General features: G+C 64.6%; 53 protein-coding genes, 2 tRNA genes and 2 pseudogenes (2 of these 57 only partly in view). 31 read left to right on the top strand and 26 right to left on the bottom strand.

Annotated elements, in window-relative coordinates:
• Positions 1-1,576, top strand: partial view of a DNA primase gene (gene dnaG / locus MANAM107_RS12955; RefSeq protein WP_223909509.1) — the 3' portion only. The gene continues 437 nt to the left of window position 1, outside the view; 1,576 of the gene's 2,013 nt are visible here — the last part of the coding sequence; its start codon lies off the left edge, out of view; its stop codon occupies positions 1,574-1,576.
• Between the two features lie 273 nt (positions 1,577-1,849).
• Positions 1,850-2,350 carry a DUF3145 domain-containing protein gene (locus MANAM107_RS12950; RefSeq protein WP_124933800.1) on the top strand — a complete coding sequence of 167 codons (501 nt, stop codon included), beginning with the start codon at positions 1,850-1,852 and terminating at the stop codon, positions 2,348-2,350.
• A 181-nt stretch (positions 2,351-2,531) separates the two neighbouring features.
• On the opposite strand, the gene def is transcribed toward MANAM107_RS12950, so the two are convergent.
• The 6 genes from def to MANAM107_RS12920 form a co-directional block, all read right to left on the bottom strand.
• Positions 2,532-3,023 carry a peptide deformylase gene (def, locus tag MANAM107_RS12945; protein ID WP_179900736.1) on the bottom strand — a complete coding sequence of 164 codons (492 nt, stop codon included), beginning with the start codon at positions 3,021-3,023 and terminating at the stop codon, positions 2,532-2,534.
• A gap of 116 nt (positions 3,024-3,139) precedes the next feature.
• Positions 3,140-3,211: transfer RNA gene (locus MANAM107_RS12940), tRNA-Asn, on the bottom strand.
• A 91-nt stretch (positions 3,212-3,302) separates the two neighbouring features.
• A complete protein-coding gene (locus MANAM107_RS12935; RefSeq protein WP_223909506.1) occupies positions 3,303-3,908 on the bottom strand; it encodes a hypothetical protein in 606 nt (201 codons plus the stop codon).
• Positions 3,909-4,112: 204 nt separating this feature from the next.
• Complete coding sequence (locus MANAM107_RS12930; protein ID WP_223909503.1) at positions 4,113-5,390, bottom strand: beta-ketoacyl-[acyl-carrier-protein] synthase family protein; 1,278 nt, start codon at positions 5,388-5,390, stop codon at positions 4,113-4,115.
• Between the two features lie 2 nt (positions 5,391-5,392).
• Positions 5,393-5,638, bottom strand: coding sequence for an acyl carrier protein (locus tag MANAM107_RS12925; RefSeq protein ID WP_179899605.1), 246 nt, complete (start codon positions 5,636-5,638; stop codon positions 5,393-5,395).
• Between the two features lie 154 nt (positions 5,639-5,792).
• Positions 5,793-6,986, bottom strand: coding sequence for a PucR family transcriptional regulator (locus MANAM107_RS12920; RefSeq protein WP_223909500.1), 1,194 nt, complete (start codon positions 6,984-6,986; stop codon positions 5,793-5,795).
• A gap of 250 nt (positions 6,987-7,236) precedes the next feature.
• Here MANAM107_RS12920 and aspA point away from each other — a divergent pair, with 250 nt between their 5' ends.
• Complete coding sequence (aspA, locus tag MANAM107_RS12915; protein WP_223909497.1) at positions 7,237-8,727, top strand: aspartate ammonia-lyase; 1,491 nt, start codon at positions 7,237-7,239, stop codon at positions 8,725-8,727.
• Positions 8,728-8,831: 104 nt separating this feature from the next.
• On the opposite strand, the gene MANAM107_RS12910 is transcribed toward aspA, so the two are convergent.
• Positions 8,832-9,527 carry a DUF3060 domain-containing protein gene (locus tag MANAM107_RS12910; protein WP_223909494.1) on the bottom strand — a complete coding sequence of 232 codons (696 nt, stop codon included), beginning with the start codon at positions 9,525-9,527 and terminating at the stop codon, positions 8,832-8,834.
• Positions 9,528-9,532: 5 nt separating this feature from the next.
• The gene (gene aceE / locus MANAM107_RS12905; RefSeq protein WP_223909491.1) at positions 9,533-12,292 is read right to left on the bottom strand and encodes a pyruvate dehydrogenase (acetyl-transferring), homodimeric type; all 2,760 of its coding nucleotides are present in this window, start codon (positions 12,290-12,292) and stop codon (positions 9,533-9,535) included.
• Positions 12,293-12,653: 361 nt separating this feature from the next.
• Here aceE and MANAM107_RS12900 point away from each other — a divergent pair, with 361 nt between their 5' ends.
• The 14 genes and pseudogenes from MANAM107_RS12900 to MANAM107_RS12835 all read left to right on the top strand — a co-directional run bounded on the left by MANAM107_RS12900 (position 12,654) and on the right by MANAM107_RS12835 (position 26,909).
• Complete coding sequence (locus MANAM107_RS12900) at positions 12,654-13,058, top strand: DUF3052 domain-containing protein (protein WP_223909489.1); 405 nt, start codon at positions 12,654-12,656, stop codon at positions 13,056-13,058.
• A 193-nt stretch (positions 13,059-13,251) separates the two neighbouring features.
• Positions 13,252-13,324, top strand: a tRNA-Val gene (locus MANAM107_RS12895).
• A gap of 202 nt (positions 13,325-13,526) precedes the next feature.
• A complete protein-coding gene (locus tag MANAM107_RS12890; RefSeq protein WP_223909487.1) occupies positions 13,527-14,549 on the top strand; it encodes a LacI family DNA-binding transcriptional regulator in 1,023 nt (340 codons plus the stop codon).
• Between the two features lie 42 nt (positions 14,550-14,591).
• Entirely contained in the window at positions 14,592-15,920 is a 1,329-nt protein-coding gene (locus MANAM107_RS12885; RefSeq protein ID WP_223909485.1) for an ABC transporter substrate-binding protein, read from the top strand.
• A gap of 3 nt (positions 15,921-15,923) precedes the next feature.
• On the top strand, positions 15,924-16,850 hold the full coding sequence (locus tag MANAM107_RS12880) for a carbohydrate ABC transporter permease (protein ID WP_223909482.1): 927 nt from the start codon (positions 15,924-15,926) through the stop codon (positions 16,848-16,850).
• The gene (locus MANAM107_RS12875; protein ID WP_223909479.1) at positions 16,850-17,716 is read left to right on the top strand and encodes a carbohydrate ABC transporter permease; all 867 of its coding nucleotides are present in this window, start codon (positions 16,850-16,852) and stop codon (positions 17,714-17,716) included. The genes MANAM107_RS12880 and MANAM107_RS12875 overlap by 1 nt, the downstream gene beginning before the upstream one ends.
• 10 nt (positions 17,717-17,726) lie before the next feature.
• Entirely contained in the window at positions 17,727-19,280 is a 1,554-nt protein-coding gene (locus MANAM107_RS12870; RefSeq protein WP_223909477.1) for an arylsulfatase, read from the top strand.
• Positions 19,277-20,584 carry an anaerobic sulfatase maturase gene (locus tag MANAM107_RS12865; protein WP_223909474.1) on the top strand — a complete coding sequence of 436 codons (1,308 nt, stop codon included), beginning with the start codon at positions 19,277-19,279 and terminating at the stop codon, positions 20,582-20,584. Before MANAM107_RS12870 ends, MANAM107_RS12865 begins: the two co-directional genes overlap by 4 nt.
• Positions 20,581-21,387, top strand: coding sequence for a sulfite exporter TauE/SafE family protein (locus MANAM107_RS12860; RefSeq protein ID WP_223909472.1), 807 nt, complete (start codon positions 20,581-20,583; stop codon positions 21,385-21,387). Before MANAM107_RS12865 ends, MANAM107_RS12860 begins: the two co-directional genes overlap by 4 nt.
• Before the next feature lie 119 nt (positions 21,388-21,506).
• A complete protein-coding gene (locus MANAM107_RS12855) occupies positions 21,507-22,517 on the top strand; it encodes a YdcF family protein (protein ID WP_223909469.1) in 1,011 nt (336 codons plus the stop codon).
• Positions 22,518-22,566: 49 nt separating this feature from the next.
• Entirely contained in the window at positions 22,567-23,313 is a 747-nt protein-coding gene (gene ppgK, locus MANAM107_RS12850) for a polyphosphate--glucose phosphotransferase (RefSeq protein ID WP_223909462.1), read from the top strand.
• A 480-nt stretch (positions 23,314-23,793) separates the two neighbouring features.
• Positions 23,794-24,978, top strand: coding sequence for a DUF418 domain-containing protein (locus MANAM107_RS12845; protein WP_223909460.1), 1,185 nt, complete (start codon positions 23,794-23,796; stop codon positions 24,976-24,978).
• A 218-nt stretch (positions 24,979-25,196) separates the two neighbouring features.
• On the top strand, positions 25,197-25,373 hold the full coding sequence (locus MANAM107_RS12840; RefSeq protein WP_223909457.1) for a hypothetical protein: 177 nt from the start codon (positions 25,197-25,199) through the stop codon (positions 25,371-25,373).
• A 182-nt stretch (positions 25,374-25,555) separates the two neighbouring features.
• Positions 25,556-26,909 (top strand): annotated as a pseudogene (locus MANAM107_RS12835) (ISL3 family transposase).
• Between the two features lie 1,074 nt (positions 26,910-27,983).
• Here the strand turns inward: MANAM107_RS12835 and MANAM107_RS12830 are convergent.
• On the bottom strand, positions 27,984-28,379 hold the full coding sequence (locus tag MANAM107_RS12830; protein WP_223909455.1) for a hypothetical protein: 396 nt from the start codon (positions 28,377-28,379) through the stop codon (positions 27,984-27,986).
• 122 nt (positions 28,380-28,501) lie between these two features.
• Positions 28,502-29,779, bottom strand: a complete 1,278-nt coding sequence (locus MANAM107_RS12825; RefSeq protein WP_223909453.1) for an IS256 family transposase — start codon at positions 29,777-29,779, stop codon at positions 28,502-28,504.
• A 52-nt stretch (positions 29,780-29,831) separates the two neighbouring features.
• On the opposite strand from MANAM107_RS12825, the gene MANAM107_RS12820 reads away from it, so the two are divergent.
• From MANAM107_RS12820 to MANAM107_RS12810, 3 genes are all read left to right on the top strand, one after another.
• Entirely contained in the window at positions 29,832-31,400 is a 1,569-nt protein-coding gene (locus MANAM107_RS12820; RefSeq protein WP_223909451.1) for a helix-turn-helix domain-containing protein, read from the top strand.
• A gap of 398 nt (positions 31,401-31,798) precedes the next feature.
• Positions 31,799-32,389 (top strand): ImmA/IrrE family metallo-endopeptidase, encoded by a 591-nt coding sequence (locus MANAM107_RS12815; protein WP_223909449.1) that lies wholly within the window; start codon positions 31,799-31,801, stop codon positions 32,387-32,389.
• A 38-nt stretch (positions 32,390-32,427) separates the two neighbouring features.
• Positions 32,428-32,964 carry a hypothetical protein gene (locus tag MANAM107_RS12810; protein ID WP_223909446.1) on the top strand — a complete coding sequence of 179 codons (537 nt, stop codon included), beginning with the start codon at positions 32,428-32,430 and terminating at the stop codon, positions 32,962-32,964.
• Positions 32,965-33,179: 215 nt separating this feature from the next.
• Here the strand turns inward: MANAM107_RS12810 and MANAM107_RS12805 are convergent, their stop codons facing one another.
• The 8 genes from MANAM107_RS12805 to MANAM107_RS13325 all read right to left on the bottom strand — a co-directional run bounded on the left by MANAM107_RS12805 (position 33,180) and on the right by MANAM107_RS13325 (position 39,190).
• Positions 33,180-34,340 (bottom strand): AAA family ATPase, encoded by a 1,161-nt coding sequence (locus MANAM107_RS12805; protein ID WP_223909443.1) that lies wholly within the window; start codon positions 34,338-34,340, stop codon positions 33,180-33,182.
• Positions 34,330-35,109 (bottom strand): DUF6414 family protein, encoded by a 780-nt coding sequence (locus MANAM107_RS12800; RefSeq protein WP_223909439.1) that lies wholly within the window; start codon positions 35,107-35,109, stop codon positions 34,330-34,332. Before MANAM107_RS12800 ends, MANAM107_RS12805 begins: the two co-directional genes overlap by 11 nt.
• Complete coding sequence (locus MANAM107_RS12795) at positions 35,090-36,148, bottom strand: virulence RhuM family protein (protein WP_223909435.1); 1,059 nt, start codon at positions 36,146-36,148, stop codon at positions 35,090-35,092. The genes MANAM107_RS12800 and MANAM107_RS12795 overlap by 20 nt, the downstream gene beginning before the upstream one ends.
• A 65-nt stretch (positions 36,149-36,213) precedes the next feature.
• On the bottom strand, positions 36,214-37,098 hold the full coding sequence (locus tag MANAM107_RS12790; protein ID WP_223909432.1) for a hypothetical protein: 885 nt from the start codon (positions 37,096-37,098) through the stop codon (positions 36,214-36,216).
• Between the two features lie 277 nt (positions 37,099-37,375).
• A complete protein-coding gene (locus MANAM107_RS12785) occupies positions 37,376-38,347 on the bottom strand; it encodes an IS481 family transposase (protein ID WP_223909428.1) in 972 nt (323 codons plus the stop codon).
• A gap of 137 nt (positions 38,348-38,484) precedes the next feature.
• A complete protein-coding gene (locus tag MANAM107_RS12780) occupies positions 38,485-38,742 on the bottom strand; it encodes a Fic family protein (RefSeq protein WP_263421906.1) in 258 nt (85 codons plus the stop codon).
• A 39-nt stretch (positions 38,743-38,781) separates the two neighbouring features.
• Positions 38,782-38,973: a hypothetical protein gene (locus MANAM107_RS12775; protein WP_223909425.1), complete on the bottom strand. Its 192-nt coding sequence runs from the start codon at positions 38,971-38,973 to the stop codon at positions 38,782-38,784.
• 16 nt (positions 38,974-38,989) lie between these two features.
• Complete coding sequence (locus tag MANAM107_RS13325; RefSeq protein ID WP_223909422.1) at positions 38,990-39,190, bottom strand: antitoxin VbhA family protein; 201 nt, start codon at positions 39,188-39,190, stop codon at positions 38,990-38,992.
• Positions 39,191-39,833: 643 nt separating this feature from the next.
• Between MANAM107_RS13325 and MANAM107_RS12765 the strand changes: the two genes are divergently transcribed.
• Entirely contained in the window at positions 39,834-40,580 is a 747-nt protein-coding gene (locus tag MANAM107_RS12765) for an NPCBM/NEW2 domain-containing protein (RefSeq protein ID WP_223909419.1), read from the top strand.
• Positions 40,581-40,748: 168 nt separating this feature from the next.
• Complete coding sequence (locus MANAM107_RS12760) at positions 40,749-41,231, top strand: GNAT family N-acetyltransferase (protein ID WP_263421905.1); 483 nt, start codon at positions 40,749-40,751, stop codon at positions 41,229-41,231.
• Positions 41,232-41,282: 51 nt separating this feature from the next.
• Here the strand turns inward: MANAM107_RS12760 and MANAM107_RS12755 are convergent, their stop codons facing one another.
• From MANAM107_RS12755 to MANAM107_RS12745, 3 genes are all read right to left on the bottom strand, one after another.
• The gene (locus tag MANAM107_RS12755; RefSeq protein WP_223909407.1) at positions 41,283-41,435 is read right to left on the bottom strand and encodes a hypothetical protein; all 153 of its coding nucleotides are present in this window, start codon (positions 41,433-41,435) and stop codon (positions 41,283-41,285) included.
• 831 nt (positions 41,436-42,266) lie between these two features.
• Positions 42,267-42,500: a helix-turn-helix domain-containing protein gene (locus MANAM107_RS12750; RefSeq protein WP_223909405.1), complete on the bottom strand. Its 234-nt coding sequence runs from the start codon at positions 42,498-42,500 to the stop codon at positions 42,267-42,269.
• Between the two features lie 149 nt (positions 42,501-42,649).
• Positions 42,650-43,051 (bottom strand): hypothetical protein, encoded by a 402-nt coding sequence (locus MANAM107_RS12745; protein ID WP_223909404.1) that lies wholly within the window; start codon positions 43,049-43,051, stop codon positions 42,650-42,652.
• Between the two features lie 180 nt (positions 43,052-43,231).
• Between MANAM107_RS12745 and MANAM107_RS13320 the strand changes: the two genes are divergently transcribed.
• Positions 43,232-43,609 (top strand): DUF6907 domain-containing protein, encoded by a 378-nt coding sequence (locus tag MANAM107_RS13320; RefSeq protein WP_373314057.1) that lies wholly within the window; start codon positions 43,232-43,234, stop codon positions 43,607-43,609.
• Positions 43,610-43,708: 99 nt separating this feature from the next.
• Here the strand turns inward: MANAM107_RS13320 and MANAM107_RS12740 are convergent, their stop codons facing one another.
• From MANAM107_RS12740 to MANAM107_RS12725, 4 genes are all read right to left on the bottom strand, one after another.
• Complete coding sequence (locus tag MANAM107_RS12740) at positions 43,709-44,848, bottom strand: hypothetical protein (RefSeq protein WP_373314056.1); 1,140 nt, start codon at positions 44,846-44,848, stop codon at positions 43,709-43,711.
• 290 nt (positions 44,849-45,138) lie between these two features.
• Complete coding sequence (locus MANAM107_RS12735) at positions 45,139-46,827, bottom strand: hypothetical protein (RefSeq protein WP_223909401.1); 1,689 nt, start codon at positions 46,825-46,827, stop codon at positions 45,139-45,141.
• 33 nt (positions 46,828-46,860) lie between these two features.
• Positions 46,861-47,337 carry a hypothetical protein gene (locus MANAM107_RS12730; RefSeq protein WP_223909400.1) on the bottom strand — a complete coding sequence of 159 codons (477 nt, stop codon included), beginning with the start codon at positions 47,335-47,337 and terminating at the stop codon, positions 46,861-46,863.
• Between the two features lie 398 nt (positions 47,338-47,735).
• The gene (locus MANAM107_RS12725) at positions 47,736-48,557 is read right to left on the bottom strand and encodes a hypothetical protein (protein ID WP_223909398.1); all 822 of its coding nucleotides are present in this window, start codon (positions 48,555-48,557) and stop codon (positions 47,736-47,738) included.
• 186 nt (positions 48,558-48,743) lie between these two features.
• Between MANAM107_RS12725 and MANAM107_RS12720 the strand changes: the two genes are divergently transcribed.
• Positions 48,744-49,055 carry a phosphoenolpyruvate carboxylase gene (locus MANAM107_RS12720; RefSeq protein WP_223909397.1) on the top strand — a complete coding sequence of 104 codons (312 nt, stop codon included), beginning with the start codon at positions 48,744-48,746 and terminating at the stop codon, positions 49,053-49,055.
• A gap of 26 nt (positions 49,056-49,081) precedes the next feature.
• On the top strand, positions 49,082-49,393 hold the full coding sequence (locus tag MANAM107_RS12715) for a hypothetical protein (RefSeq protein WP_223909394.1): 312 nt from the start codon (positions 49,082-49,084) through the stop codon (positions 49,391-49,393).
• A gap of 30 nt (positions 49,394-49,423) precedes the next feature.
• Here the strand turns inward: MANAM107_RS12715 and MANAM107_RS12710 are convergent.
• Positions 49,424-50,692 (bottom strand): annotated as a pseudogene (locus MANAM107_RS12710) (IS256 family transposase).
• 186 nt (positions 50,693-50,878) lie between these two features.
• Here MANAM107_RS12710 and MANAM107_RS12705 point away from each other — a divergent pair.
• From MANAM107_RS12705 to MANAM107_RS12680, 6 genes are all read left to right on the top strand, one after another.
• Positions 50,879-51,919: a helix-turn-helix transcriptional regulator gene (locus MANAM107_RS12705; protein WP_223909391.1), complete on the top strand. Its 1,041-nt coding sequence runs from the start codon at positions 50,879-50,881 to the stop codon at positions 51,917-51,919.
• Position 51,920: 1 nt separating this feature from the next.
• Positions 51,921-52,991 carry a helix-turn-helix transcriptional regulator gene (locus MANAM107_RS12700; RefSeq protein ID WP_223909380.1) on the top strand — a complete coding sequence of 357 codons (1,071 nt, stop codon included), beginning with the start codon at positions 51,921-51,923 and terminating at the stop codon, positions 52,989-52,991.
• 119 nt (positions 52,992-53,110) lie between these two features.
• Positions 53,111-53,371: a Sec-independent protein translocase subunit TatA gene (tatA, locus tag MANAM107_RS12695; protein ID WP_223909376.1), complete on the top strand. Its 261-nt coding sequence runs from the start codon at positions 53,111-53,113 to the stop codon at positions 53,369-53,371.
• Positions 53,372-53,497: 126 nt separating this feature from the next.
• Positions 53,498-54,349, top strand: a complete 852-nt coding sequence (gene tatC / locus MANAM107_RS12690; RefSeq protein ID WP_223909374.1) for a twin-arginine translocase subunit TatC — start codon at positions 53,498-53,500, stop codon at positions 54,347-54,349.
• Positions 54,350-54,391: 42 nt separating this feature from the next.
• A complete protein-coding gene (locus tag MANAM107_RS12685; protein WP_223909372.1) occupies positions 54,392-55,387 on the top strand; it encodes a diacylglycerol/lipid kinase family protein in 996 nt (331 codons plus the stop codon).
• A 9-nt stretch (positions 55,388-55,396) separates the two neighbouring features.
• Positions 55,397-56,911, top strand: partial view of a DEAD/DEAH box helicase gene (locus MANAM107_RS12680; protein ID WP_223909370.1) — the 5' portion only. It continues 1,434 nt past the right edge of the window; only the first 1,515 of its 2,949 coding nucleotides appear in the window; its start codon is at positions 55,397-55,399; the stop codon falls past the right edge of the window.

Here is a 56,911-nt window from a genome sequence, read left to right as displayed (position 1 = left end):
CTCCCGCGGCTTCGACCGCCGCGCCGCCGTCCACTTCGGCGTCGGCTACGCCCCGGCGGGGTGGGACAACCTGGCCCGCCACCTGCGCGGCGCCGGCTACACCGAGGCCGAGCTGGTCGACTCCGGGCTGTGCAGCCGCGGCGGCCAGGACGGCAGCCGCGTCTACGACCGCTTCCGCGACCGCCTCATCTGGCCCATCCGCGACATCACCGGCGCCACCGTGGGCTTTGGGGCCCGGCGCCTGTCGGAGGACGACAAGGGCCCCAAGTACCTCAACACCCCCGAGACCGCCGTGTTCCACAAGAGCCAGGTGCTCTATGGACTCGACCTGGCCAGGAAGGACATCGCCCGGGGACACCGCGTGGTTGTCGTCGAGGGCTACACCGACGTCATGGCCGCGCACCTGTCGGGGGTGACCACGGCGGTGGCCACCTGCGGCACCGCCTTCGGCGCCGATCACGTGCGCGTGGTGCGGCGCCTCCTGGGCGACGTGGCCGACCCGGCCGCGGGCGTCATCACCGGGCAGGGCCGCGAGGCCCGCGGTGGGGAGGTCATCTTCACCTTCGACGGCGATGCGGCCGGGCAGAAGGCGGCGCTGCGGGCCTACGGCGAGGATCAGCGCTTCGCCACCCAGACCTTCGTGGCGGTCGACCCCGGGGGCATGGACCCCTGCGACCTGCGCATGCGGGAGGGCGACCAGGGCATCCCCCGCCTGCTGGAGCGGCGCGTGCCCCTGTTCGAGTTCGTCATCCGCTCCTCCCTGGCCAGCCTCAACCTCGACACCCCCGAGGGCCGCATCCAGGGCCTGCGCGCGGCCGCACCCGTGGTGGCGGGCATCAGGGACCGGGCCCTCAAGCGCGAGTACACCCGCCGCCTCTCGGGCTGGCTGGGGCTGCCCGACGGCGAGGTGGTCGGCGCCGTCAGGGCCGCCGAGCGGCGCAGTGCGCACCCGGCGCCCGAGGAGCAGTGGCCCATCGAGGGGCCCGACGGCGCGCAGGGCCCGCCCCGGCCCCGCGGGCTGGCGCCGGTGAGCGACCCGGTCGAGCGCCTGGAGCGCGAGGCCCTGGCGGTGATCATCCAGATCCCCACGGCCGCGGCGGCGGCCGGGGCCGACGAGATCGGGGCGGGCTCCTTCAGCCAGTCGACCCACCGGGCCGTCTACGAGGCCATCGAGGCCGCCGGCGGGGCGGCCCGGGCCCAGGAGATGATCCAGGGCGCCCTGGCGGCGGGGCTGGCCGAGCCTGAGGCGGTGCGCCGCGCCACCCAGCGGTGGATCGAGGAGGTGCGCGCCGGGGCGGTGGGGGTCATCGACGCCGCCATCACCGAGCTGGCCGTCGCCCCCCTGCCACTGCCCACCATTCGCGGGCGGGGGGCGGAGCTCGACCCCGGGGCGCTGGAGCGCTACGCCACCGGCGTGCTCAGCTCCCTGGCGGTCATGGGCATCAACCGGCGCCTGGCCGAGCTGCGCTCGCGCCACCGGCGCGCCTCGGGTCAGGATGAGGAGGGCTACCGCGGGCTGCTTGCCGAGATCACCTCACTGGAGCAGCGCCGGATGCGCATCAAGCAGGGCCTGTAGGCGCCCGGGCGCGGGCCCGCGCTGGCCGGGCTCCGGCCCCGTGCCGGCCCTGGGAGGTCGCAGGGCGCGCCGATGGGCCTGTGGGCAGCGCGACCCCCGTGGAATCGCCGGCGCCGAGACGCGATCGAGACGGGGCTCCTCGCCGGCGGGCTGGACCACCGGTGGGCGGTGGGGCACAATGTGCGTGCACGCCGCGTGCGTCATGAGAAGCATCCGCTGAGGATCGAGACCGTTGGGGAAGGCGAATCTCGATCACATCAGGAGGCGAAAGTCATGATCGGTGCCTACACCCGCGGTGTCATCTTCGTGCACTCTGCACCCCGGGCGCTGTGCCCCCACGTCGAATGGGCGGCCGCCGAGGTGCTGGGCTCGCGCGTCCACCTGGACTGGATCGACCAGCCCGCGGCCCCCGGCATGATGCGCGCCGAGACCAGTTGGGTGGGCCCCGCCGGTACCGGAGCCACCCTGACCTCCGCGCTGCGCGGATGGGCCAACCTGCGCTACGAGGTCACGGAGGAGGCCAGTGCCGGGACCGACGGCGGGCGCTGGTCCCACACTCCCGACCTGGGCATCTTCCATGCCCAGACCGATGTCCACGGCAACGTCGTGGTCCCCGAGGACCGCATCCGTGCCGCGCTCATGCACTCGGCCGATCCCGACCGGATGCGCCGTGAGCTGGACCTGGCCGTGGGCCAGGCCTGGGACGACGAGCTCGAGCCCTTCCGCTACGCCGGCGCCGGCGCCCCGGTGCGCTGGCTGCACCGGGTCGGCTGAGTCTGGGTCGCCGGAGAGCGGCGCCTCCTACGATGAGCATGAGGCCGGGCCCCGGTCACCGCAGATGTCGGTGACCGGGGCCCGGTGCGCTGGGGGAGGACGGGCCGGCCTCGGGTAGGGGCGTGGCGAGCGGCGGGTGGGTCCAGGCCCCGCGGCGGCGGGCCACTCCCGGGCTCGGTCCCTACAGGCCCTGGGCGCGCAACTCCTTCATGGCCCGGGCGCGGTTCTTGCGGTCCAGGCGGTCGAGGTAGAGGTGGCCATCGAGGTGGTCGAGCTCGTGCTGGATGCAGCGCGCCATGAGCTCCTCGCCCTCGACGACGACCGTGCGCCCGTCCAGGTCGATGCCCTCGGCCCGGGCGTACCAGGCGCGCTGGGTGGGGAACCACAGGCCCGGCACGGACAGGCAGCCCTCGTCGCCGTCCTGGTACTCCTCGGTGGAGGTCTCCACGAGCTTGGGGTTGAGAATGTAGCCGATCTCGCCGTCGATGTTCCAGGAGAAGGCTCGCAGGCTCACCCCGATCTGGTTGGCGGCCAGGCCGGCGCGGCCGTCCTCGTCCACCGTCTCCAGGAGGTCCTCGACGAGGGACTTCACGGAGTGGTCGATATCAGTGATCCAGTCGCACTCGGTGCGCAGCACCGGGTCGCCGATAATGCGGATGTCGCGGTAAGCCATGGGCTCATCCTCGCACGGCTGCGGCCCGGAGCCGACCACCGGGCCGGTGCGTGACCATGCGAGAAGCGTCGGGGAACGACGGAGCCCCGGCCGTGGGGGCCGGGGCTTCCGAGGAGCTCCTGCGGCTGGACTCGAACCAGCAACCGTCCGATTAACAGTCGGATGCTCTGCCATTGAGCTACGCAGGAATGCGCGTTGTGCGGGTTGAACTGTAGCAATGATTCCGTGTCATCGTCGAATCGCCACGTCCGGAGAAAACCGCGAGATGACGCGCGAAGGTCAGGTTGTGGGCAGACCCACACCGTCTGCGGCCCGCCGCTCCAGGTCTCGTAGCGCGGCGGCGTCGGCCTGATCGGGGCAGTGCGCGGGCCGGGTGATGGGGTACAGGCGCCCCTGGGCGTCGCGTCGGATGCTGGCGGAGGCCGGTGCGCCGCTGGGCAGGGTGGTGGTGGCGCTGTGGACGATGGCGGCCTCCACCCGCTGGCGCAGGGCCCTGGCGAAGGGCTCGACGTCGCACTCCACATACCCGGCCTCGCGGCGCACCCCCGCGGGCACGCTCAGCACCAGGTCGGGGTGCTCCATCCGGGTCCACCGCAGGGTGAAGGCCCGCTCCTCGGCATCCCAGGAGCCGTGCTCCACCTCGTCCCAGCCGTAGCGCTCGGCGTGGGGCTCAGGTCCGGGGGCATCGGCGTTGGGGGCATCGCCCTTGCGCGGACCGGCCGCAGCGTGGGCACCGCGACTGAGGATCACCAGGTGGTGGGCGGTGGCCACCGCCCAGGAGGAGTCGTCCTGGGACAGCGGAACGGCTCCCAGGATGCGCTCATCGACGAGTGCGAGCAGGTCATCAGGGGGCTGGGCAGTGGCGCGGCGTCGGAGGAGGGGCATGGCAGCAGGCTACCGGCTCCGGTGCGGTGGGCCCCCGGACGGCGGGGGACTCCCCGGTGGCCTGGCGCGCCGTGCCGGGTGCTGCCAGGCGCATGAGGCCGCAGTGGTGACCCGGTGGCAGGGCATGCATCGCCCTCCTCTCCCGCCGCGCCACCCCGATCCGGCTCGGCCGACCGCGTGCCCAGCCCGCCGGGGGAGCTGTAGTCAGGGCCGGGTCAGGACGAGGGCGACGTTGTGCCCGCCGAAGCCGAAGGAGGTACTGACCGCCACCTCCAGGCCGTGCAGATCCCGCCCGGTCGGGCCGACGACGTCGAGACCCAGGGCGGCGATCTCCGGGTCCACTCCGGCGGGCAGGAGGGTCGGAGGGGCCCAGCGCTCGCGCAGCGCCTGGATGGCCAGGATCGCCTCCAGTCCGCCGGCCCCTCCCAGGAGGTGAGCGGTGGCCGACTTGGTGGCGCTGACGGCGGCCCGGGGGACGGTGGCGGCGAGCATCGCGGCCTCCACGGCGTCGCCCGCCGGGGTGGAGGTGGCGTGGGCGTTGACATGCCCCACCTGGCCGGCCTCCACGCCGGCCCGCTCCAGGGCCAGGCGCAGGGCCCTGGCCTGCTGGGCGCCGCCGGGCTCGGGGCGGGCCACGTCGTAGGCGTCGGCCGTCACCGCGGCACCGGCGAGGACCGCCAGCGCCTGGGCGCCCCGGGCCCGGGCGTGCTCGGCGGATTCCAGGACGACGACGCCGGCCCCCTCTCCCAGGACGAAGCCGTCGCGGTCCGGGGCGAAGGGGCGCGAGGCGGTGCCGGGATCCTCATCGCGCGTGGACAGAGCGCGCATGGCCGCGAAGGCGGCAACGGTCATGGGGTGGAGGGCCGCATCGGTGCCTCCGGCCACCACGACCTCGGCCCGGCCCAGGGCGATGAGGTCCGCGCCGTAGGCGATGGCCTCGGCCCCCGAGGCGCAGGCGGAGACCGGGGCGTGGATGCCGGCGCGCGCCCCCAGCTCGATGCCCACGCTCGCCGCCGGGGCGTTGGGCATGAGCGCCGGGATGGAGGTGGGCAGGACCCGCCTCGGGCCCCGGCTGCGCAGGGTGTCCCAGGACTCCATCACCGACAGGACCGGGCCCATGCCGGGGGAGAGGGACACGGCCAGCGCGTCGCCGTCGACCTCGGGCTCGCCGGCCTGCGTCCAGGCCTGCCGGGCGGCCAGCAGCGCGCACTGGGAGGCCCGGTCCAGGCGCCGCAGGAGCCTGGGGGGCAGCAGTTCGCCGGGGTCGATGGCCAGGGGGGCGGCGATGGACACGGGGAGGTCGTGCTCGGCCACCCACGGGGGGGCCAGCGCGGTGACCGCGCAGCGCGAGTGGCGCAGGCCCTCCCAAGTGGCGGTAACGTCCCCGCCCAGGGGGTTGACGGTCCCCATGCCGGTGACGAGGACCTGGCGGGAGGCGGGGGCCGCCCCGGCGCGGCCCTGGCCCGGTGCGGGGGCGGTCATCCTCAGGCCTGCTGCGCGGTGACCAGGTCCACCAGGGAGCCCACGGTGGGCAGGGTGGGGATGAGGGAGTCGTCCAGGGCGACGGAGAAGTGCTCCTCCACCTGCGTGGCGATGGTCAGCAGCCCCAGGGAGTCGATGTCCAGGTCCTGGGCGAAGCGGCTGTCCCGGGTGATGGAGGACGCCTCCACCCCGGCCTCCTCGGCGACGATCCGGGTGATGGTCTCAAGGACCTCGGTGCTCTGGGTCATGGCGATCTCCTTTATCGCTGTGGCGGGCGCGGTCGGCCGTGGGCGCGGCGCGGCGTCCCGGCGGGCCGCCACTGGCCACTGCCGACGGCGGTGGCTGTGGTCGGTCGCGATGGGCCGGTGGGGCGCCGCGCGCACTGCCGGAAGGCTACTCCTTCTACTCCTCGCGCCCGGCGGCCAGGCGACCGGCGATGATCGCCATGTGGAGCATGAGGCCGTCGCGGGCGTTGGTGGCGTCCCAGCCGACCTGCTCGCTGACGCGCCCCAGGCGGTAGCGCACGGTGTTGGCGTGGACGAAGAGGCTGCGGGCGGTGGCCTCCAGGCTTCCGCCCAGGGCGAGGTAGGTGGCCACCGTGCTCTCGAAGGGGTCGCCCATGGCGTGAAGAGGGGCGTGCACCAGGGACAGGATCTGCTCGCCGGCGAGCTCGTCGCCGGCCAGGAGGCGCTCGGGCAGGAGGTCGTCGGCGTGGACCGGGTTGGGGGCCTCCTGCCAGCCGGGGATGGCCCGCAGTCCTGCCAGGGCCGAGCGCAGGGAGCGTCCTGCCTGGGAGACCCCGGAGACGACAGGGCCGACGACGGCCGAGCCGCCCAGGCCGCCGGCGATCTGCATGGCCGCGGAGTCCACGGCGCGCTCGGCGGGCTCGGACTTGGAGGCAGCGGTGCTGTGGTCGGACTCGGGGGAGCCGCCCAGGACGATGAGCACGGAGTCGCCGCGCACGGAGACCAGGCAGTCGGTGGCCAGGGTGCGGCACTCGTGGCGCAGGCGGGAGATGCCCAGGGCGTCCAGGGAGGTTCGGGCCGCGATGCCGACGACGGGCCCGATGCCCCGCCATCCTGCGGATCCGGCCCTGGTGGTGGCGTCCTCGGGGCTGTCGTGGAGCATGGCATCCACGGCCACCGACTCCAGGCGGGCGTCCCAGGCGCCGCGGGCCTCGGCGGCGCGCGCGTAGACCTCGGCGGCGGCGAAGCCCACGTCCCGGCCGAAGGTGAGCACGAGGATGCGCACGGCATCGTGGTCCTCATCCGGCACGGCCTTGGGGGCCTCGTCGACGACGACGTCCAGGACCGTGCGCACCAGGGCCAGCGTCTGCTCCAGGGTGATGACGCCGGTCAGGGCGGCCGGGGCCACGGAGAAGATCTGGGAGGGGGACAGGGTCTGACCGGGGTTCTCCGCGGAGTCCACGAACATGGTCACGCCCAGGCGTGCCACCGCTGCAATTTGCTCCCGATCACCCTCGGGCAGGGTGCGGTAGAAATCGTGGGCCGAACTGATGCGGTCCAGTGAGTGCTCAATAATCGTGTCCTGCGCGTCTCGCAGCGCAGTCACTCCCGGAGTGCTCAACTCGTCCATGACTGGGATGGTACATACTGGAAAACCTCAATCACAGGAGCGTCTCGTCGGGCATGGCGTGTGATCCGACACGGGTTTGCCGCTGAATCCGGGGAACTGGCGCAGGATCGGGCCGGTGGGCGTGGCGCTACATGTGACTAAGTTGTGACCTTATTGTGGGTTCATACCGGATGAATGGGCAATCGAGCACGGCATGGCCTATTGTGTACCTGTCAACTATAGGCGTGTGTGGACTACTGGAGGAGCAGCGATGTCACAGGCCACCAGAACCGAAGAGGATCTCCTGGGGACGCGGGAGGTGCCGCGTGAGGCCTACTGGGGAATCCATACCCTGCGGGCCATGGAGAACTTCCGCCTCTCGGGCTCCTGCGTCGGCGATGAGGCGGCCTTTGTGCGCGGGATGGTGCAGGTCAAGCAGGCGGCGGCGCAGGCGAATGTGGAGCTGGGCACGCTCGACGATGATATTGCCAAGGCGATCATCTGGGCATGCCGACAGATCCTGGCATCGAACCGGTGCCTGGACCAGTTCCCGGTCGACCAGTTCCAGGGCGGTGCTGGTACAAGCGTCAACATGAACACCAATGAGGTGGTGGCCAACCTGGCGCTGGAGCACCTGGGCTACCCCAAGGGCCGATACGACGTCATCAACCCTAATGATCACGTCAATAAGTCGCAGTCGACTAATGACGCCTACCCGACGGGGTTTCGCCTGGGACTGTATGCGCTGGTCGAGGAGCTCATCGAGGAGCTCGACCGCCTCATCGGGGCGATGCGCGCCAAGGGGCGGCAATTCGACACTGTGCTGAAGATGGGGCGCACCCAGCTCCAGGATGCGGTGCCCATGAGCCTGGGACAGGAGTTCGAGGCCTTCGCGGTGCTCCTGGAGGAGGAGGTGCCCCGCCTGCGCAACAACTCGGCGCTGCTGCTGGAGGTCAACCTGGGTGCCACCGCGATCGGCACGGGCCTCAACACCCCGCCCGCCTATCAGGACACGGTGGTGCGCCACCTGCGGGCCATCACCGGCCTCAACATCCGCGGCGCCAAGGACCTCCTGGAGGCCACCAGTGATACCGGCGCCTACGTGTCCATGCACGCCGCGATCAAGCGCCTGGCCGTCAAGCTCTCGAAGATCTGCAACGATCTGCGCCTGCTGTCCTCCGGGCCCCGTGCCGGTCTGGGGGAGATCCGGCTGCCGGAGCGCCAGGCCGGGTCCTCGATCATGCCGGCCAAGGTCAACCCGGTGATCCCCGAGGTGGTCAACCAGGTGTGCTATAAGGTCATCGGCAACGATGTGACGCTGACCTTCGCCGCTGAGGCCGGCCAGCTCCAGCTCAACGTCATGGAGCCGGTCATCGCCCAGGCCAGCTTCGAGTCGCTCAATCTGCTCACTCGTGCGATGTCCTCGCTGCGCGAGCTGTGCATTACCGGGATCGAGGCCAATGAGGAGGTGTGCCGCCGCAATGTGCTGGAGTCCATCGGCATTGTCACCTATCTCAACCCGGTCATCGGTCACCACAATGGGGACCGGGTCGGGCGCGAGTGCGCACGGTCGGGGCGCAATGTGCGTGAGGTCGTCCTGGAGATGGGCCTGCTGGAGGAGAGGGTCCTCGATGAGCTGCTGAGCCCGGAGAACCTGCTGCGGCCCCACTACCGCGACATGAGCACCTACACCGGCACCGACCCCTCCACGCCGCCCACGATTCCCACTGCTCCCGACGCCGCGGGCATCCACGGATTCTGAGCGCCCACCGCGCTGGCCCGCCGGGCTATCGCACCTGGTGGCCGGGCGGTACTCGCCGAGCCCTCCGGCCGCGGCGCGGGCTCAGGGGGGCAGGTCCCGGCGCCTTAGGAGGCGGGGGAGCAGGAGGCGACGAGATGGGCCAGTGAGTCCCTGGCGATCACATTGGTGTCGGTGTCGTCCTGCTCGGAGACCGGAGCGGAGTCACGCCAGAACACATGGTTGTAGTAGCCCGAGTCGAGCTCGACCAGGCCGTGCTTGACGATCGTGCCCTCCTCGAAGACGACACTGCGCACCGAGTCGACCCACACGATGTTGCCGCTGCCCCGGATGGTCAGGGTCTCCAACCCGCTGTCGATGACGTAGGTCAGGTGGGAGGCCTCGATGACCGCATGGCGGGTGCCGGGCCCGATCGAGATGACGCTGGCGTACTCCTCGGCCTCCACCGGGATGGTGACGGTCTCGGCGCCGGCCACGGTGTGATCCACCTCGGCCTGGGCACTGGCGCGATCGTTGCTGATGTCCAGGTCCTGGGGGTCGGGGGTCTCGCCCTCGGCGTCGGCGACATCCTGGGAGGTGCAGTTGCCGTACTCCAGGGGGTCGAGCCCGACGGAGTCCTGCGGATCGACGGGCGCCTGCGCGGCGTCGTCGGCCTGAGCCTCAGGGGCCTGGGCGGCGGGTGCGGCGTCCGGTGCCGAGCCGTCCGCCTGCGGCAGGAGGCCGCAGGCGGACAGGCTCACGAGGCACACGCCGCTGACCACGGCCCGGCGCAGCAGCGCCGGGCCGCTAGCAGAGCGGATCATCCGGCTCAGGCCTCCCCGCCCTGGCCGCCGGAGGTACCCGCGTTGACATTGGACAGGTCGTAGCGGGCCACGGCCTCGGCGACGACCGAGCGGTCCATGACACCCTGCTCGGCGAGGGCCTGGAGGGCCTTGACCACCACGCTCTGGGCGTCGATGAGGTAGTGGCGGCGGGCGGCGGCGCGGGTGTCGGAGAACCCGAAGCCGTCGGCGCCCAGGGTGTGGTAGTCGCCCGGCACCCAGGCGCGGATCTGGTCGGGCACCAGGTGGTCGTAGTCGCTGGTGGCGACGAAGGGGCCGTGGGCCTGGGACAGCTTGGCGGTCAGGTAGGGCACGCGCCGCTCGTCCTGGGGGTGGAGGAGGTTGTGCCGCTCGGCCTCCAGGGCCTCGCGCCGCAGCTCGTTCCAGCTGGTGACCGACCAGGTCGAGGCGCGCACGCCCCAGTCCTGCTGGAGCAGGTTGCGGGCCTCCTCGATCCAGGGCAGGCCCACGCCCGAGGCCAGCAGCTGGACCTCGGGGCCATCGCCCTCGGGCGCGCCCTGCAGCTGGTACAGGCCGCGGATGATGCCCTCGACGTCGACGCCCTCGGGCTCGGCCGGCTGGTGGATCGGCTCGTTGTAGACCGTCAGGTAGTACATGACGTCGCGGTTGCGGCCCGAGTCGGGGCCGTACCAGCGCTCCAGGGCGTCGCGCACGATGTGCCGCATCTCATAGGCGTAGCCGGGGTCGTAGGTGACGACGGCGTCGTTGGTGGCCGAGATGAGCGGGGAGTGGCCGTCCATGTGCTGGGTGCCCTCACCGGTCAGGGTGGTGCGCCCGGCCGTGGCCCCGATGATGAAGCCGCGCGCCAACTGGTCCCCGGCGGCCCAGAACTGGTCGCCGGTGCGCTGGAAGCCGAACATCGAGTAGAAGATGTAGACCGGGATCATGGGCTCGCCGTGAGTGGCGTAGCTGGTGCCGGCCACCTGGAAGAGGGCCGCCGAGCCGGCCTCGTTGATGCCGGTGTGCATGAGCTGTCCGGACTCGGACTCGCGGTAGGACAGCATCATGTCGGCGTCCACCGGGGTGTAGTTCTGCCCCTGGGTGTTGAAGATCTTCTTGGTGGGGAAGAGGGACTCCAGGCCGAAGGTGCGCGACTCGTCGGGGACGATGGGCACGATGCGCCGGCCGATGCCCTTGTCCTTGAGCAGCTCCTTGAGCAGGCGCACGAAGGCCATCGTGGAGGCGACCTCCTGCTTGCCCGAGCCGGACTTGAGGATGTCGTAGGTCTTGTCGCCGGGCAGCTCGAGCTGCCTGCCGCTGTCGCGCCGCTCGGGCAGGAAGCCCCCGAGCTGGCGGCGCCGCTCCAGCATGTAGAGCAGGGCCGGGTCGTCCTGGGCGGGGCGGTAGTAGGGCGGCATCTTGGGGTTGGCCTCCAGCTCCTCATCGGTGATGGGGATGTGGAGGCGGTCGCGCAGGGCCTTGAGGTCCTCCAGGCCCAGCTTCTTCATCTGGTGGGTGGCGTTGCGCCCGGCGAAGTGCTCGCCCAGGAGGTAGCCCTTGACGGTGTGGGCCAGGATGACGGTGGGCTGGCCCTTGTGCTCCATGGCGGCCTTGTAGGCGGCGTACATCTTGCGGTAGTCGTTGCCGCCGCGCTGCAGGGCCCAGATCTGGTCGTCGGTCCAGTCCTTGACCAGGGCGGCGGTGCGCGGGTCGCGGCCGAAGAAGTGCTCGCGCACGTAGGCGCCGTCGTTGGCCTTGAAGGTCTGGTAGTCCCCGTCGAGGGTCTCCATCATGAGGTGCTCCAGGGCGTGGTCCTTGTCCGCCGCCAGGAGCTGGTCCCAGCCGCGGCCCCAGATCACCTTGATGACGTTCCACCCGGCGCCCTTGAAGAAGGCCTCGAGCTCCTGGATGATCTTGCCGTTGCCGCGCACGGGGCCGTCGAGGCGCTGGAGGTTGCAGTTGACCACGAAGGTCAGGTTGTCCAGCTGCTGGCCCGCGGCGAGCTGGAGCATGCCGCGGGACTCGGGCTCGTCCATCTCGCCGTCGCCCAGGAAGGCCCAGGTGTGCTGCTGGGACGTGTCCTTGATCCCGGCACCGGTGAGGTACTTGTCGAACCAGGCCTGGTAGATGGCCTCGGCGGGTCCCAGGCCCATGGACACGGTGGGGAACTCCCAGAAGTCCTCCATCCGTCGCGGGTGGGGGTAGGAGGGCAGGCCGCGCCCCTCGCCGCGGGCGGGGTGGGAGACCTCCTGGCGGAAGCCGTCGAGGTCGGCCTCGCTCAGGCGGCCCTCGATGAAGGCCCGGGCGTAGTTGCCGGGGGAGGCGTGGCCCTGGAAGAACAGGTGGTCCCCGCCGCCGGGGTGGTCCTTGCCGCGGAAGAAGTGGTTGAAGCCCACCTCGTACAGTGTGGCGGTGGAGGCGTAGGAGGAGATGTGCCCGCCGACGCCGACGCCGGGGCGCTGGGCGCGGGTGACCATGACGGCGGCGTTCCACCGCAGCCAGCGGCGGTAGGTGCGCTCGGCGTCCTCATCGCCGGGGAAGTAGGGCTCGTCGGCGACGTCGATGGTGTTGATGTAGGGGCTGGTCAGCTGAGCCGGCACCGTGACGTTCCGCTGGCGGGCCTCGGCGAGCATCGACAGCAGGATGAAGCGGGCCCGCGGGCCGCCCTTGTCCTCGATGAGGGCGTTGAGGGACTCGCGCCACTCACTAGTCTCCTCGGGATCGTTGTCCGTGACCTTGGTCAGGAGGCCATCGATGAGCGGAGTGGAGTCACTGGTGGGGCTCACGGGTTCCTTCTTCCTCGCGTCTGTGCGGTGGGGACCGGCTCGCCAGGGCCGCCCCGACTCGTCGTCGGCGGCGAGCCCGGCGAGTCAGGCCGCAGTGATTGACGATCCTAATCTACGTTCTGAGAGTTCTGGCGGATGCACCTGTGAAGGAAAAAGGTCCCATGTCACGTGTGCGGTGGGTCACTGATGCGCCCGTGGGGTGGGCCCCCCGGAAGCAGGGGAGCGGCGCGATCCGGCGGGTGGGCGAGCGTTCTCACTTGCGCGCGGACGGCTGGTGCGGTGGGCTAGTGCCACGGGGCCCGACCGCGGGCGCCTTGAGTACGGGCAGACGGGCCAGGGCCCGGAAGGACGGTGTGAACAAGTGACGAGCACAGCAGGTGGGGCCTTCGGCTTCTCCTCGGGCCTCATCATCCAGGAGTTCGGGTACGACGACGACGTCGAGCCCTCCCTGCGGCGGGCTGTTGAGGCTGAGACCGGCACCGAGCTGGTCGATGAGGACTATGAGGACGTCGCGGACTCGGCCATCGTGTGGTGGCGCGCCGAGGACGGCGACGTGGACGACCTCACCGATCTCCTGGTGGATGCCCAGGCCAACCTCGATGGCGCCGGCATCATCTGGGTGCTCACGCCCAGGGCTCGCACCGCCGGTGCCGTGCCCTCTGCGGAGGTGGAGGAGGCTGCCGCGACGGCGGGGATGCATGCGACCTCGACGGCGTCGCTGGGCGAGCACTGGAGTGGGACTCGCGTCTCCTCCCGCGGGCGCTGATCGCCGGGCGGTGCGGGCCGGCGATCAGCACCCGCACTGGGCCGGCCGGTCTCCCCGGTGACGGGCGCCCGCGGGTGGGCGCCGGCCGGCAGGTGGGCCGGCCCCCGGGGCGTGCCCACGGGTGCTGTAGCCTGCTGCCTGCTTCGGGCCGGTGGCCCCGCGGCCCTCGGGCTTCGGGCCGGCGCGGCCCCAGGGACCTGTAGCTCAGTTGGTAGAGCAACGCGTTTACACCGCGTTGGTCGTCGGTTCGAGTCCGGCCGGGTCCACTGCGAGTCGGCGGTGCGATGGGCGCCGTCGGGGCGAGTCGCCCATGAATCGCCCCAGGTGAGGGGGCATTGCTCCGGGCGGTCGGCGCCCCGGGGAGGCGAATGAGGGAGTGCAGGACCCCCAGGAAAAGTGTCGCAAATCACGCGAAACGATTGAGATTAACGTTTGTTGTGTCGTGGGGCACGATGCATCATGGATGCTGTGACCCGGACCCGAGTGCGCCTGACCGATATCGCCGCCGCCTGCGGTGTGTCGACCTCCACCGTGTCCTACGTGCTGGCGGGCAAGGCCTCTGAGCGTGGATTGAGCAACGAGACCGTCGAGAGGGTTAGCGCCGTCGCCAACGACTTGGGCTATGTGCGCAACCGCAGCGCCAGGGCGCTGAGGCGGGGGAGGACCAGCACCGTCGTGCTGTTCTACGAGCCCCCCATGAACCGCTTCGTCGAGCGCTACCTGCTGCGGGCGGCGCGGATGCTCCAGCGCCACGGCCTCCAGATCCTCGCGCTGCCCGTCATCGACGGCGACATCAGGATCATCACCGATGCTCTGCGCTCAGGCATCTGCGACGGCGGGATCGTGAGCATCTCCCGCGACCAGCTCGCCCGGCTCTTCGAGGCCCTCCCCACCCCGCCGCTGCCCACTGTCATCCTGGGTGCGGACAAGGGCGACCCCAAGGGGTACGACCAGGTCCACTACGAGGAGTACGACGCCGTCGTGGAGACCCTGGGCACCCTGGTCGACCGCGGCTCGCGCACCATCGCCATGGCCGCTCAGGAGGCGGATCCGGCCCGGGCCCGCCGCTCGGTGCGGTGGCGCGCCTACGAGGACTTCCAGCGCCGGCGCGGGGCCGAGCCCATTCTGCTCATGCACGTGGACTCCTCCATCCCCAGCGCCTTCGAGCAGGCGGTCCGCCGCCTGCCCGACCTGCGCGCCCGAGACCTGCTGCCCGACACGGTCTACTGCGGCGCCGACCGCGTGGCCATCGGCCTGGCCATGGCCGCCAGCCAGCTGGGCATCAGGGTGCCCGAGGAGCTCAGCATCGTCGGGACCGGCAACTCCTCCGACGCCCTGAGGCTGGAGCAGCCCCTGACCAGCGTGGGACTCAGCGACGAGTCTATCGACGCCGTGCTGGCCGCGCTCATCGCACGGCTGGCAGACCCGGCACCACCGGCTTCCGTCATCACCGAACGATGGCGGCTGTTCCCGCGTCGCACGACGCGGTGACGACAACACGATCAGAAAACAACCCCTCAACCAGGAGGCGCAATGATGCGTACCCGTTCCCTACCCTCCATGCCCCGACGCACCTTCCTCACCGGCAGTGCCGCACTGGCCGCCGCCTCCCTGGCGGCCTGCTCCGGCCCGCAGGGCGTGGGCTCCAATGGCAGCCAGGCCACGGCCTCCGGCGGCGGCGTCGAGGGCGAGCGCACCGGCAAGGAGCTCCAGTTCTACCTCTCGGCGGGCCACGACTACCAGCCGTACCTCGACGTCATCTCCGACTTCGAGAAGGAGCACGGCATCACGGTCACCGTCCAGACCTTCCAGTGGGCCGACCTCCAGCAGAAGCTCACCGCCGACTTCCTGTCCGGCCAGACCCCGGACCTGGTCGAGGAGAGCGGCAGCTGGTGGTCGACCCGCTGGGGCGCCGACGGCAACATCCTGTCCCTGGACGACTTCATCGCCAAGGAGGAGGACGGCTTCCTCGACGACTTCGTCGAGTCGGGCCTGGCGCTGCGCCAGGAGGGGGGCACGACCTACGGCATTCCCCTGCACGTGACCATGGGTGGGCTGGTCTTCGCCAATCAGAGCATGCTCGACGCCGCGGGCGTGAAGATGCCCACCACCTGGGAGGAGTTCAAGGCCGCGGCCAAGGCCATCAAGGACTCCGGGGTGGAGTACGGCTGCGCCCTCAACAACGACTCGGCCTACGGTCGGCCGTGGTACCTGCAGAACGGGGTGAAGTGGACCGCCGAGGGGGAGGAGCCCATGACGCCCTCCAGCGCCCTGGAGCAGGCCCTGAACTTCCAGAAGGACCTCATCTACACCGACTCCCTGGCCCCCGTCCCGGTGGCCTCCAACGAGTACTCCGCCCCCCGCAAGGCCTTCACCACCGGCCGCGCGGGCCTCATCATCACCGGCCCCTGGGACATCAGCCCGATCCAGACCGAGGATCCGAGCTTCCCCCTGGCCATCGGCATGCCCCTGACCGGGGCGGCCGGGCAGAGCACGACCATCGCCGGCTCGGGCCTCATGATCCCCGCCAAGTCCCAGAATGCGGCCCTGGCCTGGGAGCTCATCAAGGCCATGACCAAGACCGAGGTCCAGGAGGAGATCACCAAGTCCGTGGGCATGGCCTGCTCGCGCAAGTCCTGGGCCGAGTCCGCGACGGTGAAGAACGACGCCAACCTGTCGGTGGTCGCCAAGGCCCGTGAGGTGGCCGTGGCCCCGGACCGGGCCTTCTGGGGCTCGACGAGCACTGCGAAGATCTCCGACGCCGAGAAGGTCATGTACGAGGAGGTCATCCTCAACGGCAGTGACGCGGCGGCAGCGGTGTCCACCTACCAGGCCACGGCCAAGCCCCTGCTGGAGGCCTGAGCGATGAGCCTCCCAGCCCGGCGCGGCGCGCCCGGTTCCCGTGCCCTGCCCGCCCTCAGCGGGCGGGGCACGGGGATGCGGCGCCGACAGTGCCTGACCGCCTACCTCTTCCTTCTCCCCGCCGTCCTGTACTTCGGGATCTTCTTCTTCTGGCCCATCGCCAGCGAGTTCCAGCTCTCCTTCACCCGGGGCTTCACCACGCTCACCCCCGTGGGGGCAGCCAACTACACCCAGATCATCAACGACCCGGTGGTGCGCCACGCCTTCGTCATCACCCTGGTCTACGCCTTCGCCTGCCTGGCGCTGTCCACGGTCATCGGCCTGGTCCTGGCGCTCATCCTCAACCAGGAGTTCCGGGGGCGCACCGTGGTGCGCACGATGATCCTCACCCCCTACATGACCTCCATCGCCATCATCGGACTCATGTGGCGCAACATGCTCGACCCCACCACCGGGGTGCTCAACGCCGTCCTGTCGGCCGTCGGCCTGCCCGAGCAGCAGTGGCTGGCGACCCACCCCCTGGCCACCCTCGTGGGCATCACGGTGTGGCAGGAGTCGGGGTACGTCATGCTGCTCTTCCTGGCCGGGCTCCAGGGCATCGACCAGCAGCTCTACGAGGCGGCGCGGCTCGACGGCGCCTCGGTGTGGCGGCGCTTCTGGTCCATCACCCTGCCGCTGCTGGCACCCACCACCCTGTTCGTCATGCTCATCGGCATGACCAGCTCCCTGCAGCAGTTCGGCCTGCCCTACATCGTGACCAACGGCGGGCCGGGGAACGCCACGTCCCTGTACGTCTACCAGGTCTATCAGGAGACCTTCACCAGCGGGAACCTGGGCTACGCCTCGGCGATGTCCTTCCTCCTGCTCGTCGTCATCCTTATCTTCTCCATGATCCAACTCCTGGTCGGCAGGAAGAAGGAGGCACTGTGATGTCCTCATCCACAAAGGCCGCGGCCCACCGCGGGCTCAAGCAGGAGGCCCTGTTCCCCGGGGCGCGCGCCGTCTCGCTCATCATCATCGTCCTGGCAGCCCTGGTCGCCGTGGCCCCGCTGGTCTACATGGTCTCCCTGGCCTTCCAGTCCGACGCCGAGGTCGCGGGCGGGCGCGCCGTGCTGTGGCCCGAGGAGATCCAGTGGGGCAACATCGCCCGCCTGTTCCAGGCGGCGCCCTTCGGGCGGTTCTTCCTCAACTCTGTGCTGGTGGCGGGGCTCATCACCTGCTCCCACCTGCTCCTCGCGCCGGTGGTGGCCTACGCCTTCGCGAAGTTCGACTTCCCCGGGAAGAACCTCATGTTCATCCTCATCCTGTCCACGATGATGATCCCCTTCTTCGTGCGCATGATCCCGCTGTACGTCTGGTTCAGCCAGATCGGATGGCTGGACACCTATCAGGGTCTGGTGACCCCCTTCCTCATGAGCGCCTTCTCGATCTTCCTCATGCGCCAGTTCATCACCGGGGTGCCCAATGAGCTCATCGAGGCCGGGAGGGTCGACGGCGCGAGCGAGCTGCGCATCTACCGCTCGATCGTCCTGCCGCAGACCAAGCCCGCCCTGGTGGTCCTGGGACTGTTCACCTTCGTGTTCCAGATGAACGAGTTCCTCTGGCCCCTCATCGTGACCAAGTCCGATGCCATGCGCACCATCCCCATCGGCCTGTCCCTGTTCAACCGGGAGAGCTTCACCCTGTGGAACCTCACCGCCATGGGATCCCTCATGCTGTTCATCCCGGTGTGCCTGTTGTTCGTGCTCACTCAGAGGCATATCGTCCAGGGCATCGCGATGACCGGGATCAAGTAAGGCAGGTGCCATGCGCAGCTCTGAGACCCGCGGCCCCGGGGAGGCCCGGGTGCCGTCCGACCCGCGCCCCAATGTCGTGCTCATCTGCGCGGACCAGTGGCGAGGGGACTGCCTGTCCATCCTGGGGCACCCGGATGTCGAGACGCCCTACCTGGACCAGGTCGCGGGCCAGGGCGCCGTTATGGGCCAGGCCTACTCGGCCGCACCGACCTGCGTGCCCGCGCGCATGAGTCTCATGACCGGGCTGAGCCCGGGCTCCCACCGGCGGGTGGGCTACAGCGACGGCGTCGACTTCGACGTGGCCAGCACCCTGCCCCGCGCCTTCCGGGAGGCGGGCTACCACACCCAGGCCATCGGCAAGATGCACTACTGGCCCGAGCGGGTGCGCATCGGCTTCGACGACGTCATCCTCCACGACGGGTACCTGCACTACTCGCGCGACCGGCAGCGCGACCCGGCGCTGCACGACGACTACCTCACCTGGCTGCGCGAGCAGGCCGGGGCCACGGCGGCGGAGGACTACATCGACTCCGGGCTGGAGTGCAACTCCGTCGTCGCCCGCCCGTGGGACAAGCCCGAGCGCCTGCACCCCACGACGTGGGTGGCCACCCAGGCGATCCGCTGGCTCTACCGCCGTGACCCGACCGCACCCTTCCTCCTCTACCTGTCCTTCCACCGGCCCCATGCGCCCTACGACCCGCCCCGGTGGGCCTTCGAGCGCTACGACCACGGCGGCCTGGCCGGGCCCCGGCTGGGCCAGTGGGAGGAGGAGGCCCTGGGCGGGCTGCGGCGCGACCACGACCCCACCAGCCACGTGGCGCGCTACCGGGAGCGGGACACCCAGCGTGCCCGGGCCGGCTACTACGGGCACATGACCCACATCGATGGCCAGGTCTCACGCATCCTCCAAGCACTGGGGGAGTTCCACGTCCTGGAGAACACCTACATCGTGTTCGTCTCCGATCACGGCGACATGATGGGCGACCACGACCTGTGGCGCAAGGGCTACCCCTACGAGGGCTCCTCGCGGGTTCCCTTCGTCATCTCCGGCCCGGGCATCGCCCAGGGCATCGAGCGCCACGAGATCGTCGAGCTGCGCGACCTCATGCCCACGCTCCTGGAGCTGGTGGGCCTGCCCATCCCCGAGGGCGTCGAGGGCCGCTCCCTGGCCTCCCGGCTGCGCGAGGGGCGGGACGAGGGCGAGCCGCACCAGCCGTGGCGGGACTACCTCCACGGCGAGCACCTGGTCCTGGGCCAGTCCCTGCAGTGGATCCGCTTCAGCGACGGCGACGGCGACGCGGGCGATCGGCGCGAGCTGAAGTACGTGTGGTGGTCGGGTACCGGCCGCGAGCAGCTCTTCGACCTGGGCGAGGACCCCGATGAGCTCATCGACTGCGCCGGCCAGGAGCGCTACGCCGAGGCGCTGGATCGCGGCCGCCGGGCGCTCATGGCCGAGCTGGAGGGGCGCGAGGAGGGCTTCGTCGTCGACGGCGCCCTCGTGGCGGGCCGGCCGGTGGCACCCGTGCTCGACCGCCCCCACCCGCCGACCCCCGCCGCCCGATGAGCCGGTCCCCGGCATCGGCGGCGCCGCGCCGCCTGCCCCTGAGCGTCATCGCCAAGCCGACAGGGGCGGGATGCAACCTGGACTGCCAGTACTGCTTCTTCCTGTCCAAGGAGCTGCTCTACGACGTCCCGCGCCAGCTGATGAGTCACGAGACACTGGAGACCTACGTGGCCCAGTACCTGGCGGCCAGCCCCGACGGCGAGGTGACGATGCTGTGGCAGGGCGGGGAGCCCACACTGCGCGGCATCGACTTCTTCACCGCCGCCATGGACCTGTGCGAGCGCCACCGCAGGCCCACCCAGAGCGTGGCCCATGCGCTCCAGACCAATGCCACCCTCATCGATGAGGAGTGGGCGGCCTTCCTGGCCGAGCACGACGTGCTCGTGGGCGTGTCCATGGACGGGCCGGAGGAGCTGCACGACGCCTACCGGGTCAACCGGGGCGGGCGGGGAACCCACGCCATGGTGCTGCGCGGATGGCACCACCTCCAGAGCGCCGGGGTCAGGACGAACATCCTGTGCACCGTCAACGCGGCCAACCAGCACCGGGGGGCGGAGGTCTACCGCTACTTCCGCGACGAGCTGGGGGCCCGCTTCCTCCAGTTCATCCCCGTCGTCGAGCGGGTTCGGGCCGCGGACCTGCCCACCGCCGAGAGCGGGTGGAGGACCGGCGGGGGGCGCCGCCTGCTCTACCGCCAGCAGGGCGACGCCACCACCTCCCGCTCAGTGGGGCCCGAGCACTACGGCGCCTTCCTCATCGAGGTCTTCGAGGAGTGGATCACCCACGACGTCGCGACGGTCTTCGTCCAGGATATCGACACCGCCCTGTCATCCCTGTTCGGCATCCATGCGGCATGCGTCCACGCCCCCGAGTGCGGCAACAACCTGGCCATGGAGTTCAACGGGGATGTCTTCGCCTGCGACCACTGGGTGGAGCCGTTGTGGCGCCTGGGCAGCATCGCCGAGGCCGGCTTCGCCGACCTGGTGGCGACCCCGACGATGCGGCGCTTCTCGGAGAAGAAGAACCGGGAGCTGACCGCCCAGTGCCGCCGCTGCCCCGTGCTGGGCCTGTGCTGGGGAGGCTGCCCCAAGGACCGCTTCACCTCCTCCGTGGACGGCGAGCCCGGGCACAACTACCTGTGCCCAGGGTATGAGGCCTTCTACGCCCACGCCCTGCCCGACCTGATGGCGATGGCGCGCCTCATCAGGGCCGGCCGAGCCCCTGCAGAGATCATGGGCCCCGAGGTCAGGGCCATGAGGCCCGAGCCCGGGGCGATGGAGCGGCCGGGGGTGGTGCGGCGATGACATTCCTTGCCGCCGTGGTTGCGGGTCTGCTCATCGGCGTGGTCGTGGGCGCCCTGGGTGCGGGCGGGGGCGTCCTCTCCGTGCCTGTGCTCACCTACGTGCTGGGCCAGTCGCCGCATGACGCCGCCGCGGGCAGTCTGCTCATCGTGGGACTGACCGCGCTGGTCTCCCTGCGCTCGGCCGCCCGGGACCGCCGCGTGCGCTGGCGCGACGGCCTGCTGTTCGGGGTGCTGAGCATCGTGGGCTCCGTCCTGGGCGCGCGGGCCTCGGTCCGGCTCGATGAGCTGCTCCTCATGCGCCTGTTCTGCACCCTGCTACTGGTCGTGGGCCTCATCATGCTCCGACGGGGGCTCAGCGCGAGGCGGGCCCTCCTTGCCGGCGGCGGAACGGCGGGCACTGGGGCTGCGCCTGCGCGGCAGGAGCGCAGGAGGCGCGGGCTGCCGGGTATCGCCCTGGCCGCGACCGCCACGGGCCTGCTCACCGGCTTCTTCGGGGTGGGGGGAGGCTTCATCGTGGTGCCCATGCTCGCGCTGGCCCTGGGCTTCCCCATCAAGGAGGCGGCGGGGACCTCCCTGCTGGTCATGGTCATCGCCTCGGTCACGGGCCTGCTCGCTAGGGTCGGCACGGGGGTGGTCATCGACTGGCCGGTGGTCCTGCTCTTCGCCGGGGCCTCCATGTGCGGTGGGATGCTGGGCGGCTCCTTCACCCGGAGGGTCCCCGGGCACGTCCTGACCATCCTGCTCGGCCTGCTGCTCCTGGGCGTGTGCGCCGCCACCACCGCGGCAACCCTGGCCGGTGCCTGAGCCGCGGGGCGCGGCGGATGGCCGTCCCTGCCTGGCGCACCGGCCGGCCTGCGCCTGACCCCGGGGCGATACTCTGCGCGGTGGAGCGCCACGCGGGGTGCTCCACCATGACAGGGAAGATGACAGGGACGATGGCGGGGAAGCGGGCACGGGGCATGCCCGGATGGCTCCAGGGGCTCCGGGCCTCCGGTGGGCGCGCACAGGGCCGGGTGCGTCGGCGTCGGATGGCGCCGGGCTCGGCGGTGCGGCGCTGGGCGGGACGCGGCCGGGCCGGGTGTGGTCGGGCGGGGCGCAGGCGCCGGCTGATCCTGGGCGGGTCGCTGCTGTGCGCCGGTGTGCTCGGGGCCGGCGAGCTGGTGCACTGGTGGGCGAGCCGCTCGGGGCTGGGACCCCTCGATGGGCCATCGGCGGAGGGGGCGCGGGTCGGAGGAGCAGCGGCAGTGCCCTTCGGGGCGGTGGCGGGCGGGCCGCCGGCCGTCGTCGTCCTGGGCTTTGCCGACGCCGGGCCTCGAGCGGGCAGGGAGAACCGGGCGCGGGTGCGGGCCGGGCTGCGCAGCCTGAGGCGGGCTTGCCATGACGGGCCGGCCGGGCGGTGGGCGCCTCCGGTGCTCGTCCTGGCGGGTGGCGCCGTTGCCGGGCCGACCCCCGAGGCCGAGCTCATGCGCCGCCACATCCGTGAGCTCGGCTACCGCGGCCCGGTGCTCCTGGAGACCACCAGCCGCTCGACCTGGGAGAACATCGTCGGCGTGGTGCCGCTCATTGAGGGGGCGGGGACGATCCGGATCGTCTCGGACTGCGTGCACGCCCTCAAGGCCCGCCGCTACCTCGCCTCGCAGCGCTCCGACCTGGCGATGCGGCTGGTGCGCGGCCAGGACTACCGCTTCGGGGAGCGAATCCTGATCAAGCCGGCCACCGCCGTCAACGGGCTCATCGACCTGGGGCTGTCGCGGTGGGTTCCCGGCTGGTGCCAGTGGTCGGCGCCCGGGCTGGTGGGCCTGCGGCGCCTGGCCGCCTCCCGTGCGTGGCTGCCTGCTGCGCCGGGCGTGGGCGGCCGGCGGGGTGAGGCCGTTGGCGGATCGGTACAGAGGCGACGTCGCATCCCCGCACCCGCGGGGTGGGCGGTGCTATAGCCTTAGCCGTGAGTCTTATCGCTTCGGATGGCGGCACCTGGGAGGAATCATGGCAACGTTGGCATGCGGCATCGACATTGGCGGCTCTGGGATCAAGAGCGCCCTGGTCAACCTGGAGACCGGCGAGCTCGCCGGCGAGCGCGTGCGGATCGAGACGCCGGTGCCGGCGACGCCGGAGGCGGTGGCCGAGGTCTGCCGCCAGCTGCTGGAGCAGCTCGAGGTGGGGCCGGAGATCCCGGTGGGTGTGGCCCTGCCCGCCCCGATCGTCCACGGGGTGGTGCCCTTCATGGCCAACCTTGACCAGTCGTGGACGGGTGCCAATGTCAATGAGGTGATGGAGGCGGCTCTGGGCCGTCCCGTGGTGGCTCTCAACGACGCCGATGCCGCGGGCCTGGCTGAGGTCGCCTATGGCGCGGCCAAGGGGGTGCCGGGCACGATCATCGTCACCACCCAGGGCACGGGGATCGGCTCGGCGGTCATCGTTGACGGCACCCTGGTGCCCAACACCGAGCTGGGGCACCTGGAGATCGATGGGCACGACGCCGAGAAGCAGGCCTCGGCGGGGCAGAAGACCCTCCAGGACCTGTCGTGGAAGAAGTGGGCCAAGCGGCTCCAGCGCTACTACTCCCATGTGGAGATGCTCTTCTCCCCGGACCTGTTCGTCGTGGGCGGCGGGGTGTCCCGCAAGCACGAGAAGTTCCTTCCCCTCCTGGAGCTCAAGACGCCGATCGTGCCCGCCCAGCTGCTCAACACCGCGGGCATCGTGGGCGCCGCCTACCAGGCCTCCCGGGCCTGAGCCGAACTGGCGGGCCTGAGCCGAACTTGTTGGGCTTGAGCCCGGGCTGAGGCAGCCTGCTCCGGTGAGGGGCGGGGGAGCCGGCGGATGCTGGCGGAGAGGAGCACGACGCGGCCACCGAATCGGTGGCCGCGTCGTCGTGTGCGCTCAGGTCGGTGATACGGGGCCTTTTCTGACCGTGTGGAGGAATCGGCCGGCGACTCGCATGGATGAGGAGAGAGTGTCCATCGGGAGGAGAGGCATGCTCCTCGTCAGCTCCTACTCTGGAGGGGGATGTCTCCTCCTCGGGGAGGTGACAAGGGGGTGGGGCTCTGCGCCGGCGTGCCATCTCGCGAGGGATACGGTGCTCATCCTCGGGGCCGATGCGGATACTCCATCGTGACATGAGACTTGCTGTGGTTCTGGCGTACCGGTTTTCTCTCGGGTGGTGACCGGGGCTGACGATTGGGCTACCGATGGGGGACGATGATGAGAGCCGCTGTGTTCACCGAGTACAGGCGCCTGGTGGCGCTGGATGTATTGCGGGGGTTGGCGATCCTTGGGACGCTGCTGACGAATATCGCGATCTTCGCTGCTATCGATAGTGAAGAGCCGGTGACGTCGATGGCGAATACTGTCATCAGGACCTGCCTCAACCTGGTGACCGATGGCAAGTTCATCGGGCTGCTGACGATCATGTTCGGTATTGGTTTGGAGATTCAACGGCAGTCGGCGATCCGCAAGGGGCTGTCCTGGCCCGGGACGTACCCGATCCGGGCTGGACTTCTGATCCTTGACGGCGTGCTGAACTTCATCTTCATCTTCGAGTTCGATGTGCTCATGGGGTATGGGTTGACGGCCCTGGTCATCGCCGCTGTGACGGCCCGTAGCCCCAGGACGCAGAAGATATGGATGTATGCGGCCCTGGCGGTTCATGTCGTGCTCATGGCGGCGATCAGTGTGGTGGGTTACGTGCACCGTGATGAGCTCAAGGATGACACGATCGGGGTCCTGGCGCAGTATGATCACTCGTCCTACTGGGGTGATGTGATCTTCCGGCTTCAGCACGTCCTGCTGATGCGGCTGGAGATTCCTTTCATCCTCCTCATGGGGACGGCGCTGTACCTGGTGGGGGTCCACCTCTATCGTGCGGGGATCTTCGCTCCGGAGGGGGCTCGTCTGCGTCGGATCATCATGTGCTTGTCCTTCGGTGTCGGCCTGCCGGTGGATTGGGCCATTCGCCTCACGGGTGCGCATGAGATGGCTGCGGCCTTCACGAGGTATGTGACGTCGGCTGGTGTGTCTATAGGTCTTCTGGCTGCGGTGGCGGCGTTCTACGCCCGGCGTGATCGTCTTGGCCTGCTCGGCCGGGCGATGAGTGATGTCGGTCGGATGGCCCTGACCTGCTATCTGGCGCAGAATCTCATTGCGGCATTCGTGTTCTACGACTACGGGCTGGGGATGGCGAGGGTGATCCGGGGTCCATGGTCAGAGCTGTACACTCTGGTGATCTATGTGCTGATCGCGGCGCTCCTGGTGACGGCGAGCAAGCTGTGGCTGCGGTTCCATGCCCGCGGCCCGGTCGAGCTCCTATGGCACTGGTCCTACAACTCCCTGGCCAGCAGGTACACGCGCTGGAGGGAGGGGAGGGCTCAGGCCTCGATCGAAGCGGCGGCGAAGTCCTGACATGGGCCGCAGACGGGGCGGGGGCTGCGTTGGGCCTCGATGCTGCTGATGATGGGGCTTATGCGCCGGATGGGGCGTTGTATTGTCGAGGGCTGGCCGCCCGGTGAGAGAACCTTAGGGTGTTATTCACGGGGGTTTGTTCGTGTCGTTAGTGGGCGCATCGGCAGTCTCGGGAGAGAATTGGGTTACCACACTCGATTCTCATGGGGAGACGGCCGATGCGTTATAAGTCTACCACGGGGCTGTGCGATGAGGATGTCGATGAGCTTGTCCGGCGTATCGGTCAGGTGCTCGAATCGCGGGGCCAGAGCCTGCTGGGCTACCGCCTGGGGCTCAGGCAGCAGGTGGAACTGACCTTAGAGGCTTATTCACAGGCTGAAGCAAGTAGCCTCTGACCTGGGTGAACGTAAATGAAATCCGCCTCTGTGAATAACCCTCTAGTTTTGGCGCATCATAACCGGCTCTTCCGGTTTGAGGTGGTAGGGGCCTGGTCGGAGTGGGGCTGGTGGGGCGGGGTTGAGGTCCTGGGTGATCATGGGGTTGCTCAAGACCGACCATGATGCTGAGGGCCTCGACGATGGCCCGCACTACCTGTCCTGCCCCGCTGGTCGGGGTGTTCGATCCTGTCGATCCCGATCGGCTGCTGGGGCTGGATGCCTTGGGGCTTGAGGCCACTGGGCAGCGGATCATCGACTCCGGCGGGCGCCGAGCACTGTGGGTGCGGTGCCGTCCTGTCATCGGGGCCTGTGACGAGCGCTTGTTCTGCGCCTCCTGCGGTGCCATGGGCAGGCGCAAGGGGCACCGACGCGCGCGTCCTGGCCCACGCCCCGGCCTGGGGACGGGTGGCCCGCCTGCTGGTGAGGGTCCCCGAGATCGCCTGTCGGCGCTGCCGGCGGACCTGGAGGCTCGATATCAGCGCTGCGGCCCAGCCCCGGGGACTGCTCGCGCGCGGCTCGATCCGGTGGGCTCTTCAGGCGGTTGCGATCGACAATATGGCGGTCTCGCGGGTCGCGGCGCGCCTGGGGGTCTTGTGGGACACCGCCAAGGACGCCGTCCTGGAGGCCGGCATGAGGGCCCTGGGCGAGGTCAAGACCCGCCTGAAAGGGGGGCGTGGGTCCTGGGGGTCGATGAGCATGTGTGGCGCCGCCGGGGTCGCCAGCGGTGCGTGAGCGTCGTGATCGACCTGGCCCCCGTGCGCGAGGGTAGTGGTGGTCCGGCCAGGCTGGTGGACATGATCGAGGGCCGCTCGAAGAAGGCCCTGGCCTGTTGGCTGGCCCAGCGCGACCCCGCCTGGCGCGCCGGTGTCGAGATCGTGGCGATGGACGGCTTCACCGGCTACAAGACCGCCACCGCCGAGCAACTACCGGCCGCGCGGGCGGTGATGGATCCCTTCCACGTGGTCAAGCTCGCCGGCGACGCCCTGGACGAGACCCGCCGCAGGGTCCAGCAGGCCACCACAGGGCGGCGCGGGAGGGCCAATGACCCCCTGTACACGGCGCGCCGGGCCCTGCTGACCAGGGACAGCCTGCTCACCGAGAGGCAGGCCGGGCTCCTGAAGGTACTGCTCGCCGACCAGCGCCACACTGCTGTGGAGGTCACCTGGGCGGTGCACCAGAAGATGATCGACGCCTACCGCAACCCCGATCCCGCCGCCGGCAGGCCAGTGATGAGCGCCCTGATCGACTCCATCGCCACCGGGGTGCCAGCCGGCATCCAGCAGGCCTCCCGCCTGGAGCGGACCCTGAACCGGCCCCACCGAGGACATCCTGGCCTACTTCGACCACCCCGGCGCCTCCAACGGCCCCACCGAGACCATCAACGACAGGCTCGAGCACCTACGCGGCATCGCCCAGGGCTTGCACAACCTCACCCACTACATCACCCGATCCCTCATCCACGCCGGAGGCCTCAGACACCGACTGAGCACCTAGCTACCCCCTCAAACCGGAAGAGCCCGTTTACTCGACTGAGCGACGAGCTGATATTCACTTCGAGCTCGCTTCAAAATTTCATTGTATAACGAGCCTGGAGGCCGTGGATCTTTTGCAGTATAGACATTCGTTACTCCCTTCAATATACAATGAAAGCGGAGCAACGAGAAGGTGGCATTCAGAGCTCGCCAACACCTTTGTGCTACGCATCGCCCAGCATCGAGCTCAGCGATGCCGCCGTAAGTACAGTATAACCACCATCTGCTGCCGGCTAGATTCCCCGCTTCTCGCCTGATGAGGCGCTTCTAAGATCCTTCACCGACCTCTATCTGCTCGCCAACCTCTCTATAGCGCCGACATCCGCATTTCTCGCATCGCGCCAGAAACGACATCTTTGCCGCCAACCTCTTTCGCTTGACGATCTGATGCTGACTCGGAGAGTGTCCGCAGCGACAGGACATCATGGCCAAACACTGAAGTTCTCTTTCAAGACGTATTTTCTTTCCTAGCACCATGTTCCCAGCCGCAAGTCGCACATATGGAACAATCGACGGACGTCCACCGTGATCACGGTGCCACTGAGCGTCACGCTCGACGAGAATTTCGTAGTCCTTGACTGTCGACTCCGATGCCTCCTCTAGGTCGAGCGGCTGCGGCACGAGAAACGAGTGACTTGCACCGCTCGGGAGAGTGATATCCGCTCTGACTGAGATGGTATGTTCGACTAGGGATTCGACCGAATTCCTCTTAGTACTAACGCGGCGGGTGAAGCGTGCGCGAGGTGGCCAAAGGGGGCGAAAACTAGCGGGCATAACTCCGACATACTCGATGCGGCGCTCTACTGAGGCATAGTTCGTGATTCGCACAAAGTAGCCGGGGTCGCCTATAGCTCGCACCACTTCGAGACGCAACCCTTCGGGGGAGGTAAAGTAGGCGGGCAGCGTCTTGCATAGGAATACTAGGGCAGCGACAGCCACCGGCACTGCCGCGAGTAGGGTTGCAAGATCAGCGAGCGTATTGAGCACGGAAAATGTTCACCCAACCTCCGCATTGATCGAGCATGTCATATTCATGTCAACGATCTTCAGTTGAAAATTTTTCGTCGAAGTTGGAGACGCTTCTGAGGGCTTCAGCTGAGACAACGTGCGGGTTGTTGTTGTTTCCGATTATCTCTACGAGCAGCGCGTCGCTGTCCCGCTCGAGCACCCGGATCTCATCGCCTGCATGGAGGGTGAGGCCAGCGCCGCAGTCAGCGTCGCTCGTGATCGTGAGGCGTTTCGGATATTCCTGTGGCTCAACACCTCTCCTCTGATCATGTGGCCTAACTCGTCTCCAGACAGCTTTGCCGCCCGCTTCGGCACCACGCCCAACAGCCCAGCCGCTCACTGCCGTAACTGCAGCCAGAGCAAGGGGCCCGCCGACCTGCTTGGCGAACGTCACCATCGTCTGGTAGTTGCCGAGGTTCCCCACCTGTGTCTCCTTCACGCGAGCGGAGCGGTAGGCGAGTCGCCTGCCGCGGTGATTCTACACGCACTCGTGTGGTGCTGGCCCCTTCGTACACCAGTGCTCCGAGCGCTCGGCCTCATCGTGGGTCAAGTCCTTGGGGGTGGTGTAGGGGTCCTTCGGCGAGGCGGTCGGGCTGTTAGGGCTGGTGGTGGGGTTGGATCGTCCTGTGGTGTGGTGTTGGTGCGGCAGCGGGTCAGGATTTCTAGGCCGAGGTAGTGGTGGTCTTCGTCCCATTCGTCGGTCTGCTCGGCTAGGATAGCGCCGACCGCGCGGATGATGGCCTGACGGTTGGGGAAGATGCCGGCGCTGTCGGTGCGGCGGCGGATCTCCTTGTTCAGGCGCTCTTGGGGGTTGTTGGACCAGATCTGGCGCCATACGTCGGTGGGGAAGGCTGTAAAGGCCAGGAGATCGGCTCTAGCGGCGTCCAGGTGGTCGTGGACCTGGGGCAGGCTCTGGCGGGTGTGGTCCAGGAGACGGTCGAACTGGGCCTGGACAGCTGCTGCGTGGGGCTGGTCATAGACGCTGTGGAGCATGGCCTTGAGAGCGGGCCAGGCGCTTTTGGGGGTGATGGTCATCAGGTTGGCGGCGTAGTGAGTGCGGCAGCGCTGCCAGGAGGCTGTGGGCAGGTTCGCCGCGATCGCCTCCACCAGGCCCTTGTGGGCGTCGGATGTCACCAGCCTGACCCCGCTCAGGCCCCGGGCTACCAGGTCTGCCAGGAACTCGTTCCACGCTGCCCCGCTCTCGGCGGTGGCTACCCGCAGGCCCAGGACCTCACGATGACCATCGGAGTTGACCCCGGTGGCGGTCAGCACCACGGCATTGACGACTCGTCCGCCCTCGCGCACCTTCATCGTCAGGGCGTCGGCGGCCACGAAGGTGAAGGGGCCCGCTTGATCCAGGGGCCGGTTGCGCAAGGAGGTCACATGCTCATCGAGTTCAGCAGCCATGCGCCAGACCTGGGATTTCGACAGGCTGTTGATGCCCAGGGTCTCTACGAGCTTGTCCATGCGGCGGGGCCAGACTCCCGCCAGGTAGGCGTCAGCCACCACTGTCACGAGCGCGGACTCCGCTCGTTTGCGGCGCCCTGGCAGCCAGTCGGGGAAGTAGGAGCCGGTGCGCAGCTTGGGAACGGCGACATCGATCGTGCCCACCCGGGTGTCCAGGTCCCGGTGACGGTAGCCGTTGCGCTGAGCCCGGCGCTCAGGGCTGGCCTGGCCGTACTGAGCGCCGCACACCGAATCAGCGTCAGCTGAGAGCAGGGCGTTGATCACTGTCTGCAGCAACGAGCGCATCAGATCCGGGGAAGCCTGCCCCAGGGCTTGGTCCAACACGGCAGCAGGGTCGACAATATGAGGAGCGGTCATCGTGCGATGTCCTTTCGAGTGGGTTGTAGGAGATTCCTCGAAGGGCCACACGGTGACCGCGCCCACGCTCAGCGCGGGTCCGCGACCACCAGCGGCTACACCACTCTATGGGGCACTACTCACGACCTGTGCCTTTCGAGCTGTCCTCATCGAGCAGGTCGAGGCGCGGGTGGCTGAGCTGTATGGGCAGATCCACCTGGAGGAGGCGGACCGCCAGGCCATCGAGGCCTATCTGCTGGCTGAGCTCGAGCGCATCGAGGCAGACAAGGCTCGCCATATCCGCTCTCTGACCGCCCGGCGCACTAGCCTGGAGGACCAGCGCCGTCAGCTCCTCCAGGCCCACTACGCCGGGGCTGTTCCCCTGGAACTGCTCAAGGAGGAACAGGACCGCCTCACCCGGCAGATCTCTGGGATCCAGCGTCAGCTCGATGGCTACCAGGCGGACGCCACCCTCGTCCGCCAGCACCTGGCCCAGGCCCTGGACCTGCTGGAGGACTGCGCTCGGCTCTACACCGCCGCGCCGGAGCACCTGAAGAAGCAGCTCGACCGCGTCTTCTTCCAGCGGGTGTTGGTGAATCCGGTGGTTGATGAGGACGGGCAGGTGGTGCTGCCCGCCGATCCCCGCCAGCCCAAGGATGGCCCTGAGCGGACGGGGCATACCACCCCAGCCACTCACGCAGCAGGCGAGACCGGGACTGCGGGCAGTGGAGGAGCCGCCTCCCGGGGAGGCGCCAAAGATGCCGAGGATGCTGCTGCTGATCGACCGACCAACCGGTCGGAGGTCGGGGCTGCTGGGCAGCAGACAACCCGGAGAGGTACCGGAGCGACCGGCCACCACGCAGCCCACCAGCCAGCCCCAACCGCAGATACAGGCCCCGTCTTCACCCAGGACCCCGAGCAGCACAGCACTGCCGCTGCCATCCTCAGCTTCCCCTTTGATCAGCTGGCCAGCCCCGGATTACGGCAGGCGGCGTACCAGCACGCCAGCACTGTGGATGCCGACCCGAGCCAGACACCCATCCCAGGGTTGTCAGGACAACGAAAAACGCCCACCGCCAAGGGTGAGCATCACTCGTCGTCTGAGATGGCTCCAGCCACGACCCCGCTTGCTGCGGGTTCGTATTCGAGCACCGTGGTGCGCCTCAGCACCTTCGACACGAAGAACTGGAGGAGCCTGCTCCGATTCCGTGAGCGCCTCCTGCAACGGGGGTGGACCAGGCCCGACTTGGAGGAGCGGCCTCTCGACGATACCGCGAAGCTGGCAGACAACGACACCACCCCGCCACCCGAGCAGTCCACGGTCGTGCGAAGGATAATCCACATCGAGAATCGCCCTATCTCACGTGAGAAGCGAGCTGCCATCCGGCGAGAGGCCAACGGTACCCTCGGCGCCCGCGCCGTAGCGGAGCGTCACGGCGTGCACGAGAACACGGTGCGTGCCATCTGGCGCCAGCGCCCCGGGCCTGCTCGTCGAGGGCCCCACCGCTTCACTCCGGAGCACCGACAGCGCGCCGAGGTGCTCGTCGCCCAGGGTGTCTCCCTTATCGACATCGGCCTGGAGCTCGGGTTCGATCGGGGGACGGTGCGGAGGCATCTGAGCGCGAGAGGCAACGATACCTAGAAGATGATCGCCGCCAACAAGGACGGAAGCGCGACGACAGCTGTGACAGGCGCACTGCATGGCTTGAGCCTGAATAGTGCCCAAGGTCACATGTACTTTTCGCTTGACCGGATGATCGTTTCCCAAACGGAAGAGGTAGATTCACTTCGACAACACGGCGGACTTAAGTACTGAGGATACGCCAAGCGATTGCTGTCACCTATAAGTCTTGACGTTGTCGATATAAATAGTTATAATAACTCGTAATTATGCGAGAACGTTATGATGGTGAGTGCGGCCCGGCATCACGGTTGAAGCGATATCTGGGATCGTATGCTGGTAGGCTCGGATATAAGTTTGCCCGGGTTGATGAACTTCAGAACGAGGACGAGGACACAGAGAGGCGGCGGATGCTCCAGATGGCTGCAAACAGCTCCGACACCATGGACGGAACGCGTGAATCTGTCGATTTGCGTCGAGCAGAGTGCTGGGCTGATGCAGTACTAGAAAGGCATTGGGACGGCGAGTATCCGGTAGACCCGAACGCTATCGCTGTGTCGATGGGCATGGACGTGTATTTTGCGCAAATTCCAGGGCGTCTGGCTGGTCTAATTTTAAAGACCGCCGATCAGTCGATGCCATCGATATTTGTAGACGAAGGTGCAAGTACCCCACGCAAGCGGTTCACGATTGCCCACGAAATTGGTCACTATATTGAGAAGATCGAAAGTCTCGATGAACCAATTAGAGGGCCATTTGGGTTTTCTGATGAAACCATGACAAGTGACCTATTGATCCTCGCAGGTCGTAAGCCTACTCCTTCAGGTTTACCTGATCAGAATCAGTCTGAATTATTTGCAGACCGTTTTGCCCATTCGTTACTGATGCCCCGGGCAGAAGTTGAAGAATTTGCGGGGCTCGGAATGCCCGTTGAACTTGTAGCGCATGCTTTCGGAGTGTCGGAAGTCACGATGCAGAATCGCTTGCATGAACTCTCTATCATTTTATAGAGAAACAATGATGCTTTAAGTGAGGTTTGGAGTCATTTGTGTCTGACAGCCAGTTTCAATCAAATAATTCGGAATTATCGATTCAACAAATCGCGAGTTACATACCTTTATTGGATACTGCCAGCAAGCCAATCGCTCCGCTACCTGGTGGATCCAAAGTTAGCGACAGTGATATAGGCTCACCAAAGCGCTCATTTCGATTAAAGAACACTGATGACACTTTTAAGTCTGATTCAGTTCTGTCGTTCAAAAAAATTCTGCGCTTGGAAGAGTCTAAAAGAAAAGCCGCCCTGAATAATGCCTTCATCGAAGATCTTAGAACTGGCCTTGAGATGAGGAACAAGTTAGCATCAGAGATTATACGGCTGACAAAAATTCAAGTATGGGTCGTTAATGGTTCGTTTATGCTGTTAGCAGTCATTCAAGCAGTTCATGGAATGTGGCCGTCGGATAAAGTGATTCTAGGATGGTTCGCTTCGACCGTCGTTGAGATTATCGGACTTTATGCGATTGTTCTTAGAGGTGTCTTTGCGCCAAGTTCATTGAGCGATGTGATATCGCAAATTCAACGTTGATTGACTACATATTCTTAACCTCTATTTGGATGAATGCCGAACAGAACAGACGTATATAAATAAGCAATACACCCACTAAAGATGCAAATGCTATGAACAGTATTTTACTGATATCATTGTCGCGATTCGTCGAAGGTTATTCAGGAGCTGGAGCGTACACCCTCTGACCTGGGCAAACGCATGCGATCAACTCCTCTCTGAATAACCCTCGTCGTTTATGACCCATCCTCCGCATTGGTTCCGCTACCGGTCTGGCTAGTGTTTTTCAGTATGTCGCGCACCAACACCAGCGAAATAACCTCGTCGGCTAATTTACCGAGCTTGCGCACATTGCCTCCCTTGTTGGCTAGCGGATACAGCATAGTCTTGATAACACTGGGGTCCAGTCGCGCTTTTTCGTCAAGTCTGAGCTTCGAGAAGCGGTTATCAACAATCCTGTCGATAACCTGATAGATCTCATTCTTGGAGAGTGGCTTGAAGTGAATCAAGGAGTCAAATCGTGAATAGAGAGCGTCGCCGAGAGTCTTGCGGATTTCGTCTTCGGTGGCGTAGTTTGAGGTGCAAATGATCAAGGATGGGCCGAGTTTGACGCTGTAGTTCTTGTCCTCGAACACGCCACTGTCGAATAACTGGTAGAAGGCGCTGTGGAAGACCGAGTTTGCTTTGTCGAACTCATCGATAAGGATGACACCGGACTCACGATCGAGTAAGTCGCGTGCGAAGGAGGCCTCGAGGTGCGCTCCGCCAAATAAATACGATGCGAACTTGTCATTGTGGAACATAGAGAACTGTTTGCGCAGCAACTTCCCCCCGAGTAAACCGTTGATGAACTGTGCGGTTTCAGTCTTACCGACACCGGACGGGCCGTAGAACATTAAAACGACTGGCTTCGTCTGCCGTGCCGTGGTCAGTGGATACAGCGCCGCAAGTAGTGCCTCCATAACAGTCGCTTGACCTACAAGATGTCCGGCGAATCCGTCGCGGAAGCGTACGAGCATATCTCGCGTCACTGTCGGATATTCATAGCGCTTCACCTTAGTTGTGAACGCTCGCTCAAGTTGTGAGTGAACGTGGGCAGGTGGGTTGTGCAGATGAAGATACTTGGGGTTGATAGATCGCATAAGACCGATAAAGTTGGTGATAGCGTGTTCGCTTAAACTAGCGTAGTCGCTCGAATCCGCCGCTACACAATTCGGTCTCGGTGCAGATTCCTTGGGTGGCGCCTCCTGACCTTCAATAACAAGGGTATGGCGCCGCTTGGCCTCGTCGTGCTCATAGACAATGTCAAGAAAGGACGTGTACTCCTTTTCTCCCAGCTGTTCATTGAACCACGACAGCGGGCCGTAGTAGATGGTGACTGTCGTATCACTTGGCATGCTCGACCTCAACTCCTGCAAGGATGATGTCATACACATCTAGGAGGTCATCATTCTGTACGTCTATGCCATCGACGAGTTCAACGGCTGTCACAGTAGTACTGTCCGTATTGCCCGACATCTCGGCCTCCATAGTAAGTGCTTGCTCGGATGTCTGTCCGACGAGTACGCCGTGGAAGACCAGGCGCATGCGTCCGAGATCTGTGAGCCCGTAGTTGTTCCGGAACGCCTTGAGGTTGAATCGCAGTACACACTTGGAACCGTTATCATCTTCACCGAGTAACTCGTAATAGCCTTTCGCGTTCGCAAGCACTTCATCCATGCGCGCCAAGTCGAAAGGCACATCGTCCAGCTTGAGCAGCACCATGTAAGGTGTGAACATCTTCATGTACGCCATAGACCCCTCAGGCGCGGTCACGCGAAGATCTTGTAACTGGACCACTCGAGGGTCGCTATCCGACTTGACGAGGTAGTCTGTCAGGATCGTGTTCGACAGCGTCTTGCTCAAGATGCTCTTGCCAGCTGCGGCCACTCCGGCACCTGCGTTCAGTTCGCCTGACGCGCCAAAAAACGGCAACCAACTGAGCTTCGTGATGAGGCCAGCTTCGACTTTACCATGCGCCTCATTGGTCCGCTCTTTTACATCTTCGCTCGTGGAGGCGGCTTTACCGCCGGCGGACATATCCAGATAATCTGAGGCTGACTCCTCGTCGAAGTAGACGACTTTGATCAGGTTAGGCTTATTGTCTTTAATCGTTTTCTTCGTCATTGCCTACCCTCCTTTCAATGCTAGCATCTTCTAGTCGATCAAAATCACTCACATACTTGCGGTCCTGCACCACCCTGAACTTCTCGAACTCGCTCAGGGCGTGGTCGTCTGCTTGGGTCTTGGAGATGCGGCCGGCACCTTCGAGGATCTGGCGGTCGTCGAGATTGAGGAAGGTATCTAAACGCTTGGCCCAATCCTCCATTGTCATGGGAATGTGGCGACGGGCGCGGGATTCGGCCAGGTCGAGGAAGGCGTTGACCAGGCGCCCCAGGTCCGCCAACTCCTCGCGGGTGAGATAGTTCTTGCCGATGGTGACGTCGCTGGGCAGGATCTTGCCGTCGGGGCTGCTGGCCCAGGTGGTCAAGCCCATGTGAGGCCGGGCAGCATCAGCTCGAGACTTGATGAGTTCAGCGGCAGTCTGTCCATGGACGGCATAATGGAGCTTGTTCTGTACGGTGGCGAAGAAGCGCTTGGTGGTCGGAGCATCCTTGTTGTAGTCCACACTGGTGGCGTAGATGTCAGTGACTTTCTGGTAGAAGCGGCGCTCGGACAGGCGGATCTCCCGGATCTCCTCCAGTAGTCGCTCGAAGTAGTCCTGTCCCAGGAAGGTCCCGTTCTCCATTCGCTCTCGGTCGATGGCGTAGCCCCGGATGGCGAAGTCTCGCAGTACCCGGGTAGCCCACTGGCGGAACTGAGTGGCACGCACCGAGTTGACCCGATAGCCCACCGAGATAATGGCGTCGAGGTTGTAGTGCTGAGTGGCGTAACTCTTGCCGTCGGTGGCAGTTATCCGGAACTTCCGGATAACTGCGTCACGTCCCAGCTCTCCTGACTTGAAGACGTTGCCAAGGTGCTCACTGATAGTGCGCACATCCACCCCGAACAGCTCCGCCATCAACTTCTGAGTCAGCCAGACCGTCTCATCCTCGTAGCGAGCCTCAATACTGCTCCCGCCGTCCTGTGCGGTGAAGATCAGGAACTCGGCCGTGGAGTTGCGGATGAGTTTACGAGATGGCTCTGAGTCGGGTGCGTCATGCATACAAATAGTATACCTCTTGATTGTAGCTCGCTACAAGCGATGAGGACTGGATTAAGCTTGCCTTTTTAGATCTGAGTAGTTCTCTGCATTTCGGTTTCCTGTTTAAAGAATGATGCACCTATGCGCTTTGTGGGAGTGATCGGCACCACTCTTCGTGTGCCTTTCGGATAAGGTTGCCGTGGTAGCATATACATTCCTTGCGAGGCGAGCATGCTGGCAAGATAGCGGTTTCGCTCGACGACGAACTTTTCCCATAAAGTAGCCCATGCTTCTCCAGGAAAACGTATCTCCTCTTCTGGAACCTCGGCGGGTGATGCCGTAGTGCGCACAACTTTGAGCGCCTTGTGGAAGATTCGTCCGAGATGAACAATCATTTCAGATGCCTGCATGTCGAATGATTGCAATAGCTCTTCAGGCTCTCCCGGGCTAGGATGAAGTACTTTAGAATGAATATTATACTCCGCTCGCTCCGGCATTTCGAGACTATCATCGATTTCCTTTTTCTGTTTTACTCGTTGAAGCACTTTCCCAAACCCATATACTTTATGCCGCTCTTCTTCGTCACTCTCACCCCATTTTTGGATACGCGTAGTATCGAGAGCCCACTCCATCAGAAGAACCTCAATCTCCATTAAAACACGCGATGAGTCATTGAGCGTCTGTTCATCATCGCCAAAGATTGCCCGGACGCTTCGCAACGCCTCGTTTTCTGTGCGCGCTAGCAGCCTTCTAAGTTCCGTGCTTCCCGTCTTGGAGCCCATGGAACGTAATCCAGCTAGCAGTTGGTCGATGCCACTGAACCACTCAGGAAATTGCTCATCAATAAATTGCGCTCTCTCGATCCTTCTCTGATGCTCCTTTCTTAGAGCAGTCGCTACATAGCTATTTCGGAGATGGTGGGAATTCAGTGTGCGATCGTAACAGTCTCTGGCCTTGTGGCGTTTAGTCATGTTGATGTCCTCTCTAATTGTCTGGAGCTGAAGTCTGGTTCGCCTTGTTGTTCGAACGGTGTAGATACATTTAGTTTATGTTCGAAGACGACTCTATAGAATGGTGGGCATTACAAACAGATGTTACTAAGAAAATATTCGATTATGCAGCATCTTACAATTACTAGGTCGACATTAGAGGATCATTACTCAACACCATTGGTATCTTGATCATTTCAAGAACGAGTCGCCACCTTCCGCAGCAGCGTCCGCAGCTCACTCTCGTCCCCATGGAAGGCTAGTTGTTCTTCCCATGGAGGTTGTGGGCGCGGTCGATGGGTGGTTTGCCTCCGATGCTGGTGTGGGGTCGGTGGTGATTGTAGTGGTGGAGCCAGTGGGGGTAGGCCTGGGCGCGTTCCTGGTCGGAGTCGTAGTGGCGGGCGTAGGCCCATTCTTCGACCAGGGTGCGGTGGAACCTCTCGATCTTCCCGTTGGTCTGGGGCCGGTAGGGGCGGGTGTACTGGTGCTTGACGCTGCTGCCCAAAGCGGTGTTGAAAGCCTTGGAGCGGTAGCACGAGCCGTTGTCGGTCATCACTCGTTGCACGGTGATCCCCAAGGAGGCGTAGAACGCCCGGGCCCGGTGCCAGAACCCGGCAGCGGTGTCCTGGCGCTCATCGTCCAGGATCTCGGAGTAGACCAGGCGGGAGTAGTCATCGATGGCTGAATGCAGGTATGAGTACCCCATCGATGAGCGGTGGGCGCCTGCGGAGCGTTCCAGGGTGCGCCAGCCGCCGCCATCGGGGATCCGGCCGAGCTTCTTGACATCGACGTGCACCAGTTCGCCCGGGGCGCGGCGCTCGTAGCGCACGGGCCGGGGCCTGCGCAGGCGCGCACCGGTGGTCTTGTCGATGTGTCCCAGCAGTGGTGCCCGGTAGCGGTGCAGCACTTTGGAGACCGTGGACTGGGGAAGATGGAGGTGGTAGGCGATCCGGTGGGCGCCCCAGCGGCGAGTAGTGCGCAGGGCGATGATGCGCCTCTCGGTGCGCCGGGCAGTGCGCCGCGGTGAGCTGATCGGGCGGCTGGAGCGGTCCTGCATCGCCGCGCGGCCACCGGTGCGGTAGCGGGCCACCCATTTGGACACCGTGCCCCGACTGACATCGAACCGCTGGGCGACACGGGCCTGGGCCCACCCCTGGTCGATAACCAGCCTGGCGATCTTGAGCCGCCCTTGAACACTCAGAGCAGCACGAGCATGAGTAACATATGACACGAGGACCTCCGTGGATCGAGTGAGCGTGGTAACCCACATCGATACCGGAGGTCCTCGCCTACCCTCTCACACCACGCCGCACACAACCTCCATGGGAAGAACAGCTAGTGTACTCGCTCGGGTGTTCTCTTCGGCGGTTATGGCGCTCCAATCGAGCCACAGCCGTAACGGTTGGATAACAAACTGAGCAGCAAGCGGATGGTGCGGCCGTTGCCCTCGCGGAAAGGATGGATGGCGTTGAGCTCGGAGTAGTAGTGCGCCAAGCGGTCGAGCACAGCAGGGTCGCCGGGGTTCCAGCCCTGACGCTCCCGTTCCAGGTCGGCGAAGACAGCTTCTACCTGCGATGAGATGTACTGAGCTATAGCGAAGCGTGAAGTGCCCTTGCTGATCTCCACGATGTGGTACTGACCAGCCCAAGTATAGAGTTGGCCGAACTACTCGCGGTGTAAGTGCTGCAGGAGTGCGGCATCCCAGCGAGCGGGTTGGAAGGAGTTGAGAATCTCAGCCGCTGCAACGCTGACAGTCAGTTCTTCCATCTGGGCGAGTATGGTGGCATCGGTGATGCCAAGCTGGTTGCACATCACGCCAGTAGCAGGATCAAGATACGGGTCGGTAGTCAAAATCATAGACTATAGCCGAATCCTATTGATGTGGCTTCGCTGATGTGTCGGTGATATGGGGCTGTTGGATGGCGACCCGTAGATCTTGCCCGGTTGCCTCACCGCGGGCAAATGCGTCCAGGACGCGCTTCGTCTGTGTACTGACCGGTGCGCCCTCGAGCTCCTGCGAACCGATGACTGCTCGAACGATTCGCTTGCGATGGTTTAGTTCAGCTGTTGTCATAGCTGCCTATAATTATAGCAAGATTGCGAGTGTATGCCAATAAAAACTAAAACTGGACGTTACTTCCCCTTTCTGAGAGGCTGAACCGCGCACGCGGCAGTAGCGCCCCGTTTGACAGAGTAAGATTGATATAGTATAATTTCGGATCGAATCTTCTTGAAAATCTATCAGTGGCCAACGCTGATATTAACCTAACCCTAAGGGTGGTCTATATTTACTGAGCATTACAAACAACAGTGATATGCCCCGGACACACATGTTCCGGGGCACGATCTAGGGGCTCTTTCAATCTTGAAAAACGTACGTCAAGAAAGAAGAGATGAGGCCTATGATACAGCCCAGGGCGAGGCTTGTGATAAGCGAGGAGAGATCTTTATTGTAGATACTCCATCCTGCCTTTGCGAGGCATGTTATGCTCGCGCCCATGCACCCTAGGGCAAAATATCGAATCCATCGAATCCCTGATCTTTTCTGATCGTGCTTGCACATGGCGATTCCTTCCCAGAAGAAGTTTAAGACCGCCACGGATGCGATGATCGGCGTATCCTTCGATTCCTAAAGAACACACCGATCGCAACATCGATTAAGAAGTATAATAACATAAATCATGCCCAAATACAATCCCCTAGGAGGTTGATTCTGAATGATGAAGATTAAGCGAGGGAGATGGAAAACTTTCGCTGTAGCTGTTGTGGTTGCGGCGACAGGGACTGCGTTAGGGGGATTATTCCTTAAAGTGATTGACTGGACCGGAGATCCCACGGTGGGGGTGTGGATTAAGGAGAGGGTGACGGCTTCTTCGTCTACGGAATCACCAGACGGTCATGTTATCGATCCCGTAAATAGTGAGGGTGGCACTTCTAATGATGACGGTGCAAAAAATCCGACGCCGACAGCCACGTCTCTCCATCCCTCAATTACGCCGCCTTCTTCTTCGTCTTCGAAGACAGTATTTCTCAGCAAACTCACTCCTGTTGACAAAGTTAGCCAAATCCCCTGGGAGTTCGATAAGTCATACAGTCTAGACGGCAAGCAATTTAACAACTCTATCTATGCTAGATGCTACGTTAGCAAATGTCGAGATAGCCCTGATTCTGTCGAGTATGATCTTGGAAAGAACTACAAAAGACTCACAGCAACGGTAGGGATCTATCAACGTGCTAAAGATTCTGATCAGCCCGCAGTACTCACTGTGTATCTCGACGACGAAAAGTATGGTGACTCGTATACTCTTACGGGCGGAAACGGGGAGTCTCAAGAGATAGAAATTCCAGTTGAGAACGTGCTGCGGATTCGAATTGAGTTGGCTGGTACTGATATCAACTATAATGAGTACGATGTCAAGGCGTTTGAAGTCGTCATTGGTGACCCTATCCTTCATAAGGATTAGTGCTATCTTTGCGCACTGACCGCCAGAATTAAGTACATAAAATAGGTGCTTGCAGTCCTGCACATCTATAAGTATCATCCATCCTGCCTCTCAAGCGTCGCATCCTCGCCGGCACCTCACCCGGGCAGGAAGGCAGGTCTCGCCATGGCTCACACTCGGATCCGTTCCATGACTCCTGCGGACGTCCCTGCTGTAGTCAAGGCTTGCGCGGATTGGCACGAGCTGGCCCAGCACGGCCCACCGTACTGGCGGCCGCGTGCCACAGCCGAGTTGGAGCGCAAGATCGCTGCCATGTCGGGCCCAACGCCGGCCACGGAGTACACCTTCGTCATCGAGGCAGATGGTCGCCTGGTGGGGGAGTGCTCGCTGCACGCCATCGACTGGCGCAACCGGCACGCTCAGGTTGGTGTCTGCCTCTGGTCGCCGCAGGATCGTGGCAAGGGCTACGGTCGCCAGGCGGTCTCCGAACTGATGGCTTGGGCGCACGATGAGCTGGGCTTACTGCGGTTGGAAGCCTGGATCCTGGCCGGCAACAGCGCCTCGCGGGCGCTGTTCTCTCGGCTGGGTTTCACTCACGAGGGCACCCTGGTCGGCCGCTACCGGCATGGCGGCCAGCAGCATGACGTCTGCGTCTACGGCTTGGTGAGGTGAAGGCGTCCGCAGTTCTCCGGACTTTCCCCGGATAGGTTGGCGCTGGGCACGTCACGCACCGTACTCATAGAGGCGGTCGATGTGGCCCTTGAGATCATCGACCTGCTGTTCCACACGGTCGAACCGCGCGTTCATCCGACTCTCCATGGCATCGAGATCGTCGCGGAATAGTCGGCATAACTTCATAATATCTTCATTATTCATATGTCTATATAATAACTGAAGAGGGCTGTCGAGAACAGGGCTGTTTGTGACATTAAGGTAACAATAGTTTGGTGACGTAGAGAATCAGTATCATTTACGGTATACTGTGTCGTACGGGTATCACCTCAAGCGTTAGGGGACTCACGATGTTTCACGCTACCTCTCATCACTCACGCCACTTGGCTGCCTTGGGATTGGTCGTTGGATTGTTCCTTGGCATTACCGGTTTAGTCCTGTCCCCTAATGCACAGGCTGCGAGCAGGACTGGTCATGTATACGTTGTCGTGGGCGGATCGGTATGTCCAGCAGGAACAAAGGCGAGAGGTATTTTATACCACTCCTTGCAGACTGGAGATACGTCGAGGGGATGGGATAACGGAGATGACATCGTGTATCCGCGTGTTCGCTTGCATGCGAACAACACGATCACCATGCAAGTCCGTTGTGATCAGCGAAACGGATGGTTTGGCTGGAGACCTGTTGGCTATCGGTCCGTGAGTGGGGTCATTTACCCTACTGCGACCGGTCAAACCTTCTGGATCGGATAGCAAGTTAGGGCATCATTTTCCTTAATATTGCTTGATGCGCCACAATTTGATACCATAATGGTGGTATGAAAAAGTATCGTCTCAATAAAGTGAATTTGGTATTATTTGCGTGGCTGGCAGGAGTCACTATCGTTCTAGGTCTGATGGTCGTTGAGCATTTGTCGTACATGCGAACTACGCAAGACGCAATGGACTCGCTCTCTCAACAGATCTTCCAGCTGCAAGTCAAAGAACAAGAATCTGCTCGCTAGACATAGCGGCTAGGGTTTTTTCGAAGGCACTCTCAGTTGTTTTTTGAGTCCCCTGGCAGTAGCAACTCCAATGCCTCGATGCCCAGCTGCTCGGCGATCTTCTCCACGCTCTTGAGCGTCAGGTTGCGCTCACCGCGTTCCACGCCGCCCATGTAGGTGCGGTGTACGCCGATGACCTCGGCGAACGCCTCCTGGCTCAGACCGCGCTCCTTGCGGTAAGCACGCAGGTTGGCGCCCACCGTCCGCTGCAGATCTCCCAAGGCCACGCCCTGTAGCCTCACCGACCGCTACTTCATGGTCTACAGACTGATGAGTAGCAGCAGCGTTGAAGCGAGTGTTGACCTCATGCAGGATGTAGGCAGGGCGCGATCCAACAGCGTCCACATGGGGTCGACAGCTAGGACAACCCGGTTTGCTACGCGGCAGGTTGCTGTGCCAGCTCTGGGAACTTGGCCTCGACCAGGCGGAGACGCTTGTCCAGATCTTGGTAGATTGACTCATCCACTATCTCACGAGCGCCCTCCTCGTGGAAGAGCTGGTAACGAAGATCGCTGATGCTGGAGCGCAGTTCGGCCTGCCCCTCATGCAACTCGACGAAACGAGCCTCCATGCGCAGTTCCAGATCCTTGACGATATCTGTCAGGTTCTTGTTGTCCTGGCGGATGTCTGCTAGTTGTTCATCTATACTCTCGAACCGTCGATCGATCTGCTCAAAGCGTTTGTCGATCTGCTGGAATTTATCCTGCATAGTCCCCGCCATTGCGGTGACGGTCTCATTCAGTTGTTGAATCTGCTTGGATATATCTTCGTTCGTCATATATCTATTTAATCATATAATGCTGTTCAGCTCAATGAAACTTCCTTGTATCCAGACGGTCCCGTAGGGGTTCGAGGCCGGCGTTCTCCCTCGGCTGTCGCGGTCCGCTGGTTTTTGCTGCCGCAGTGCGGTTGAGTCGGTGGCGTAGGCGGAGCTACCGGGGAGAGTGGAGGTGCTGGGATGAGCGAGAGGTATACACCCGAAGGCGCAGGAGCCTGCCCTGCATGGTGCGTGCTACCCCATGACAATACTGACTACCCTGCCGACGCGGTCCATGAAGCAGCGCCATGCCTGATCCCAGGCGTTGTGCTGGAGCGTCACGGAGATGGAACTGGCCGCCCGATCCGTCAGGCGGTGGCCGCAGAGCTCAGTGTAGTGCGCTACCGCTACGAGACTGACAGCGAGGAGTGGGTCTACGTTGGCGATGGGTGCAGCGGCCTGGATCTCAGCCCAGAGACTGCCCGACGACTGGCCCATGCCATCACAGCCCTACTGGACAGTACGACGAGCTTCCGCCCGACAGGCCCTCGACTTGCTGATTTGCAGACGTATGAGTAGCATCAACCGCTGACAGGCCGGACGAGTGCGGGGAGGTGAGCATCATGATGGGCGGCGGCGACTGAGGCATGAGAACAGGGCTACGTGCCGACCAACTCATCAGGCTGCCTCGTGATGCTCCGCATCGTGGGGCAGTTCTGCTTCCAGGGTCCAGTTGGCGGAGAAGCCGCTCTTCGGCAAGAGCCAGCCCGGCAGATCAACAGAGACCACTCGACTGGCAACATTGGCGGGTGACCTGGTGATCTGAGCGGTCCTGCTCGTGGCCACTGTGTCACTGACCGTCAGGTGGGCGATGTCGGTGTTGGTGTAGTCGATGTCTAGGGATAGCCCGCGGCATGGCTGTGGCAACTCGAAGTACAGACGATGTCCCCAGGTTGGTGTGACCACACGGAACACCTGCCGGATCCGCACCGCCTCCCCGCTGCATGCTGCGGCATCCAGGTGGACGCTGTAGGTCTGGCCGGTCTTGCGGGTGCTGCGGCGGATGGTCTGTGGCCGGCCGTCGACGGTGAGCTCCAGGAGTTCGTAGGACTGGCGGCTGGCGGCATCGACGCCTGGACGGTTCTGCATGAGCCACGGAGACGTGGCTGGCACATCCAGGAGCAGCTCCTTGTATTCCTCTCGGTCCGACACGCACGCGAAGCGGCGCACCGACCCACTCGGGACCGTGGTGTACTCCCACTCCACAGTAACGTCGAACAGAGTAGTACCTTTGGTACTACTCTCTAACATGTTAGAGAGCCGAACGCGCACCTCCACGTCGTACCACCGTTCGGCCGCGCGGATGGCCTGGTCGCGAATATCGGTATAGATCTCCCGAGCGAACTGCTCGTCACCCAACCGCAGCGACATGACGTTGCTGGCGATGTCATCCAGCAGCTCCAGGTTGGCCACGCGCTTCAGATCCTCCGGATGGATGGCGAAGCCCTCCACCACTGCATCCCGCATGGCCGGCGCCTGCTCACGGATGATCTCGCGGAACCGCTCCACCGTCGACTCTTCTTGGTCACGGCGAAAGGTGTATTCGAACAGCGTACCCAACAGCCCGGCACCGAACAGCGTTCCGCCCAGTTCGCCCAGTGGCAGTGCGTGCAGCCACGACCACGAACCCAGATCCAGGTTCGCCATCCAACCGTTCAGCATCATGAGGAGGATTCCAGACAATGTCAGAGACACGGCTACTAGGGCCGCTTTGAGGCGGCGGAGACGGCGTAGAGTATTTGTCTTTCTTTCGGTCATTATGTCTATATTATAGCATAATAGTAATGAGGGCGTGTAGGTAGTAGGCTGGCTATGCGTTGCGTAAAAATGAGAATGAATAGCGAGTGCGCTCCGGTTTCGTATCGCTCGATCAGTGATTATCTATTATCCCCTAAGAAATTCCACTTTAAAGAATATTGTGCTGGCAGTAGTTTCTCGCCAGAATTTGAATATTATGGCAAGAATTAAACAAAACCACACTTCCGGTAACCCACAGATCGGGGTATGAATCCTTGCAACCGTACTGAAGGACAGAGGGTGTCCTACGATCACGAACAAACCTTTTGTTTTACGTTAACCATAAGCTTTAAAAAACGAGTCTTAACGCATTTCACATACAATGGCCTCAATGATCGCTTTGCGATGACAAGTGATAGTATCAGGTGGATTGTCAAAATCAACCATATCACCGACGATGAAATTATTACTATAAGGTTCCACTTGAAATCCTCACCCTCAAATGCTAAGCGGAATAAATTAGAATTTTTATATGCAATCGTTGACCAGACCTCGAAAAGAAAGCATGCTAGAGCTAGGACAACATAGTTGTAATTCACCCTCAAACCTCTTCGCCAAAACTCAATTCTTAATATATCAAATAGAAAGAAAAATGTAAGTAAAAGTTGGCTAAGAAGACAAATATACAGAAACAACTGCAAACGCCAATCAACTGTTTTGTCGGCCGTGCCAAAAGCCAGAACTGTTGAAAGCATAACAGATAGTACAGCTCCAATTCCGAGAAGAGCTCGCCTTAATCCTAGGGCAAAGCTAACCGCCTCGTGCTCCTTCGACGCAATAATTCTGGCTCCACTAAATGCTGGAATAAGTGCCGCCAAAGGAGCCATTCCTTGTGTGGAAGTGAATAAACTATCTGAAGAATTTCCTTGACATAATATATAATAAGCCAGAACTTGAACAATAAAATATGAAATTATTGATGCGACTAGGGCAGGAAACGCCAATATTTCTCTTTTCGGATTCATTATAATTCTGAGATTTAGATGGGTGTTTTCGTCTGTTGCTGGCGGTACAGACGCAGAAACGACTCTGCCGTTTGATCTCAGTAATACGGAAGAGGCTATCGATGATGTTCCATGAGAAATGGAGTGATCCAGACTTAACGTACGTCGATTATCTACCGACCCAAGTTTAACGTCGTCAACGCGCATTCCTTCTGGCGCCAGAACCCTTAAATGAAGCCATAGGTCTTCATCGCCGTTAGCATTAAGTAGTAAAATCGACGATGATCTCAACCCTAATTCGTCGAGTTTGGCGAGAATTCTATCTATGAATTTCGGAGATTCATTTGAGTGAGCATCAACCGGCATGTTATGTTCTGTTTTTTCTTCGCCCGTGATGAAAGAAAGTCGAATAGTTCCTCTGCGAACAGTGGGATCGTTTGGGATATTAACTAGAACAAACGATTTACTCCGAAACCAATGGAGAGCGTTATATATGGAATCACGATTGTTGTCTACATGGAGGCCATCGAGAAATTCTTCGTCAAATAATGATTTGTCCGTAGGAGATGCCATAAATTTATTGAATAGCTTATTGATCATATCCTGGTTTAACTTTGATAATAAATCATTATCAATATTAGCAACGTATATAAAAATAAGCGTTTGAAAATATGCTTTTTCATGGCGAGTTGCCAAACATGCTTCACTTCCCCAAGGAGATTCGAAACCTTCGGTCATATATGGCCGATCGTCGAGTAAATCAAGTGGAAGGAGGATTCGAATGGGGTTTTTAGAACCTAATCGTTGCCCCCCTACTGTACGTAGCTGTTGAAAATCAATGTCGTATAAAATGGTATTTTTAATAACAGATTTACTCAAATACTCAAGATATTTGACCTTTCGTGCGATCCATTTATCGCGAAGCCACAGTAGCGTTAGATAAAAATCAATCTCCTCTTGTACACTACGAAGAGATGGAGGTGTAATAAACGGCATTAAATTCCCACCTTGATTGAGTTGTGCGGTGAATTAGTTAGTTACAATGCGAATAACGTGACCGGTTTCCTCGTACCGTTCTCTTGCGTCAATCCGTGCTTTGCGAAGAAAAGCTGGCTTTATAGGCTCCACTACTGTAACAATTCTTGCGCCCACCCATCCGGGAATAATTTCTTCAAGATCTTCGCCTTCACTCTCTGATTGGTTGTTCGCTTCACGCTCTTTAACTCCGTTGGCGAGCGTGGTGTCTAGTTTGGCTGCTACGCTCATCGCTCCATCACTTCCATCATCACTGACTGTGTCTTGTTCGACTGTTGTTGATCTATCGGCTGCTTTGTGGCTGGATTCTTCTGCCCGCAAAATGCCGAGGACGCATTGCGCTACTCGTCGTAATTCTTCATCACTGAGAGTCTTCGAGATCTGTTCTGCAGGCAATGCACCACACTCAGGGCACGGCATATTCGATGCCCGCTCATTATCGCCAGAAATGTTTCCCAAACGTTCCGCCATATATTTCTGTTATAGCAGACTTCTTGAATTGCGTCAATGCAAATGGTGCAGAGTACTTCCGGTGCTTCAGAAAGATAAGCAGACGATGCATTGCCGAACGACCATTTCCGCTGTCGTTCGGTTCGCCGAGCATCCACTCGGTAGCTCCTGGTTACATGCATCGTTTCTGTCTTCAAGGTGTCGCTCGTCGTTGGCGACTGTCTGGGGTCAGTGTAGAGCGAGATGGGGCTCGCGGTGCGGCGACGCTCCGAGCGAGTGGTGCTGGCGCGCCCCTGGTGGAGCGTCCCGAAGCACCGCGGGACGGGCTCGGTCGGTACGAATGAAGACCATACACGATACCAGAGGTATTGCCTGAGCGACAGGGTGAAGACTGAGTTCATCAGATGATATGGTCTGCATCACGGGTGGAGCTCATCTCCTTCCTCCAAGCTGACCAGGCCCGAAGCACTGCTGGACAGGATCCACGTGTTGCCCAAGGTGGTGATGCTCAGTGACACCCCAGGCGGCAGATCGGCGGTGGTGGTCGTGAACTGTGGCCAGACTTCGCCAGGCCATCGGAGGCGGACCGGCAGTACGGGGCGGAGGTGAAGTGGCTGCTCCAGGTGACAGCGGAGCCAGAGAGTCTCCGGGGCTGCGGTGGGATCGAGTGGTGCTGTGAAGCGCAGAGCCGATTGCCATGGAATCCATCGACTGTCACTATCTAAAGTGTCAAGACCCATAGGCTTCATATCGATAAACCAGGGCCAGGCCGTGGAGATCTGGAGTTCGAGGGCTCCGTTTGGCTGGCCGGCCAGCCAAACATGGCATGCCGGTGTGAGTTGCACCGTCCAGGTGGTGCAGATCAGGTGAGCGATGCGCTGAAGGCCGGTGTCTGAGTGGCGGCGAGCTTGCCGGGCTTCGAAGCCGTAGTCGGCACCGAAGTCGTTGAGCCTTGCCAAGTGAGTGGATCGGGCGGAAGCGAATCCCAGCGAGTAGGCGGCGGCCTGGATCGGCAAGACATCGTCGTCTTGATCAATGACCTGGAGAACGCGGTCCTGTAGTTGAGTGAAGGCCACTGATGGATCGCCTCCGCCCAGGAGGGCAACGACCGTAGGCATGGCGGTCATGCCAGTGGGAGAGAGACCCGTTGGGCGCTTGCGGGCCGCTAGCAGTTCACTGAGGACCTGCTCGACCAGCGCTGGTCGCGATTGATCTGCCGAGTCATGCGCGTCGTCGGACACAGGCGCAGGGTACCTCGTTGGATCTACACGATGTCACTTCTGTGTCACGACTCCACCCACCCTGCCGAGGTCTCCTAGATGCGTGAGGCCACTCTGGTCTCGTGGCCGAGGCACACCGCGCACATCTGCGCTGGTGGCAGTGGTCTCGGCTGGTCGGTTCGATCTGCGCCGGAAGGAGTCAATGTCATGTCAAACGAGATCATCCCTCAGGTTCCAGAGGCCTACGCCACCGGCGTCATGCCGTTTGGGCAGCCCTCATCGCGGGCTGTGGCGCGGGGTGTCAGGCGAGAGACCGACGCTGTCTTGGCTCGGGCTGAGGTGGCGCACGCCACCGACCAGGCTCGTGCCGTACTGGCGGCGGGCGCCCTGAGCAACGCCAGCGCCTTGGTGGGGTTGGCCGAGCAGTGCTACCAGGCGGCGCCGGCTGGGGCGCCGTACTACGAGGCGATTCTGCAGGCCTACGGCCTGGGCGCGGCTCGCGCTGTCGCCCGGTTCTGAGCGTGGCGCCGGGAGGAGCATTCGACATGAGCACCACCACCGCCATCCTGCTGGGCGTCCTGGTCCTGCTGGCGCTCCACCTGGCCACTCGAGCCAGTCGGCGGCGCGCACAGGCCAGCCGTCAGGAACAGCGCCGTCAGGTTGCCAAGAGGCTCGATTCGGCCCCGCTGTCACAGCCGACACCTGTCTGTCTGCAACGCAATGCTGCCTCAGAGCACCGAGCTCTGCAGCGCCGCATGGTGGCCGCCAAGCGAGAGCAAGATGCGGCTGCCCTCCACGCCGCCAGGCTCATGCTGGCCGTCGCGCACGCGTGCCGGGATGACCAGCGCCAGCCGTAGGTCAAGTCTCTTGGTGTGGTGTTTTTTGGGTTAGGTGGTGAGGGTTATCAGGGGGTGGTTGTCGGGGGTGGTGTGGGTCAGGGTGTGGGTGAGTTGCTGGAGTGAGGTCTGGGATAGGTAGCGGCGTTCGCTGTACTGCCATTCCTCGTGCTGCTCTTGGAGGACGGCGCCGATCAGGCGGGTGACGGACTCGCGGTCGGGGAAGACCTGGACGACGTCGGCGCGGCGCTTGATCTCGCGGTTGAGGCGCTCGATGGGGTTGTTGGACCAGATCTTTTACCAGTGCTCGCGGGGCATCGCGGTGAAGGCGGTCAGGTCGGGCTCGGCGTCAATCAGCATCTGGGCGATGGCGGGCAGCCAGGACTGCAGGGAGTCGATGACCTGCTTGTACTGGGCGGCCACGGCCTGGGGGCTGGTCTGGGCGAAGATGGTGGAGATCAGCGCATTGACAGGCTTGGAGTGGGCCGAGCCCAGGTGCTGGGTGACGTTGCGGGCGAAGTGGACCCGGCAGCGCTGCCAGGCCGCCCCGGGCAGGATCGCCTTGATCGCGGCCTTCAGGCCCGCGTGGGCGTCACTGGTGACCAGCGCCACGCCCAGGGGATCAGCGGTGCTGGCGACCCTCAATCCCCGCTGGCGCAGGGAGCGCAGGAACTCGGTCCAAAAGTCGGTGGTCTCGGCGTCCCCGATGGCCATGCCCAGGATCTCGCGCCGGCCCAGGGCTGATACTCCGGTGGCTACTACCAGGGCCTGGCAGACCACGCGGTGGCCCATGCGCACATCGAGGTAGGTCGCGTCCACGAACAGGTAGGGGAACCAGGAGTGGTCCAGGGGCCGGGTCAGGAACTGGCCCACGCCCTGGTCGATGTCCTTGCAGATGCGCGAGACGCTCGAGCGCGAGATGCCTGACTCGCACCCCAGGGCCTTGACCAGTTCATCGACCTTGCGTGTGGAGACCCCCTCGATCCAGGCCGAGCAGATCACGGCGTACAGGGCCTTATCGACCCTCCTGCGCGGGTTGAGCAGGCTGGGGAAGAACGACCCGGAGCGCAGCTTGGGGATGGCCAGCTCGACCTCTCCGGCAGTGGTGGCCAGTGTCTTGGCTCGCTTGCCGTTGCGCCTGTTGGTGCGCTGCTCGGTGCGCTCATAGCGGCCGGCGCCGATGACCGCGGCCGCCTCGGCATCGATCAGGTCTTGCAGACCGGCTTGCAGCATCCGGCGGAAGACATCGTCATGGGCCAGGTCAGGGTCGGACAGCACTTCCCCGATCAGGGCAGACACGGCAGACTTGTGCGTGGGCATCGTGGGAACACTCCTGGTGAATCTTGGTCGAGAATCTGGGTCCCACGATGCCCACCCCAGCACCCCCGGCTGGCCAAGCCCCGCAGGAATTGCCACCACACTACGAGACGCACCCCGCAGTGGCACGACGCCGGAGCAGTCGGGGCCTGACGGGGCATCGGGGCGCCATCACCTACGCTGGGGGCCGTGAGCGAGCAGTCCCGCAGCGCCGAGGAGCGCCTGGTCAACCTCCTGCTGACGCTGCGCAGCACCCGTCGGGGGATGAGCGCCGAGGAGGTGCTCGAGGCCGTGCCCGGATATGCGGCGGACAACGCGGAGTCGGCCCGCCGCAAGTTCGAGCGGGACAAGGAGACGCTGCGCGAGCTGGGCATCGCACTGAGCACCCGGGGCGGGGCCGATGAGCCCCGCTACCGCATCAGTGAGGAGGACTACGTCCTTCCCGAGCTGCGCCTGGACGCCTCCCAGGCCGCCGCCCTGGACCTGGCCGCCTCGGCCTGGCGCCATGGCAGCCTGCCGGCCACCGCCAGGAGGGCCCTCATCAAGCTGCGGGCCGTGGCCGAGGAGCCGCGAGCCCCCGCAGAGGCGCAGGACCTCGCCGATGCGTCGGCGCCGCTGGGGGCGGGGGAGCTGTCCGCGGACCTGTCCGGCGAGCAGATCCCCGAGGTGCTCATCGCCGCCGTCGATGAGCGCCGCCTCATCTCCTTCGACTACCTCTCGGCGCACTCGGGCACCAGCGGCGGGCGCACCGTCGAGCCCCACCACCTGCGCATGAGCCAGGGCGCCTGGTACCTCGACGCCGTGGAGGCGGGCCAGGAGCGCACCTTCAACCTGGCCCGCCTCAGCGGGCTCACGGTCCAGGACCCTCCCGGCGCCTTCATCCGGCGGCCTCGCGCCGTGCGGGCGCCCCAGCGCGCCCTCCTGGCGATCCGCTCCGGCCGGGCCCTGAGCCTCAGGCTCATGGGCGAGGAGGTCGAGGCCGGTGCCGCGCCGGCCGACGACGATGCTCCGCCCCTGCCCGAGGGCGCCCTGGAGGGGCGCGACCTCTACGCGGTGGACTATGAGGACCGCTTCTCCTTCGCCGGGACGCTGGCCTCCATGGGTGACGCGGTCCTGGTCCTGGCCCCCGCACAGCTGCGCCGCAGCGTCGTCAGCCATCTGCGGGCGGCAGCGGCACTGGGAGGCCTGAGTGAGGAGACCCGCGGGGCTGACGGAAGCAGGGGGGCCTGAGATGCCGCGCCGCCCCACCTCCGAGCACCTGGCCCGCCTGCTGGCCCTGCCCGCCTGGGTGGCCGAGCACCCCGGGACCAGCATTGAGCGCGCCGCCGCCCACTTCGGCGTCACCCCCGGGCAGATCGAGGCGGACGTCAACACCCTGTGGGTCTCGGGGCTGCCCGGCGGTCTGCCCGGTGAGCTCGTCGACTTCGACGCCGCCGACTTCGAGGCGGGCCGCCTGAGCCTGTCCGAGCCCCTGGGCCTGGACCGGCCCGTGCGCCTGTCCCGCCAGGAGGCGCTGTCCCTGGTCATGGCCCTGCGCGTCCTGCGCTCCGTGCTGGCCGGCGACGAGGACTCCCTGCGCGCCCTGGGCGGGGCCGAGGCGGCGCTCACCGGCCTGCTGTCCCATGGCCCCGATGAGCCGCTCGACCCCTGCGCCGCGCCGGCCGCCGGGCGCTCCCACACCTTGGAGGATACGGGGGAGCAGGAGCAGGTCAGGACGGGCTCCCGCCACCTGGCCGAGATACTGGCCAGTGTGCGCCAGGCGCTGCGCGAGCGCCGTCGGCTCGAGATCACCTACGTCTCAGCCACCGACACCGCCTCCCAGCGCCAGGTCGATCCCATGGAGCTGCGCAGCGACGGCGCGCACCTGTGGCTGCTCGGCTGGTGCCTGAGCGCGGGCGCGCAGCGCACCTTCCGCCTCGATCGCGTGCTGGCGGCCACCGTGCTGCCCACCCGGGCGCGGGCGCGCCGCGCTCCCAAGCACCGCCGAGGCCAGGGGCTCGCCTCCCCTGCGGCGGGGCCCACGGCCGCCCTGACGCTGCGGCCCTCGGGCCGGTGGCTGGTCGAGCAGGTCCCCTGCCTGAGCGTGGAGGAGCGGGACGACGGGTGCCTGCGGGCCACGATCCAGGGACGCGACGAGGACTGGCTGGTCTCGCTGGCGCTCTCGGCCGGCAGCCACCTCATCGCCGTCGAGCCGGCAGCACTGGCGCAGCGGGTGGGCGGGGCGGCGCGCCGCGCCCTGGCCGCCTACGGCCCCGACGCCGGCGGGAGGGCCGGACCGGCGCCGCATGCGGGCGGGGTATGATACTGCGCGCCTCCTCCGCCCGGGGCGGATACCCGCAGGGGCGGGTCGGGGCATGTCGCGCGGAGCGCTAGACTCATCGTGTTCACTCATTGTGCACCCACCGGAAGTAGGAATTCACCATGGGAGCTTTCAAGCCCTGGCACTGGATCGTGCTCATCGTCGTCGTGGTCCTGGTCTTCGGAGCAGGCCGGCTCCCCGACATCGCCAAGAGCCTGGGCCAGTCGATGAAGGTCTTCAAGAAGGAGGTCAAGGAGCTGCGCGAGGACGACGACCAGCCTCCCGCCCAGATCCAGCAGCCTCAGGAGGGCACCTACTACACCCAGCCCACCCAGCAGGGCCAGGCGGCCCCCAGCGGCTCGGAGCACCCCTCCCAGCAGTGAGCCCCGCCCCGCGGCCCCACCCGGGGCGCGGGACGCGGAGGGCCACCCCCACGGGGGCGGCGCGGCCGCCCGGTCTGCGCCGGCCCCCGAACCCTGCACCCATCAACGCCACGAAGGAGAAGCGCGGTGCCCAAGCTCCCCAAGATCTCCACGGCCCGCCGTAAGGACAACCCCGAGGCGAGGATGTCCATCGGGGACCACCTGCGCGAGCTGCGCAATCGCGTCATCATCTCCGCCGTGGGCGTGATCGTGGGATCAGTGGTGGGCTACCTCATCTACGACTGGGCCTTCGCCCTGGTCACCTACCCCATCACCGAGGCCATCGACAACGGCGCCAAGCTGACCCTGAACTTCAACACGGTGCTGGGCTCCTTCGACCTGAAGATCCGCATCTCCCTGTGGCTGGGCGTCCTGCTGTCCTCGCCGCTGTGGATGTACCAGTTCTGGGCCTATGTGGGCCCGGGCATGACGGCCAGGGAGAAGCGCTACACCTGGGCCTACGGCCTGGTGGGCCTGCTGCTGTTCCTGAGCGGCGTGGCCCTGGGCATCTTCATCCTGCCGCATGCGGTGACGATCCTCACCGGCTTCATCCCCCAGGGGGCTGCCACCTCAGGCTTCATCGACGCCAGCCCCTACCTGTCCTTCGTCATGAGGATCATCCTGGTCTTCGGCCTGGCCTTCCTGCTGCCCGAGGTCATGGTGGCCCTCAACCACCTGGGCCTGGTCAAGGGCGCCACCCTGCTCAAGGGCTGGCGATGGGCCGTGGTCATCATCTTCGCCTTCATGGCGGTGGCCAACCCCCTGCCCGACCCCTGGTCCATGATCTTCATGGCCATCCCCATCACCGGCCTGTACTTCCTGGCCTGCTACATCGCCATCCGCCACGACAAGCGGGTGGCCAGGAAGCGGGCCGCCCTGGATGCCGAGCTCGATGCCGCACTGGCCACGCCCTCCGGCAAGCAGCTCCCCGCGGATTGAGCGGTCTGCCACCACCGAGCCTCAGCCACCCCACCTCCAACAATGCGCATTGCCCTGCTGTCCAATCCCTCCTCAGGACGGGGCCGTCACGCCCAGGCCGACGACGATGCCCGCCTGCGGCTCATGCGCGCCGGCCATGAGGTCCTCCACGTGCGCACCGGCTCCTATGAGCAGGCGCGCAGTGCGGGCTCGGCCCTCGTGGCCCAGGAGGCCGATGCCCTGGTGGTCGTGGGAGGCGATGGCATGGTCCACCTCGGCCTGGAGGTGGTGGCGGGCACCGAGGTTCCCCTGGGGATCGTGGCCACGGGAACTGGCAACGATATCGCCCGCCACTTCGGCCTGCCCAGCCGGGATGTGGCGGAGGGAACCCGGATCATCGACGCCGCCCTGAGCGGGCGCACCAGCACCGGACGGGTCCTTGCCGTGGACGCCATCCGCGCCACCCGCCCCGACGGCACCGTGGTGGCCGGCGGGCACCAGTGGTCCCTGGCGGTGGTCTCGGCCGGATTCGACGCCGCCGTCAACGCCCGGGCCAACCTCATGACCTGGCCCGCGGGGGAGGGGCGCTACCTGCGCGCTGTCCTGGCCGAGCTGTCCACCCTGGCCCCCTACGGCTACCGGATCACCACCGACTCGGGCACCTGGGAGGGGCCCGCCCTGCTGGCGGCCGTGGCCAACACCCGCTACTTCGGGGGCGGGATGGACCTGGCGCCCCACGCCGACCCCTGCGACGGGATGCTGGAGGTGCTGCGCCTGGAGCCTGTGGGCCGGTTCCGGCTCCTGGGGCTGCTGCGCCGGCTCCTGGCGGGCACCCACCTGGACTCGCCCCATATCCACCTTGAGCGCACCGCGAGCGTGACCATCGAGGCCCTCGATGAGCGCACCGGTCAGGATCATGGGCTGCGGCCCCCGCCCCACCCCTACGCCGACGGCGAGCCGCTGGCGCCCCTCCCGCTGCGCCTGAGCGCGGTTGCGCAGGCGGTGCGCCTCCTGCTGCCGGCGCCCGGCTCCGGGCTCGGCGCGGGTGCGGGAACGTAGGGTGTGCCCATGAGCTCACCCGCCCAGCGCTATGCCGAGGCCCGTCGTCGTCAGGCGGCCAGCCGCGGCGAGCTCGCCCGCTTCGCCGAGGGCTACGACTTCCCGCTGGACGACTTCCAGTCTCAGGGCTGCGCCGCCCTGGAGCGGGGGGAGAACGTGCTGGTGGCCGCACCCACCGGGGCCGGCAAGACCGTGGTGGGGGAGTTCGCCGTCCACCTGGGACTGGCCCGGGGCCTGAAGACCTTCTACACCACCCCCATCAAGGCCCTGTCCAACCAGAAGTACCTCGACCTGGCGGCCCGCCACGGGCAGGAGCGGGTGGGCCTGCTCACCGGTGACGCCTCGGTCAACCCCCACGCCGAGGTGGTGGTGATGACCACCGAGGTGCTGCGCAACATGCTCTACTCCGGCTCACGGGACCTGGAGGACCTGGGCTACGTGGTCATGGACGAGGTCCACTACCTGGCCGACCGCTTCCGCGGCCCGGTGTGGGAGGAGGTCATCATCCACCTGGCGCCGCAGGTGCGGGTGGTCTCCCTGTCGGCCACGGTCTCCAACGCCGAGGAGTTCGGCGACTGGCTGGGACAGGTGCGGGGTGCCACCACCGTCGTGGTCTCCGAGCACCGGCCCGTGCCCCTGACCCAGCACATGATGGTGGGCAGGCGCCTGCTGCCCCTCTACTCCCTGCCCGACCCCCGCCCCGCCCAGGAGGAGGCGCCCAGCACCCGGGACCATGACGATGCCGGGGAGGGAGGCGGCGGGGCGCCGGCCCCGGAGGGCTCCACCCAGCCGCCGATCAACCCCCGCCTGGTCCAGGCGATCCGGACGGCCCGTCGGGCCGCCGCCTCGCAGACCTCCTCCTACCAGGGCCACGGGGGCTCCCCGCACTGGCGGCGCCGGGGCCGGGCGGGGCGGGTCCCCCGCCGAGGCGAGGGCGGTGCGCGCACCGCCCGGTTGAAGCCGCCCTCGCGGCCCACGGTCATCTCCGCCCTGGAGGGGGCCGGACTGCTTCCGGCCATCATCTTCGTCTTCTCCCGGGCCGGCTGCGAGCAGGCCGTGGCCCAGGCGGTCGCCGCGGGGGTGGATCTGACCACGCCGGCCCAGGCGGCCGCGATCCGCGCCATCATCGAGCAGCGCACGGCCGATATCCCCCGGGGGGACCTGGGGGTCCTGGGCTTCCACTCCTGGGCGCACGCCCTGGAGCGGGGGGTGGCAGCCCACCATGCCGGGCTGCTGCCGGTGTTCAAGGAGACGGTGGAGGAGCTCTTCAGTGCCGGCCTCATCAAGGTCGTCTACGCCACCGAGACCCTGGCCCTGGGCATCAACATGCCGGCGCGCACGGTGGTCCTGGAATCGCTGCGCAAGTGGAACGGCTCGGCGCACGTGGCCCTCAGCCCGGGGGAGTACACCCAGCTGACGGGCCGGGCGGGACGGCGCGGCATCGACGTCGAGGGGCACGCCGTGGTCCTGGCCGCCGACGACGTCGAGCCCTCGACCGTCTCGGCCCTGGCCTCGCGGCGCACC

This window comes from Actinomyces capricornis (assembly GCF_019974135.1).
Taxonomy (GTDB): domain Bacteria; phylum Actinomycetota; class Actinomycetes; order Actinomycetales; family Actinomycetaceae; genus Actinomyces; species Actinomyces capricornis.
Note: the sequence above shows the minus strand (reverse complement) of the source record. Positions and strands in the feature narration are given on the sequence as shown.

Coding starts and splice junctions, on each gene's coding strand:
- MANAM107_RS12950 (WP_124933800.1), top strand. CDS start 1,850: ATGATCGGTGCCTACACCCGCGGTGTCATCTTCGTGCACTCTGCACCC.
- def (WP_179900736.1), bottom strand. CDS start 3,023: ATGGCTTACCGCGACATCCGCATTATCGGCGACCCGGTGCTGCGCACC.
- MANAM107_RS12935 (WP_223909506.1), bottom strand. CDS start 3,908: ATGCCCCTCCTCCGACGCCGCGCCACTGCCCAGCCCCCTGATGACCTG.
- MANAM107_RS12930 (WP_223909503.1), bottom strand. CDS start 5,390: ATGACCGCCCCCGCACCGGGCCAGGGCCGCGCCGGGGCGGCCCCCGCC.
- MANAM107_RS12925 (WP_179899605.1), bottom strand. CDS start 5,638: ATGACCCAGAGCACCGAGGTCCTTGAGACCATCACCCGGATCGTCGCC.
- MANAM107_RS12920 (WP_223909500.1), bottom strand. CDS start 6,986: ATGGACGAGTTGAGCACTCCGGGAGTGACTGCGCTGCGAGACGCGCAG.
- aspA (WP_223909497.1), top strand. CDS start 7,237: ATGTCACAGGCCACCAGAACCGAAGAGGATCTCCTGGGGACGCGGGAG.
- MANAM107_RS12910 (WP_223909494.1), bottom strand. CDS start 9,527: ATGATCCGCTCTGCTAGCGGCCCGGCGCTGCTGCGCCGGGCCGTGGTC.
- MANAM107_RS12885 (WP_223909485.1), top strand. CDS start 14,592: ATGATGCGTACCCGTTCCCTACCCTCCATGCCCCGACGCACCTTCCTC.
- MANAM107_RS12880 (WP_223909482.1), top strand. CDS start 15,924: ATGAGCCTCCCAGCCCGGCGCGGCGCGCCCGGTTCCCGTGCCCTGCCC.
- MANAM107_RS12875 (WP_223909479.1), top strand. CDS start 16,850: ATGTCCTCATCCACAAAGGCCGCGGCCCACCGCGGGCTCAAGCAGGAG.
- MANAM107_RS12870 (WP_223909477.1), top strand. CDS start 17,727: ATGCGCAGCTCTGAGACCCGCGGCCCCGGGGAGGCCCGGGTGCCGTCC.
- MANAM107_RS12865 (WP_223909474.1), top strand. CDS start 19,277: ATGAGCCGGTCCCCGGCATCGGCGGCGCCGCGCCGCCTGCCCCTGAGC.
- MANAM107_RS12860 (WP_223909472.1), top strand. CDS start 20,581: ATGACATTCCTTGCCGCCGTGGTTGCGGGTCTGCTCATCGGCGTGGTC.
- MANAM107_RS12855 (WP_223909469.1), top strand. CDS start 21,507: ATGACAGGGACGATGGCGGGGAAGCGGGCACGGGGCATGCCCGGATGG.
- ppgK (WP_223909462.1), top strand. CDS start 22,567: ATGGCAACGTTGGCATGCGGCATCGACATTGGCGGCTCTGGGATCAAG.
- MANAM107_RS12840 (WP_223909457.1), top strand. CDS start 25,197: ATGCGTTATAAGTCTACCACGGGGCTGTGCGATGAGGATGTCGATGAG.
- MANAM107_RS12825 (WP_223909453.1), bottom strand. CDS start 29,779: ATGACCGCTCCTCATATTGTCGACCCTGCTGCCGTGTTGGACCAAGCC.
- MANAM107_RS12815 (WP_223909449.1), top strand. CDS start 31,799: ATGGCTGCAAACAGCTCCGACACCATGGACGGAACGCGTGAATCTGTC.
- MANAM107_RS12805 (WP_223909443.1), bottom strand. CDS start 34,340: ATGCCAAGTGATACGACAGTCACCATCTACTACGGCCCGCTGTCGTGG.
- MANAM107_RS12800 (WP_223909439.1), bottom strand. CDS start 35,109: ATGACGAAGAAAACGATTAAAGACAATAAGCCTAACCTGATCAAAGTC.
- MANAM107_RS12795 (WP_223909435.1), bottom strand. CDS start 36,148: ATGCATGACGCACCCGACTCAGAGCCATCTCGTAAACTCATCCGCAAC.
- MANAM107_RS12790 (WP_223909432.1), bottom strand. CDS start 37,098: ATGACTAAACGCCACAAGGCCAGAGACTGTTACGATCGCACACTGAAT.
- MANAM107_RS12775 (WP_223909425.1), bottom strand. CDS start 38,973: ATGATTTTGACTACCGACCCGTATCTTGATCCTGCTACTGGCGTGATG.
- MANAM107_RS13325 (WP_223909422.1), bottom strand. CDS start 39,190: ATGACAACAGCTGAACTAAACCATCGCAAGCGAATCGTTCGAGCAGTC.
- MANAM107_RS12765 (WP_223909419.1), top strand. CDS start 39,834: ATGATGAAGATTAAGCGAGGGAGATGGAAAACTTTCGCTGTAGCTGTT.
- MANAM107_RS12760 (WP_263421905.1), top strand. CDS start 40,749: ATGACTCCTGCGGACGTCCCTGCTGTAGTCAAGGCTTGCGCGGATTGG.
- MANAM107_RS12755 (WP_223909407.1), bottom strand. CDS start 41,435: ATGAATAATGAAGATATTATGAAGTTATGCCGACTATTCCGCGACGAT.
- MANAM107_RS12745 (WP_223909404.1), bottom strand. CDS start 43,051: ATGACGAACGAAGATATATCCAAGCAGATTCAACAACTGAATGAGACC.
- MANAM107_RS13320 (WP_373314057.1), top strand. CDS start 43,232: ATGAGCGAGAGGTATACACCCGAAGGCGCAGGAGCCTGCCCTGCATGG.
- MANAM107_RS12740 (WP_373314056.1), bottom strand. CDS start 44,848: ATGACCGAAAGAAAGACAAATACTCTACGCCGTCTCCGCCGCCTCAAA.
- MANAM107_RS12735 (WP_223909401.1), bottom strand. CDS start 46,827: ATGCCGTTTATTACACCTCCATCTCTTCGTAGTGTACAAGAGGAGATT.
- MANAM107_RS12730 (WP_223909400.1), bottom strand. CDS start 47,337: ATGGCGGAACGTTTGGGAAACATTTCTGGCGATAATGAGCGGGCATCG.
- MANAM107_RS12720 (WP_223909397.1), top strand. CDS start 48,744: ATGTCAAACGAGATCATCCCTCAGGTTCCAGAGGCCTACGCCACCGGC.
- MANAM107_RS12715 (WP_223909394.1), top strand. CDS start 49,082: ATGAGCACCACCACCGCCATCCTGCTGGGCGTCCTGGTCCTGCTGGCG.
- MANAM107_RS12700 (WP_223909380.1), top strand. CDS start 51,921: ATGCCGCGCCGCCCCACCTCCGAGCACCTGGCCCGCCTGCTGGCCCTG.
- tatA (WP_223909376.1), top strand. CDS start 53,111: ATGGGAGCTTTCAAGCCCTGGCACTGGATCGTGCTCATCGTCGTCGTG.
- MANAM107_RS12685 (WP_223909372.1), top strand. CDS start 54,392: ATGCGCATTGCCCTGCTGTCCAATCCCTCCTCAGGACGGGGCCGTCAC.